General features: G+C 66.0%; 49 protein-coding genes (1 of these 49 cut by a window edge). 21 read left to right on the top strand and 28 right to left on the bottom strand.

All coding sequences use genetic code 11. The features are described from left to right. From AC5O77_RS12955 to AC5O77_RS12945, 3 genes are all read left to right on the top strand, one after another. On the top strand, positions 1-1,224 hold the 3' portion of the coding sequence (locus AC5O77_RS12955; protein ID WP_014038155.1) for a peptide chain release factor 3. The gene continues 381 nt to the left of window position 1, outside the view; the window shows 1,224 of its 1,605 coding nt (coding positions 382-1,605); its start codon lies off the left edge, out of view; it ends in the stop codon at positions 1,222-1,224. Between the two features lie 214 nt (positions 1,225-1,438). Further along, positions 1,439-2,077: a PAQR family membrane homeostasis protein TrhA gene (trhA, locus tag AC5O77_RS12950; RefSeq protein WP_005410682.1), complete on the top strand. Its 639-nt coding sequence runs from the start codon at positions 1,439-1,441 to the stop codon at positions 2,075-2,077. Positions 2,078-2,160: 83 nt separating this feature from the next. Continuing rightward, a complete protein-coding gene (locus tag AC5O77_RS12945) occupies positions 2,161-4,134 on the top strand; it encodes an AsmA family protein (RefSeq protein WP_478058148.1) in 1,974 nt (657 codons plus the stop codon). Between the two features lie 497 nt (positions 4,135-4,631). Here AC5O77_RS12945 and AC5O77_RS12940 read toward each other — a convergent pair whose 3' ends face one another. The 3 genes from AC5O77_RS12940 to mtgA are packed head-to-tail and all read right to left on the bottom strand — an operon-like array spanning position 4,632 to position 6,849. Further along, positions 4,632-5,063, bottom strand: coding sequence for a CBS domain-containing protein (locus AC5O77_RS12940; RefSeq protein ID WP_019336409.1), 432 nt, complete (start codon positions 5,061-5,063; stop codon positions 4,632-4,634). Next, a complete protein-coding gene (locus tag AC5O77_RS12935) occupies positions 5,023-6,042 on the bottom strand; it encodes a glycosyltransferase family 2 protein (RefSeq protein ID WP_032130071.1) in 1,020 nt (339 codons plus the stop codon). The genes AC5O77_RS12940 and AC5O77_RS12935 overlap by 41 nt, the downstream gene beginning before the upstream one ends. A 57-nt stretch (positions 6,043-6,099) precedes the next feature. Then, positions 6,100-6,849 carry a monofunctional biosynthetic peptidoglycan transglycosylase gene (gene mtgA, locus AC5O77_RS12930; RefSeq protein WP_032130069.1) on the bottom strand — a complete coding sequence of 250 codons (750 nt, stop codon included), beginning with the start codon at positions 6,847-6,849 and terminating at the stop codon, positions 6,100-6,102. A 77-nt stretch (positions 6,850-6,926) separates the two neighbouring features. Here mtgA and hslO point away from each other — a divergent pair, with 77 nt between their 5' ends. The 7 genes from hslO (at position 6,927) to AC5O77_RS12895 (ending at position 16,596) form a co-directional block, all read left to right on the top strand. Then, positions 6,927-7,820 carry an Hsp33 family molecular chaperone HslO gene (gene hslO / locus AC5O77_RS12925; protein WP_032130068.1) on the top strand — a complete coding sequence of 298 codons (894 nt, stop codon included), beginning with the start codon at positions 6,927-6,929 and terminating at the stop codon, positions 7,818-7,820. Positions 7,821-7,936: 116 nt separating this feature from the next. Further along, a complete protein-coding gene (locus tag AC5O77_RS12920; RefSeq protein WP_049420960.1) occupies positions 7,937-8,785 on the top strand; it encodes an XOO1806 family protein in 849 nt (282 codons plus the stop codon). A gap of 282 nt (positions 8,786-9,067) precedes the next feature. Continuing rightward, positions 9,068-11,719 (top strand): TonB-dependent receptor plug domain-containing protein, encoded by a 2,652-nt coding sequence (locus AC5O77_RS12915; RefSeq protein WP_494506885.1) that lies wholly within the window; start codon positions 9,068-9,070, stop codon positions 11,717-11,719. A gap of 140 nt (positions 11,720-11,859) precedes the next feature. After that, on the top strand, positions 11,860-12,834 hold the full coding sequence (locus tag AC5O77_RS12910) for a class I SAM-dependent methyltransferase (protein WP_478058442.1): 975 nt from the start codon (positions 11,860-11,862) through the stop codon (positions 12,832-12,834). After that, complete coding sequence (locus AC5O77_RS12905) at positions 12,827-14,728, top strand: O-linked N-acetylglucosamine transferase, SPINDLY family protein (protein ID WP_478058440.1); 1,902 nt, start codon at positions 12,827-12,829, stop codon at positions 14,726-14,728. The genes AC5O77_RS12910 and AC5O77_RS12905 overlap by 8 nt, the downstream gene beginning before the upstream one ends. Before the next feature lie 6 nt (positions 14,729-14,734). Further along, a complete protein-coding gene (locus AC5O77_RS12900; RefSeq protein ID WP_478058438.1) occupies positions 14,735-16,024 on the top strand; it encodes a putative 2OG-Fe(II) oxygenase in 1,290 nt (429 codons plus the stop codon). Positions 16,025-16,056: 32 nt separating this feature from the next. Further along, positions 16,057-16,596 carry a GNAT family N-acetyltransferase gene (locus AC5O77_RS12895; protein WP_478058436.1) on the top strand — a complete coding sequence of 180 codons (540 nt, stop codon included), beginning with the start codon at positions 16,057-16,059 and terminating at the stop codon, positions 16,594-16,596. Positions 16,597-16,642: 46 nt separating this feature from the next. On the opposite strand, the gene AC5O77_RS12890 is transcribed toward AC5O77_RS12895, so the two are convergent. The 3 genes from AC5O77_RS12890 to AC5O77_RS12880 form a co-directional block, all read right to left on the bottom strand. Continuing rightward, a complete protein-coding gene (locus AC5O77_RS12890) occupies positions 16,643-17,281 on the bottom strand; it encodes a 2OG-Fe(II) oxygenase family protein (RefSeq protein ID WP_478058434.1) in 639 nt (212 codons plus the stop codon). A gap of 34 nt (positions 17,282-17,315) precedes the next feature. Then, complete coding sequence (locus AC5O77_RS12885; protein ID WP_478058432.1) at positions 17,316-18,635, bottom strand: hypothetical protein; 1,320 nt, start codon at positions 18,633-18,635, stop codon at positions 17,316-17,318. 107 nt (positions 18,636-18,742) lie between these two features. After that, positions 18,743-19,345 (bottom strand): TetR/AcrR family transcriptional regulator, encoded by a 603-nt coding sequence (locus AC5O77_RS12880; RefSeq protein ID WP_006464233.1) that lies wholly within the window; start codon positions 19,343-19,345, stop codon positions 18,743-18,745. Positions 19,346-19,486: 141 nt separating this feature from the next. Between AC5O77_RS12880 and AC5O77_RS12875 the strand changes: the two genes are divergently transcribed. The 4 genes from AC5O77_RS12875 (at position 19,487) to AC5O77_RS12860 (ending at position 23,844) form a co-directional block, all read left to right on the top strand. Next, entirely contained in the window at positions 19,487-20,404 is a 918-nt protein-coding gene (locus tag AC5O77_RS12875) for an alpha/beta fold hydrolase (protein WP_032130065.1), read from the top strand. After that, positions 20,401-22,878 (top strand): acyl-CoA dehydrogenase, encoded by a 2,478-nt coding sequence (locus tag AC5O77_RS12870; protein ID WP_071228206.1) that lies wholly within the window; start codon positions 20,401-20,403, stop codon positions 22,876-22,878. Before AC5O77_RS12875 ends, AC5O77_RS12870 begins: the two co-directional genes overlap by 4 nt. A 75-nt stretch (positions 22,879-22,953) precedes the next feature. Beyond that, complete coding sequence (locus AC5O77_RS12865) at positions 22,954-23,433, top strand: hotdog fold domain-containing protein (protein WP_032130063.1); 480 nt, start codon at positions 22,954-22,956, stop codon at positions 23,431-23,433. Positions 23,434-23,439: 6 nt separating this feature from the next. Next, the gene (locus tag AC5O77_RS12860) at positions 23,440-23,844 is read left to right on the top strand and encodes a hypothetical protein (protein WP_132810635.1); all 405 of its coding nucleotides are present in this window, start codon (positions 23,440-23,442) and stop codon (positions 23,842-23,844) included. 29 nt (positions 23,845-23,873) lie between these two features. Here the strand turns inward: AC5O77_RS12860 and AC5O77_RS12855 are convergent, their stop codons facing one another. After that, positions 23,874-24,221 (bottom strand): DUF1304 domain-containing protein, encoded by a 348-nt coding sequence (locus tag AC5O77_RS12855; protein ID WP_285303389.1) that lies wholly within the window; start codon positions 24,219-24,221, stop codon positions 23,874-23,876. A 30-nt stretch (positions 24,222-24,251) separates the two neighbouring features. Beyond that, positions 24,252-25,580, bottom strand: coding sequence for an NTP/NDP exchange transporter (locus AC5O77_RS12850; RefSeq protein WP_478058427.1), 1,329 nt, complete (start codon positions 25,578-25,580; stop codon positions 24,252-24,254). Between the two features lie 286 nt (positions 25,581-25,866). Between AC5O77_RS12850 and AC5O77_RS12845 the strand changes: the two genes are divergently transcribed. After that, a complete protein-coding gene (locus AC5O77_RS12845; RefSeq protein WP_293797911.1) occupies positions 25,867-27,264 on the top strand; it encodes a serine hydrolase domain-containing protein in 1,398 nt (465 codons plus the stop codon). A 107-nt stretch (positions 27,265-27,371) separates the two neighbouring features. On the opposite strand, the gene AC5O77_RS12840 is transcribed toward AC5O77_RS12845, so the two are convergent. Further along, positions 27,372-28,130, bottom strand: a complete 759-nt coding sequence (locus AC5O77_RS12840) for an SDR family NAD(P)-dependent oxidoreductase (RefSeq protein ID WP_478058425.1) — start codon at positions 28,128-28,130, stop codon at positions 27,372-27,374. A gap of 114 nt (positions 28,131-28,244) precedes the next feature. Here AC5O77_RS12840 and AC5O77_RS12835 point away from each other — a divergent pair, with 114 nt between their 5' ends. Further along, the gene (locus AC5O77_RS12835) at positions 28,245-29,138 is read left to right on the top strand and encodes a LysR family transcriptional regulator (RefSeq protein WP_049422154.1); all 894 of its coding nucleotides are present in this window, start codon (positions 28,245-28,247) and stop codon (positions 29,136-29,138) included. A gap of 119 nt (positions 29,139-29,257) precedes the next feature. Here the strand turns inward: AC5O77_RS12835 and AC5O77_RS12830 are convergent, their stop codons facing one another. Then, complete coding sequence (locus AC5O77_RS12830) at positions 29,258-29,776, bottom strand: hypothetical protein (RefSeq protein WP_032130057.1); 519 nt, start codon at positions 29,774-29,776, stop codon at positions 29,258-29,260. Between the two features lie 111 nt (positions 29,777-29,887). Here AC5O77_RS12830 and AC5O77_RS12825 point away from each other — a divergent pair, with 111 nt between their 5' ends. Next, positions 29,888-30,259 (top strand): hypothetical protein, encoded by a 372-nt coding sequence (locus AC5O77_RS12825; protein WP_148099972.1) that lies wholly within the window; start codon positions 29,888-29,890, stop codon positions 30,257-30,259. Between the two features lie 292 nt (positions 30,260-30,551). Here AC5O77_RS12825 and gcvH read toward each other — a convergent pair whose 3' ends face one another. The 9 genes from gcvH to nudE all read right to left on the bottom strand — a co-directional run bounded on the left by gcvH (position 30,552) and on the right by nudE (position 37,122). Then, a complete protein-coding gene (gcvH, locus tag AC5O77_RS12820) occupies positions 30,552-30,947 on the bottom strand; it encodes a glycine cleavage system protein GcvH (RefSeq protein ID WP_005410701.1) in 396 nt (131 codons plus the stop codon). A 93-nt stretch (positions 30,948-31,040) separates the two neighbouring features. Further along, entirely contained in the window at positions 31,041-32,153 is a 1,113-nt protein-coding gene (gcvT, locus tag AC5O77_RS12815) for a glycine cleavage system aminomethyltransferase GcvT (protein WP_125895566.1), read from the bottom strand. 488 nt (positions 32,154-32,641) lie between these two features. After that, the gene (locus AC5O77_RS12810; RefSeq protein WP_494506884.1) at positions 32,642-33,076 is read right to left on the bottom strand and encodes an NfeD family protein; all 435 of its coding nucleotides are present in this window, start codon (positions 33,074-33,076) and stop codon (positions 32,642-32,644) included. Between the two features lies 1 nt (position 33,077). Next, positions 33,078-34,037: an SPFH domain-containing protein gene (locus AC5O77_RS12805; protein WP_005410704.1), complete on the bottom strand. Its 960-nt coding sequence runs from the start codon at positions 34,035-34,037 to the stop codon at positions 33,078-33,080. 66 nt (positions 34,038-34,103) lie between these two features. Beyond that, complete coding sequence (locus tag AC5O77_RS12800; protein WP_049422150.1) at positions 34,104-34,406, bottom strand: Mpo1-like protein; 303 nt, start codon at positions 34,404-34,406, stop codon at positions 34,104-34,106. A gap of 173 nt (positions 34,407-34,579) precedes the next feature. After that, positions 34,580-34,909 carry a YnfA family protein gene (locus AC5O77_RS12795; protein ID WP_032130110.1) on the bottom strand — a complete coding sequence of 110 codons (330 nt, stop codon included), beginning with the start codon at positions 34,907-34,909 and terminating at the stop codon, positions 34,580-34,582. Continuing rightward, positions 34,906-35,745 (bottom strand): nucleoside triphosphate pyrophosphohydrolase, encoded by an 840-nt coding sequence (gene mazG, locus AC5O77_RS12790; protein WP_049422149.1) that lies wholly within the window; start codon positions 35,743-35,745, stop codon positions 34,906-34,908. The genes AC5O77_RS12795 and mazG overlap by 4 nt, the downstream gene beginning before the upstream one ends. A gap of 13 nt (positions 35,746-35,758) precedes the next feature. Beyond that, positions 35,759-36,562 carry a 3'(2'),5'-bisphosphate nucleotidase CysQ gene (cysQ, locus tag AC5O77_RS12785; protein WP_293798794.1) on the bottom strand — a complete coding sequence of 268 codons (804 nt, stop codon included), beginning with the start codon at positions 36,560-36,562 and terminating at the stop codon, positions 35,759-35,761. Beyond that, complete coding sequence (gene nudE / locus AC5O77_RS12780; protein ID WP_010482713.1) at positions 36,559-37,122, bottom strand: ADP compounds hydrolase NudE; 564 nt, start codon at positions 37,120-37,122, stop codon at positions 36,559-36,561. Before nudE ends, cysQ begins: the two co-directional genes overlap by 4 nt. Positions 37,123-37,199: 77 nt before the next feature. On the opposite strand from nudE, the gene bioA reads away from it, so the two are divergent. Both bioA and AC5O77_RS12770 read left to right on the top strand, forming a co-directional pair. After that, a complete protein-coding gene (gene bioA / locus AC5O77_RS12775) occupies positions 37,200-38,591 on the top strand; it encodes an adenosylmethionine--8-amino-7-oxononanoate transaminase (protein ID WP_240792081.1) in 1,392 nt (463 codons plus the stop codon). Then, positions 38,582-39,319, top strand: a complete 738-nt coding sequence (locus tag AC5O77_RS12770) for a 16S rRNA (uracil(1498)-N(3))-methyltransferase (RefSeq protein ID WP_121504660.1) — start codon at positions 38,582-38,584, stop codon at positions 39,317-39,319. Before bioA ends, AC5O77_RS12770 begins: the two co-directional genes overlap by 10 nt. A gap of 108 nt (positions 39,320-39,427) precedes the next feature. Here AC5O77_RS12770 and AC5O77_RS12765 read toward each other — a convergent pair whose 3' ends face one another. The 7 genes from AC5O77_RS12765 to pilG form a co-directional block, all read right to left on the bottom strand. Beyond that, a complete protein-coding gene (locus AC5O77_RS12765) occupies positions 39,428-39,892 on the bottom strand; it encodes a chemotaxis protein CheW (protein ID WP_049400402.1) in 465 nt (154 codons plus the stop codon). Beyond that, a complete protein-coding gene (locus tag AC5O77_RS12760; RefSeq protein WP_478058420.1) occupies positions 39,889-41,223 on the bottom strand; it encodes a chemotaxis protein CheB in 1,335 nt (444 codons plus the stop codon). Before AC5O77_RS12760 ends, AC5O77_RS12765 begins: the two co-directional genes overlap by 4 nt. Continuing rightward, the gene (locus tag AC5O77_RS12755) at positions 41,210-47,902 is read right to left on the bottom strand and encodes an Hpt domain-containing protein (RefSeq protein WP_478058419.1); all 6,693 of its coding nucleotides are present in this window, start codon (positions 47,900-47,902) and stop codon (positions 41,210-41,212) included. The genes AC5O77_RS12760 and AC5O77_RS12755 overlap by 14 nt, the downstream gene beginning before the upstream one ends. Positions 47,903-48,002: 100 nt before the next feature. Then, a complete protein-coding gene (locus AC5O77_RS12750; protein ID WP_032130100.1) occupies positions 48,003-50,039 on the bottom strand; it encodes a methyl-accepting chemotaxis protein in 2,037 nt (678 codons plus the stop codon). 41 nt (positions 50,040-50,080) lie between these two features. Further along, positions 50,081-50,611 (bottom strand): chemotaxis protein CheW, encoded by a 531-nt coding sequence (locus AC5O77_RS12745; protein ID WP_005410716.1) that lies wholly within the window; start codon positions 50,609-50,611, stop codon positions 50,081-50,083. Continuing rightward, entirely contained in the window at positions 50,611-50,973 is a 363-nt protein-coding gene (locus tag AC5O77_RS12740; RefSeq protein ID WP_005410717.1) for a response regulator, read from the bottom strand. Before AC5O77_RS12740 ends, AC5O77_RS12745 begins: the two co-directional genes overlap by 1 nt. Before the next feature lie 18 nt (positions 50,974-50,991). Beyond that, complete coding sequence (gene pilG, locus AC5O77_RS12735) at positions 50,992-51,393, bottom strand: twitching motility response regulator PilG (protein ID WP_005418455.1); 402 nt, start codon at positions 51,391-51,393, stop codon at positions 50,992-50,994. 240 nt (positions 51,394-51,633) lie between these two features. Between pilG and gshB the strand changes: the two genes are divergently transcribed. Together gshB and AC5O77_RS12725 are read left to right on the top strand one after the other, a co-directional pair. Continuing rightward, a complete protein-coding gene (gshB, locus tag AC5O77_RS12730) occupies positions 51,634-52,581 on the top strand; it encodes a glutathione synthase (RefSeq protein ID WP_012511876.1) in 948 nt (315 codons plus the stop codon). Beyond that, positions 52,581-53,465, top strand: coding sequence for an energy transducer TonB family protein (locus AC5O77_RS12725; protein ID WP_478058418.1), 885 nt, complete (start codon positions 52,581-52,583; stop codon positions 53,463-53,465). Before gshB ends, AC5O77_RS12725 begins: the two co-directional genes overlap by 1 nt. Positions 53,466-53,974: 509 nt before the next feature. Here AC5O77_RS12725 and tsaB read toward each other — a convergent pair. Together tsaB and yoaA are read right to left on the bottom strand one after the other, a co-directional pair. Next, positions 53,975-54,688: a tRNA (adenosine(37)-N6)-threonylcarbamoyltransferase complex dimerization subunit type 1 TsaB gene (gene tsaB / locus AC5O77_RS12720; protein WP_132810646.1), complete on the bottom strand. Its 714-nt coding sequence runs from the start codon at positions 54,686-54,688 to the stop codon at positions 53,975-53,977. A 9-nt stretch (positions 54,689-54,697) separates the two neighbouring features. After that, positions 54,698-56,746: a DNA repair helicase YoaA gene (yoaA, locus tag AC5O77_RS12715; RefSeq protein ID WP_478058446.1), complete on the bottom strand. Its 2,049-nt coding sequence runs from the start codon at positions 56,744-56,746 to the stop codon at positions 54,698-54,700. Between the last annotated feature and the right edge of the window lie 600 nt (positions 56,747-57,346).

Raw genomic sequence — 57,346 nt, 5'->3', positions numbered from 1 at the left:
TGCCGCCTGCGCGACACCCCGATCATGACCTTCATCAACAAGCTCGACCGCGAGGGCAAGGACCCGATCGAGCTGCTGGATGAAGTGGAAACCGTGCTGGGCATCCAGTGCGCGCCGGTGACCTGGCCGATCGGCATGGGCCAGCGCCTGAAGGGGGTGGTCCACCTGCTGACCGGCGAAGTGCACCTGTACGAACCGGGCCGCAACTTCACCCGCCAGGACTCGACCATCTTCCCGTCCATCGATGCGCCCGGCCTGGCCGAGAAGATCGGTGCACAGATGCTGGCCGACCTGCGCGACGAACTGGAACTGGTGCAGGGCGCCAGCCATCCGTTCGACCTGGACGCCTACCGCGCCGGCAAGCAAACCCCGGTGTTCTTCGGCTCGGGCGTGAACAATTTCGGCGTGCAACCGCTGCTGGACTTCTTCGTCGAACATGCCCCGTCGCCGCAGGCGCGTTCCACCACCGGCCGCGAGATCGCCCCGGAAGAGAACAAGCTGACCGGCTTCGTTTTCAAGATCCAGGCCAACATGGACCCGCAGCACCGTGACCGCGTGGCGTTCATGCGGGTCTGCTCGGGCCGCTTCAGCGCCGGCATGAAGACCTTCCACGTGCGCACCGGCAAGGAAATGAAGCTGGCCAACGCGCTGACCTTCATGGCCAGCGACCGCGAGATCGCCGCCGAGGCGTGGCCGGGCGATGTGATCGGCATCCACAACCACGGCACCATTTCCATCGGCGATACCTTCACCGAAGGCGAAGCAGTCACCTTCACCGGCATCCCCAACTTCGCCCCGGAACTGTTCCGCCGCGCACGCCTGCGCGATCCGCTCAAGCTCAAGCAGCTGCAGAAGGGCCTGGCCCAGCTGTCCGAAGAAGGTGCGACCCAGTTCTTCCGCCCGCTGACCAGCAACGACCTGATCCTGGGTGCGGTCGGCGTGCTGCAGTTCGACGTGGCCGCCTACCGCCTGAAGGACGAGTACGGCGTGGAAGCCACGTTCGAGCCGGTCAGCGTGACCACTGCGCGTTGGGTCCACTGCAGCAACGAGAAGAAGCTGGAAGAGTTCCGCGAGAAGAATGCGCTGAACCTGGCGCTGGATGCAGCCGGCCACCTGGTCTACCTGGCACCGACCCGGGTCAACCTGCAGCTGGCGCAGGAACGCTCGCCGGACGTGCGCTTCTCGGCCACCCGCGAAGCGGCGCATACGGTTTCGGTGGGCTGATGCCAGCGGGCCGGATCCCTTTCCGCAAGGAAAGGGCTCTGCCCCCGGCCGTCGCGGGTGGTTCATCCACGCATGGCGTGGATCTACCGCTCACGGATTCATCGGCGCAACGCAGGGATTCACCCACCATACGGTGACGGGCGTGCACACGGCGGCCATCGCGGCGATGATAGGGGGACGCGGGTCCCCCTCCCCGTGAACGATGCCCATGCCCATGTCCACGACGTCCATTGCTTCGATCCGTGAAGAAATCGCCAGCGCCCTGACCCATGGCCTGGGCGCGGTGTTCGCCCTGGCAGCCAGCGCGGTGCTGATCACCCTGGCTGCGATCTACGGCGACGGCTGGCAGCTGGCCAGCGCGATCGTATTCGGTATCGCGCTGTTGCTGCTGTACACCGCCTCCACCCTGTATCACGCCATCCAGCATCCGGTCGCCAAGGGCCGCTTGAAGGTGTTCGACCACTGCGCGATCTACGTGCTGATCGCGGGCACCTATACCCCCTTCACCCTGATCGGCCTGCGTGGCCCGTGGGGCTGGGGCCTGTTCACCGCGATCTGGGCGCTGGCGCTGGGCGGCGTGGTGTTCAAGCTGTTCTACACCGGCCGCTTCAAGGTGCTCTCAACGGTGATCTACATCGCCATGGGCTGGCTGGTGGTCGTGGCGATCAAGCCGATGTGGGCCTCGATCGACGGCGGCACCCTCACCTGGCTGTTCGCCGGTGGCCTGTCGTACACGCTGGGGACCTACTTCTACCACCGTGAATCGATCCCGTATTCGCATGCGATCTGGCACCTGTTCGTGATCGGTGGCAGCGTCTGCCACTTCGTCGCAGTCACCATGCAGGTGCTGTAAACCAGCGTTCGAACGCGGCGTGTGCACACCACGCACATGGACGCTTCGCGCCCTGTCCACGAAGAGGGGGCAACCATGGCGGCGTGAATGCTGCCGCCTCCCCTGCCGCAAAGCGCACGACCCGCTGGCGCCTCCGCCGCCCCGGCCCACGAGGCCGGCGCTGGCTCACGATCCTGATCTTCCTGCTGGCGGCACTCCTGCTGCTGATCGCGCTGTGGGACTGGAACTGGTTCAAGGGACCGGTTGAGCGCGCGGTGCAGGCACGCACCGGCCGTGCGCTGCACATCGGGAACCTTGATGTCGACCTCGGCCGCACCAGTACGATCCGCGCCGATGCGATCACCTTCGCCAATGCAAGCTGGGCGAAGCAACCCGATATGGCCACCGCAGACCGCGTCGAGATCGACGTGCGGGTGTGGCCGCTGCTGCGCGGCAGCGTGCAGCTGCCCGAAGTACGCCTGACCCGGCCGGACGTGCTGCTGGAAACAGCGCCGCGCAAGGGCGACCCGGGCAATTGGGATTTCCTCGGTGGCAGCGCCGGCGGGACCAGCCCGCAGCTCAAACGGTTGCGCATCGATGACGGTCGCCTGCAGTTCCTCGACGCGCTCGGCCGTACCGATATCCGCGTGGACGTGCGCAGCGGCCAGCCGAAACAGGCCGATGCGGCGCCACCGCTGCTGGTACAGGGCAAGGGACACTGGCAGGGCAATCCGTTCACCCTGCGTGGCGGCACGGAATCACCGCTGGAGCTGACCGACAGCGACCATCCGTTCCGCATCCATCTCGATGGCCGAGCAGGCGCCACCCACGCGGTAGCCAGTGGCACGCTGACCAATCCCTTCCAGCTGCGCGTGTTCGATCTGCAGTTTGCGCTCAGCGGCCAGGACCTCGCCGACCTCTATCCGCTGCTCGGCATTGCCATTCCGCCGTCGCCACCCTATGCGTTGAACGGCCGGCTCAAGCGTGACCACAACGTCTGGCGCTACGACGCCTTCACCGGCAAGGTCGGCGACAGCGACCTCGGTGGCAATCTGCAGTTCGAAGTGGGCGGTGCGCGGCCGCGGCTGACCGCCACGCTGGAATCCAAGCGCCTGGACTTCGATGACCTTGCCGGCTTCGTCGGTGCCCCACCGAAAACCGGCGGCGGCGAAACCGCCAACGCCGAACAGAAGGCCGAGGCCGCACGGGTTGCCGCCCGCGCACGCGTGTTGCCCGACACGCCCTACAACCTCGGCAAGCTGCGCGCGATGGATGCCGACGTGCGCTGGAAGGCCCACCGCATCAACGCGCCATCGCTTCCGTTGGATGACATGGATGCACACCTGTTGCTGGATGACGGCGTACTGCGGCTGGACCCGCTGAACTTCGGCGTGGCCGGAGGCGATATCCGCAGCACGATCCGCATGGACGCGCGCCGTCCGCAGATCAGCACCGCCCTGAAGGCCAGCGTGCGCGGCGTGCAGCTCAGCCAGCTGTTTCCGGACGCGAAACTGGCCGAGCAGGCCAAGGGCGGCATCGGCGGCGAGGTGGACCTGAGCGGCCGCGGCAACTCGATCGCCGCAATGCTCGGCAGCAGCAGTGGCAAGGTCGGCCTGGCGATGGGCCGCGGCCATGTCGGCAACCTGGTGATGGAACTGGCAGGGCTGGACATCACCGAATCACTGAAATTCCTGGTGACCGGCGACAAACAGATTCCCCTGCGCTGCGCCTTCGCCGACTTCGGCGTGCGCGACGGCCTGATGACCAGCCAGGCGCTGGCGGTGGACACCACCGATACGATCCTCATCGGCGAAGGCACGGTCAGCCTGCGCGACGAGACCCTGGACCTGCTGCTGAAACCGCGCCCGAAGGACAAGAGCATTCTGGTGCTGCGCTCTCCACTGCACATCAGTGGCACGTTCAAGGACCCGTCATTCCGACCGGACTTCAAGGCATTGGGCATCCGGGGAGCCGTGGCCCTGGCACTGGGCAGCATCGCCCCACCGGCGGCGTTGCTGGCGACCATCGAACTGGGGCCGGGGAAGGATGCCGACTGCGGTGGGCAATATGCGAAGTAGGTTTACAGCGTTGTTCGCGGCGCCTCTTTTCCCGCGCGTAGAGCCGGAGCAAGGCGACAGGCAGGACACGCCGTAAATACGTCCCCGTAGGCTCGGTCGGCGCATCCATGCGCCTCACGGTCCTGCCTGCCGCCTTGCTCCGGCTCCGGACAGTTTCCTGCGCGCGCGGAACGAGAGCGAAATTCAAAGTCAAAAGAAGAAAGCAAAGTCAAAAGCTGTTGCCAACCAAGGTTGGCAGCTACCAAAGGCGAGCCACCGCGCATGTATGCACCGCGCTCGCAGGAACGTGTCTAAGGGCGGAGGGCATGGGCGTGCAGGACCGTTGGCGCCATGGATGGCGCCATCGAGCCCCCATGGATGGGTTTACGGCGTGTCCTGCACGGCCATGCCCTCCGCCCTCCGACGTAGCAGGAAGGCGCTGCTTTGGCTTTGGCTTTGGCTTTGGCTTTGAGCTTCGAAAAGCGGGCCGGCGGGCCGCAGGCCCGCCAGCGAACAACTCACCCTGCCACGATGTACTGCTGCAGCTGATCCAGCTCGCGCCGCTGCGCATCGATCACCGACTTCACCAGGTCGCCGATGGAAATCACCCCCAGCACCTGTGCGCCCTCCACCACCGGCAGGTGGCGGATGCGGTAGTCGGTCACCAGCTGCAGGCAATGCTCTACCTGTTCGCCCGGCGAAACCGTCACCACCTTCGCCGTCATGATCTCGGCCACCGCCGTATCCCGCGACGAACGATCACGCAGCACGATCTTGCGCGCGTAATCGCGCTCCGAAAGGATCCCGACCAGCCGCGGACCGTCCATCACCAGCACCGCGCCAATGCCCTTTTCCGCCATCAACCGGATCGCATCGATCACCGCCGCATCCGGCGCGACCGCATGTACTTCAGGAGACTTGCCGTCCAACAGTTGCCGTACCGTGGTCATCTGCCTGCCCTCCGAGGGTGGGTTGCAGGGCCGAGTCTGCCACGGCGGATGCTAGCCAGGCGTCAACCAGGTACAACGGGCGCTGCTTGGATTCCTCGTACAGCCGTCCCAGGTACTCGCCGATCAGGCCCAGCGCGATCAACTGCACCCCGCCCAGGAACAGGATCACCGCCATCATCGTCGGCCAACCCGCCACCCGGTCACCGTACAGGGCCGCCTTGGCAATCACCCAAACGCCGAATACGAAGGCCACCGCCGCCGTTGCCAGGCCCATGTAGGTCGCCGCCCGCAGGGGAACGGTCGAGAACCCGGTGATGCCCTCCAGCGCGAAGTTCCACAGCCGCCACAGGCTGAACTTGCTGGAGCCGGCCACCCGCGCGTGACGGTGGTAGGGCACAGCAATACGCTTGAATCCGACCCAGCTGAAAAGGCCCTTCATGAAGCGGTGGCGTTCACGCATCTCGCGCAGCGCACTCAGCGCGCGTGGCGACAACAGGCGGAAATCACCGGTGTCGGCAGGGATCGGCGTGCGTGACAGGCGACCGATCACCCGATAGAACGCCGCCGCCGTGGCGCGCTTGATCCAGGCTTCGCCATCGCGGGCCATGCGCGTGCCATAGACGTTGTCATGGCCCTCGCGCCAGCGCGCAACGAACTGCGGCACCAGTTCCGGCGGGTCCTGGCCGTCGGCATCCAGGATCATCGCCGCGCCGTCGCGCACCAGATCCAGGCCGGCAGTCAGCGCGGCCTCCTTGCCGAAATTGCGCGACAGCTTCAACGCCGATACGCGCGCGTCGTCCTGCGCCAATCCTGCGATCACCTGCCAGGTACCGTCGTGGCTGCCATCGTCCACATACAGGATGTGGCCATCGATGTCGGGCATTCCGTCCAGCACCGCACACAGGCGGGGATGCAGGCACGGCAGCGCCTGCTCCTCGTTGTAGGCGGCGATGACGACAGTAAGGCGTTCGCGGTTCATGCCCGGATTGTACGTTGCCTGCAGGTGCATGGCCTGCCGCCCCGAGGGCAGGTGTCCTCAGTCTTCCGACAGGTACGCCGCGCCGCCCAGCTGCCGTGCCTGGCGCTGGATCCATGCCGCGCGCCGCTGCACGTACGGCCCTGGCTTTGCCGCGTTGTAGCGCCGCGGTGCCGGCAACACCGCCGCCAGCCGTGCACTCTCGGCCGGACTCAACCGGGACGCATCCTTGCCCCAGAACGTCTGCGCCGCCGCCTGCGCGCCATAGACGCCGTCGCCGAACTCGGCGATGTTGGCGTACATCTCCAGGATCCGTTCCTTCGGCCACAGTGCTTCGATCAGCACCGTGTACCAGACTTCCAGGCCTTTGCGGATCCAGCTGCGGCCCTGCCAGAGGAACAGGTTCTTGGCGACCTGCTGGCTGATCGTGCTGGCCCCCCGCAGGCGTCCGCCCTTGGCGTTGTGGTCGCGGGCCTTCTCGATGGCCTGCAGGTCGAAGCCATTGTGGTCGGGGAAGCGCTGGTCCTCCGCGGCCACCAGCGAGATCGGCAGGCTCGCTGCCATCTGGTCCAGGTCGCGCCACTGGTAATGCAGGCGATAGGACCAGTCGGCCTCCCCCAATGCCTCGCCATAGCGCCACAGCATGACCGTGGATACCGGCGGGTCGATGAACCGCAGCACCAGTACCTGCAGGCAGCTGAAAGCGGCCAGCAGCAGCGGCAGCCAGAGCAGCCGTTTCCAGCGCCAGCGCCTGCGGCGCGGGACTTCCGCGATGGCCTCCACCTTGTGCTGCTCTCCCCCTGCCCCCATTACTGGTGCATCCTTCTTCTATCCGGTTGTCGGCGCATTATCCGGCAACCGCCCTCGTTTACGCGCGATGTGAGCCGATGACCGCCAACCCCGATTCCCTGATCCGCTTCCTGCTTCCCGACGCTGGCGTCCGTGGCGTCCACGTGCGCCTGCAGGCTACCTGGCAGGAGATCCTGTCCCACGCCGAGTACCCGGATACCGCCGCCGAACTGCTCGGCGAGGCCTGCGTGGCCTCGGCGCTGTTCACCGGCCACACCAAGATCGATGGCCGCCTCTCAATCCAGCTGCGCAGCAGCACCGCGCTGCGCACCCTGTTTGCCGAGTGCACCGCCGCCGGTACCCTGCGCGGCATCGCCCAGCTCAGCGACGGCGCCGATGCGCCGCGCGACCTGTCCAGCCTGGGTGATGACGCCCTGCTCGCGATCACCATCGAGAACCCGGGCCTGGACCCGCGCGAGCCGCAGCGCTACCAGAGCCTGGTCGCGCTGACCGCACCGGAGCTGGACGAGGCCTTCGAGGACTACTTCCGCCAGTCCGAACAGCTGCCGACCCGCCTGCTGCTGGCCGCCGACCGCAACGGCGCCGCCGGCCTGCTGCTGCAGAAGCTGCCGGGTGACGAGGGTGACGAAGACGGCTGGGCGCGTGCCAGCGCCCTGTTCGAGACCCTGGGCAAGGCCGAGCTGCTGGCGACCCCGGCGGAGCAGTTGCTGCACCGCCTGTTCCACGAAGAGAAGCCGGAACTGATGGGCGGCAAGCCGCTGTCCTTCGCCTGCTCCTGTTCCCGCGAGCGGGTCGCGTCGATGCTGCAGTCGCTGGGCGAGGACGAGGCCCGTGCCGCAGCCGCGGACACCGGCGCCGTCGAGGTCCGTTGCGAATTCTGCGGGCGGGAGTATCACTTTCCTTTGACGGAGTTCGGCATACTGTTCCACGGTGCCGAGGGGACTGTACCGGCGCCTGAACGGCTTCAGTAAACGGCTTGTCTTGCATCTGGGGGGATCAAGGCTTGTTAAGAATTCATAAACACCCTAGGATCAAGTTCCCGTCTCCGCGGGAACTTCCGTTGTCCGTCCCTGTCTGAACTGGTCCGATGCGTACCTTCCTGCGTCTACCGCTGGCCCTGCTGATCGCCCTTGGCGCGATCACGGGCGTGCACGCGCAGAGCAAGGACACCCGGACCGTGCTGCCGGTATGGAACAAGGGCAGCGGCAAGGTCGAGGCCCTGCTGTACCTGGAGCCCACCGGTGAACAGGCCGCCGGCGCCCGCTGGCACTTCGGCCGCAACTCGCTGGATGCGGCCTTCGGCCTGTCCTCCGGCGATTCGCTGGGCCTGCTCTGCAACAGCAGCAGCGGGACCAGCATGAGCGGCCTGGCCAGTCACTGCATGCTGGCCAGCCTGGGTGACGACGACGACCTCAACAGCCGCCGCTTCACCGGTACCGCTGCGCTGAACCGCGGCAGCAGCCGTCTCGGCATCACCGCCGGCACCGGTCGTGAAACACTTCCGGCGTGGCTGTCCGGCCCGAACAAGACACCCTCGCTGCGTGCCGAGCAGAACGATCTGACCGTATTCGCGCAGAAGAACATCGGCCGCGAGGGTTTTGTCTCGATCGCCGGTACCTACGCCAAGGCCCGCCTGGTACCGCTGGCCGATGCCGCACCGTCCATCGTCGACCGCTGGGACAGCAAGAGCCTGAGCATCGGCGCCGGCTACGGCAACTTCACCGGCAGCATCATCGGCCGCGTGATCGACGTGCCGGGCAAGCCCGGCAAGTGGGAGGGCCTGGGCATCGGCCTGACCTGGCGTACCCCGTGGTCTGGCCAACTTACCGTTGGCGCCGAGAACGTGATCAGCCGCGGCAAGAATCCGTTCTCCCCGCGCAATGAAAGCAATGACGACGGCACCGTGCCGTATGTGCGTTACGAACAGGACCTGTAACTCCAGTTGCGGCGCAGCATGCGGCCCCGCATGGCCGCCAAGCCCAACAGCTGCAAGTCCTTGGGTCAACGCGCTGAACGCCCGTCACACTAGGCATTGCGGCTGCGGCACGGCGCGAGTCCGAGGCCTGCCTTCATCTATTTCATACAAGTCATTAACAGCCCTTTAATTATTGGAAAAGGGCAGTTAGTATCGGCTCAGCTTCACGTGTTTTGGTGGCGCCTTTCGCCTCCCGCGTGAAGCACTCAGCAGCACCACCAAGAATCCTTGGAGAGAGAGCCAATGAACAGCAAGACCAGCAAGCTGCGCGATGCAGTTGTCCTCGCGTTGATCGCAAGTGCCGGTACGGCGGCTACCGCCAGTGCCCAGGAAGGGAAGTCGGGGCAGGCGGGTACGACCCAGCTCGACCGTATCGAAGTGACCGGTTCGCGCATCAAGCGCACGGATGTTGAAGGCCCCAGCCCGGTCAGCGTGATTTCCCGCCAGGACATCGAAACCTCTGGCGAAATCTCGGTCGCGGACTTCCTCCGCAACAACATCTACAACTCGTTCGGTTCCACCCGTGAGTCGTCGGGCTCGGCAACCGGTTCCGCAGCCACCATCAGCCTGCGCGGCCTCGGCTCTGAGTACACGCTGGTCCTGCTGGACGGCCGTCGCATGACGTCCTCGCCGACCCTCGGTGGCGGTGCGCAGAACATCAACCTGATTCCGACGGCCGCCGTCGAGCGCATTGAAATCCTGCGCGAAGGCGCAGGTGCAGTGTACGGTTCGGATGCCATCGGCGGCGTGGTCAACGTGATCCTGCGTAAGGATTATGAAGGCCTGGGCTTCAGCGTCGGCTATGAAAATCCTGAAATCGGCCCGGCCGGTCGCACCGGCAGCCTGTCCGGTGGCATCAGCTCCGACCGTGGCAACCTGACGTTCGTGATCGACCATCAGGAACGCGAGTTGATGTACAACCGTGACATCAAGAAATATGTCACTGATGCAGGGCTGACCTGGGGCCTCAGCCCGTACAACTCGAGCGCGACCTTCTCCGGCGCCCGCACCGGCAGCGCCAGCGTCGCCAACTGCGACACCTTCGAGAACAGCGTCCGCATCAGCCCGACCCGCTGCGGCTTCGACCACGGCGCGACCTCGGCCAACGAAGCCTCGATGTCGCGTGACTCCCTGCTGCTGAACGGCAACTACCAGCTGACCGACAACACCTCGTTCTTCTTCCGTGCAATTGCGTCGGATACCAAGAGCGTTGGCGTTTATGCGTCGGCCCCGGTCGACAACGCCGGCGGCGGCCGTCCGCTGACCATCGCAGCCAACAATCCATTCAATCCGTTTGGCGAGGACGGCGTCCTGTCCTACCGGTTCACCCCGCTGGGTACCCGTGATGCCGTCCGTCGCGATACCTATCGCGATTTCAACTTCGGCCTGCGCGGTACGCTGGACCTGTTCGGCGGCGCCGACTGGGAAGTCGGTGTTGGCCATGGCCGTGTCCGCCAGAGCTCGGTGAACTACAACTACGGCATCGGCAGCATCCTGCAGGACATGGTTGATTCGGGCGAGTACAACCCGTTCGATCCCACCCATCCGAGCGTGGCCGCTGCGGCTCCGAAGATCGCACACACCGTGTACGTGGAATCGGAACAGCGCACGGTCTCGGCCGACGGCAACATCTCCTTCGACCTGTTCCAGATGCCGGCGGGCGCCGTCAGCTTCGTGACCGGCTTCGAGTACCGCGATGACCGCCTGTCCATGGCCTACGACGCACAGAGCGCCGCAGGCAACGTGTTCGGCTCGGCAGGTGCAGGCACGGGTGGTGAGCGCTCCTACTACGCAGGCTACTTCGAAACCCTGATCCCGCTGTTCAGCAGCCTGACCGCCACTGTGGCGGGCCGCTATGACAGCTACAACGATCTGGGCAGCAAGTTCTCGCCGCGCGTATCGCTGGAGTTCCGTCCGATCGACTCGCTGCTGGTACGTGGCTCCTGGGGTAAGGGCTTCCGTGCTCCGACCCTGGATGACATGTACGGCTCCAACTCCACGACCAACCTGAACAGCCCGGTGCTGAGTGCCATCGGCCACAACGGCGGCGACGAACTGGCATGCAAGGCCTTGTCCGCCGTCCGCGCTTCGACCGGCAATACCGGTTACCAGCCGTACCCGGTTGATCCCTGCAGCACCAGCAGCCAGTATCAGTGGCTGGTTTCCTCGAACCGCAACCTGAAGCCCGAGGAATCGAAGAACTGGAACGTCGGCTTCGTGTTTAGCCCGACCGAAGCGCTGTCGATGGCTGTCGACTACTACGATGTGCAGATCGACAACGTGATCACTTCGGTGCCGCGTCCGCTGGCATGGCGCTACGGTGACGCAGGTCAGACCGGCTATGGCGTTGACCGCGGTCCGGACATCACCGCACCGAATGGCGCAGTTCTGCCAGGCATCCCGTTCCAGATCAAGCTGCCGATCGACAACGGTGCTTCCAAGAAGGTCCGTGGTATCGACGCCGAGTTGAACTTCCGCCAGAGTCTGGGCACCTACGGGGACCTGATGGCAAGGCTGAACTGGGCCCACCAGATCGAATTCACCGAAACCTCGATCATCAACGACAAGGTTGAACTGCTGGGCACCGGCGGCTATCCGAAGGATCGCGCGCAGTTCACCCTGGGCTGGAGCTACGGCGACGTCAGCATTGCGGCAATCACCAACTACATCGGCAAGAGCGGTTCGGAAGACACGCGCCTGCCGAGCTGGATCACCAATGATCTGCAGTTGACCTGGAACGCGCCGTGGAAGGGCAAGGTGACCCTGGGCGTCCGCAACGTCGGCAACAAGCTGCCGCCGTTCAACGACGCACTGAACTCCTTCCCGTACTACGACAACAGCCTGTACAACATCTGGGGTCGTACCCCGTACATGCGTTACGAACAGAACTTCTGATCCACGCCTGTCAGCAGTAATGCAGCGACCCGCTTGTGCGGGTCGCTGCTTTTGGGCAGTCTTGCAACTGCGTCAACTCCCCATGAGGGGCATAACCTGTGCACCGGGCCCCGCCGACAATGCATGACGGAAGCGCCACAATGAGCGCAGATCCCCCCTCCCTCTCGCAGGCAGCGCACTGGACCCAGCTCTGGCGCACCGGCGTGCTTCATTCGTGCAGTCACGGCATCGAAGGAAACTACGATGGCGAGCTGCGTCTCTTCTGGGAGCGCAACGCCGCGGTTCTACCACAAGGCGCGCGGGTGCTGGACGTGGGCACCGGCAACGGCGCCATCGCCCTCTTGATCCATCGGTTCCGCCCCGATCTTCAAGTGGTGGGCACCGACCTGGCCGATGTCGACCCTCGCTCGAATGTCGCCAATGGCACGGAGCTTTTCTCCGAAATCACCTTCCTGCCTCGTACGCCGATGCACGCCATTCCACTGGCAGACGGTAGCGTAGACCTTCTGGCATCTCAGTATGCATTCGAATATGCAGCGCAGGGCCCAGCACTTCAGGAGTTTTCCCGGTTGATCGGGCCGGGAGGGCGAATCGCGTGGATCCTGCACAGCACGAACAGCGAAATCGCGCGCATCTCAGCGCGCCAAGCCCAGGCCATCACCGATGTACTTCGGAACGATGGCATCTTCGATCGGGCTGAACAGGTGATCAAGGAACTGCACTTGGCCAAGGCCCGCGGCCCCTCCTCCCTTTCGGGGAACGAAGCTGCGGAGCGATCCCGCCTAGCCTTCAACGAGGCAGCAGGCGCACTTGTCGAGCGTACCCTGGCGGAGCGGGATCTGCCGGTCCTGGGCAGGAGCGTAGGCATTCTGCAAGACGCGTTGGGCCCCGCCGCGCAGGATCCATCGACCGCGCTGCGGCGCCTTCAGAGTGGTCGTGCCGTGCTTGCAGAGGAAGCCGCCCGCCTGCAGGAGCTCATGCGGGCGACCCGAAGCGAGGACGAGATGAAGTGTCTGGCGGAAGCATTGCATGCCCATGGCATGCATTCAGGATTTGAACCTCTGATGTATCGCGGGGTGAACATGGGCTGGGCCCTGGAGGCAGTGCGTGAATGAGGCCGCAGAGGCGCGCCGGTATCACCATGCGGCTCGGCTGGATGACGCCCTCCCACACTACAAGCAAGCACTGCTGCTGGATCCGACTGACGATGTTCTTCGCTACGACACAGCGCTTTGCATGATGCAACTCGGCCACGCAGAAGAGGCCACAGTACTGTTCCAGCAGATCCATCCCGCATCCATCGCCTGGCAACCGGCACGCGCCCCTCTTGCGATCTGTCTGCGCGACAGCCATCGTGCAGAAGAGGCGCTTGAACCCGCACGCCAGGCGATCACGACGGCAGAGCCACAAGCGTGGCAATGGATGCTGCTTGGTGACCTGCAGCAACGCACAGGCCAACAAATGGCTGCTGTCGGCAGCCTGCAACGCGCGCTCGCCCTGGATCCCACCCTTCTTGAGGCCCATCACCTGCTGGGTCTCGCCCTGCAGGAAGCGGACAGGTACGAGGAGGCGATCACCAGTTATGAAGTTGTAGCCGCCCAACTTCCCATGGAGCTCATCAACATCGCTCAGTGCCTTCAGCACCTCGGCCGATGGGAATCCGCACGTGACGCACTGGCGCAGCTTCACACGCTGCAGCCAGCACGTGTGGACGTAATGTGCTGGCTCGCGCATGTCCATGCACAGCTGTGCGAATTCGATGCGATGGACCGGATCGTTGCGCGGCTCATCGCACAGTTGCGTGTGGCCGCGCCCACAGCCGACGACATACCGCAACCATTCACCTTCGCGACGCTGCCATTGAGCAACGACCTGCACCGGCAGCTGCTGGATCATGCGGCCGAATCGATCCAGGCAGGCCGGCAACCGTTGGTACGGGCGGCTACCCGTCGGGGCGGCCGTCCAAGAATCGGCTACCTTTCCAATGACCTGCGCCACCACACCGTGGGCACCCTGTTGCACGGATTCTTCGCAGCCCATGATCGAAGCCGCTTCGAAGTGCATGTGTACGATTCCGGCCGCCAGCCGGCGTCCATCAACGACGCAGAACACATCGAGCACGTTGGCGCACTGAGCGACGCTGAACTGGCGAGGCGCCTGCACGAAGCGGATCTGGATATTCTCATAGATCTCAATGGCCCAACGTACGGAAGTCGGTCCGGAGCCCTGGCGTATCGACCGGCGCGCATGCAACTGGGATGGCTGGGCTACCTCTCCGGACAACAATCGCCGTGGCTTGATGGCGTCATCCTCGACCACAGCCTGGCACCGGCGGACACCCCGTGGCCATTCTCCGACCGGGTACTTCGCCTGGCTGGCAGCGTATTTCCCGCAGCAGAGCCCCGCTCTCCGCCTGGGCGAGACCGTGCGCGCTGGAAGCTCCCCCACGCATCACCGGTAGCAGCCAGCTTCAACAGCAGCCACAAACTGAGCAGGTCGCTGCTGCAATGCTGGACGCAAATCCTGCGCGAGGTACCCGATGCGCTCTTGCTGGTCTGCTTGGCACCACAGGCACACCGCGGTTTTCTGCAGTCGTGGGACCTTCTCGGGGGTGAACGCGACCGACTTCGCCTGCTATCACCGATGCCGGCCGAGCAATACCTGGACTGTATGGCATCATGCGATCTGTTCCTTGATGCATTCAACTACCAGGCCGGTGCGACCGCGATTGATGCAGCATTGGCAGGGTTGCCACTGCTGACCTGCCCCGGGGAGCTACCGCTTGCACGGCTGGGGAGCAGTGTGAACAGGCAGCTGGGAATGCCTGACCTGATCTGCAACGGACGGCATGATTATGTGAAGCGCGCCGTGACGCTGCTCCGCAACCCGGCTGTGCTCGCAGAACTCCGCCAGCGGGTCACCGTCCGAAACAAAGACAGCGCGTTGCATTCGGCAGCACGAGCGGCTACCGATCTTCAAGCGCTTTATCAAGGCCTGCTGGGGGAGTGAACACCCATGGAGACACTGGACCATATCCCTGATGTGGGACTTGAGCGTGAGATCGCCATGTTGTTTCTATCCGGCGAGAAGGACCGCGCGCTGCTCCGCCTGCAGGATGACCAGCTTGCGCAAACCCATCCCAGACTGGCATTCCAGCTGGCTCTGCTTCTGATCGAAATCGGCGACTGGAAACGAGCGAAGCAACAGCTTGATCGGGTAATCAGCCTTGAGCCGCGCTTTCTGCCAGCACTGCGACGTCGCGCAGCGCTGCTGGCCCGTGATGACGATCTCACCGCAGCAGAGGAAGACTTCCAGCGCATCGTGAAGATCGCGCCAGATGAAACGTCGGCTGTCGCCAACATCGGTGTTATTCTGTTGCGGCGCGGCAACCACGCGGTTGCATTGCCTTGGCTGCAACGGGCTGCAACTCAGTCGCCTGCTGACGCTCGCATCCAGCACAGCCTGGCCAACGCCCTCAGCGGAGCCGGTCAGCATGCCCTGGCACTGGATCTGTTCCAACGGCTTGCGCAGGTTTCTCCCGGTAACATCGATCTGGTCGCAGACCAGGCCACGGCGCTGCTGCGCGGCGGTGATGCGGCGTCGGCCCACGCACGTTTTCTGACCCTTCTTTCAGAACATCCCGACGATCAGCGCTGCTGGGCCGGGCGCTATCTGTCCGCATGCGCCCTGAAGCTACCGGAAGCCCGCATGTTGATGGACTACCCGCTCCTGCTACGGCGGATCAGGACTGATCTGGACACCGATGCGTTGATCGACGCAGTGCTGCAGTTGCCGTCATTGCGCTGGGAGCCTGCGGGCAAAACCACTCTTGGCGGCCTTCAAAGCGCGATGCTCGACCTGGCACCGCCAAGTCCATTCCACGGGTTCGGCCAGCAGGTGAGCAACGCACTCCACGATCATCTGCTGCAGTTGCACGGCAGCCTGTCCGACGCCCCCACCGACGCCTGGCGACTGAGCCTGCCCTCACGATGGACGCTGCAGGCCTGGGCAACGGTGCTGCATGGCGATGGAGGACACCAGGATCCACACCTGCATCCTGCCGGACGCATCAGCGGGGTGCTTTACCTCGATGCCGGCAACTCTGCAGAGGGAGACGGCGATCTCGTGTTTGGCCACGCCCCCAGGGACATCGACACAGCAGGCGAACCGCATGCTCATCGTCATGTGGCTCGCAGCGGCGAAATGCTGATTTTTCCCTCCTGGTTCCTCCATCACACAACGCCTTACCACGGAACGCGGCCGCGCATCAGTCTGGCATTCGACCTGCTGCCAGCATCGCCGTGAACAAATCCCCCCCATTCGCTGGAGCAATTCACATGGAACGTCGAATAGTTACGGAACGCCTCATTCTGCAGCCCCACTGCCGGGATGACCTCGATGAATGCGCCAGCATGTGGTCAGACCCGGCGGTTCTGCGCATGATCCGCGACCATCCTTTCAGCCGGCACGAGACCTGGCTTCGCATACTGCGATATGCAGGCCACTGGGCAATGCTCGGATACGGTTACTGGACCATCCGCCATCGCGACAATGATAGATTCTACGGAGAGCTGGGCTTCGCCCTTACCCTGCGTGACCTGCCCGGAGAGGCCGCCGGCCTGCCTGAGTTCGGCTGCACGCTGTCCCGTCGTGGCTGGGGACGCGGCATCGCCCAGGAAGCTACTGACGGCGTGCTGGAATGGATGGATCGCGTCGCCCGGATCGAAGCCACTTCAGCGATTACCGACCTCCGCAACCGATCGGCGCTGGCGTTGGCCAACGCCGTCGGCTACAGCATCGTCGAGGAAATGGATTTTGAGGGCACTCCGTTCGCAGTGCTCACACGCCCCTCAAGACTCACGACGCTCACATCATGATGTGCTTCCTGTGGCGGCGGCAACCGACGCCAGAAGCCGCGTAACGTCAGGCATCCTGCCGACGGTTGGCGCCATCGTGCCGCGAATAGAAATAGACCAGCGCGTTGCGCTCGCCGGCCGTCACCCGTGCGACTTCGTGGCGCAATTTGCAGGTCGTAAGCAAGACCGTTCCGTAGGTCGCCGCATAGGCATGGCGTGTACCGGCGTCGTCATGGACAACGAAATCACCACCTGCGAAGTCGCGCCCCAACTGGATGATCATCGAGTAGTCATAGTCCGGATTGCTGGCAGCATCCAGATGCAGGCCGATGAAGGAACCCGCCGTCATGCGGTTCATCTGTGCGCGGCGGATATGAAAGGCATCCCTTGACTGGAACAGCTCTGCAAGTGCATCGCGGCACTCCTCCCGGTTGAGAATGTCCAGAATCTGATCTGAGTGCGGGCGATTGACCACCTGCGGAACCTCACCCTGCCGATCAACCATGATGCGACGCACGTAGATATCGTGCGTGTCGCCCGCGTCGCCCTGCGTCACGGCTTCTTCAGGCAGCAATGACTGGAGCCTTTCAAGCTCCTTCAATGTCGAAGCATCAAACACAACGCCCATCGGGATCAACGTACTGCCGGTCGTTTTCAACTCATCCGCATAGCGGGAAAGTCCAGAGGCTTCCAATACCGTACTCATGCAGCGTTCTCCTTTCGTTTGGAAAAGCAATCAATCAAGCCAAGGCAGAAAATCTCTCCAGGAATGCACCGCGCTCATCGGCGGTCAGTACCGGTGCCCAGCCGATGCTGGCGCCGCTGCTGGCATTGACGACCCGATTGCCAACCGCTGATCGCACGACGCAACCGCTGGCAGCCCCCTCATGCAAGTACACGCCCACCACTGTGCGATGGGGCGCCAGGCCAAGGTCGCGGTCGTCCAGATGGACCAGCTCGGGAACATCGAGCATCGGCTGCTGGACCCAATCGCCTGCTCCAGATGCGCTCAATCGCCGCGCCAACATGGCAGCGGCGGCGCTACCGGAGGGAACGACATCCTGCCCTCCGTAGCCATACTTTTTCTTGAACACGACGTTGCTGTCGGATTCGTTCAATGCGCTGACATCCTCGGCAGTGACAAAACGAGTAGGCACCACCCAGCGCTGCACCGCTCCCCATTCCATTGGAGTCAGCACCTGCCTGTAGCCTTCATCCCACAGCAATGCCAGCCATGCCTTGCTCATCAGCAGCTCGGCTTCAAGGCCATTGGAGAATCTCGCACCGCTGTCGAGGATGTCCAGGTACACCTCGTGATCAGAAAGCACGTCGTCATAGGTAAAGCGACGATGGACCAGCACCCTGGTCATATCCATGCCTGAACGTCGCGCATCGCGCCAACTACGTTCATCGTGAACCGAAATGTCCAGTCCAGGCAGGCACTGCCGCAGCCATCGCCGGCTGAGATCGCCACTGGGATAACCCATCGCCGAATGCGTGCTCCAGTCGAGCAGATGGAGACTCAGGTAGCCCTCACGCACAATGCTTCGCGCGTACATGTTGGCAAGGTTGTTTACCGGTACCGCCTGGCCACCCTCTGCGTCCCAGCCAAGCACGTCAGCGAACGCTCGATAGTGCTCGAACAATTCGAAGCCACCCACCGCTGCGGAGAAATTGAGCTCGCATATCCGCATGCCATCGGCGCAAGGCAACAGATCGGCACGCATCACCCGATGCTGGCCGCTACGAAGCTGGTCCCAGTCCACCAGAGGCGCCCATGCAGGGTCGACCCCCATCAGCTGCAGAAGGTCACTACGCGCATGTCGGTGCAATGCTTCGTCGACTACGCGCTGCAGTCCGGAAGCAACCAGCTTCAGGCCGTCAACCAATTCCTCGTAGCCCTTGAGATCAAACAACAACGGATGTGCGGACAAGCGCATCCGAGGTGCATTCAAAGCGATCCGGAAGGCCTCAAGGCGCCGCTGTATCTCTGCGTATGCCAAGGTGCCGGGCAACGACTGGAAGGCCGGCAGCGCCTCCTGATTGATTCTGTGGAACATCCCTGTCCTCGCCCGAGATCCATGAAGGCATCCTGAACGTTCCCTCATCCAGCAATTGCTGTCAAGCAGGGCGGCGCGTTACTGCCTGTTGGTGCAGGTGCGCAGCTTCAGCCGTTGGGGATCAGCGTCTCGATGAGATGCTCGACATAGGCCTCGAAATCCTCGCGCGCCTGCTTGGGCTGCTGCAGCTGCAGCGACAGCTGCAGGAAGCCGACATAGGCGGCGTAGGCCAAGCGTGCGCGGTGGCGCGCATCGGTCGAGCTGAGCCCTGCCTGGCGGAACGAGGCGATCAGATAGTCGAGGCGGCGCTGCGACACGCGGTCGATCACCGGACGCACCATCGGATGGTCCAATGCCTTCAGCAGCTCGCTGTAGATGATGTGCGGTTGCACTTCATGCGCCACCATCTGGAACAGCTGGCGCAGGCGCACGCGCGGGTCCGGTACGTCTTCCAGGCTGCCGAACACCTGTTCCTGTTCGAACAGTTCCCAGCGTTCCAGCGCGGCCTGCAGCAAGGCGTCACGCGAGGGGAAATGCCAATAGAAACTGCCCTTGGTCACGCCGAGGCGCCGCGCCAGCGGTTCCACCGCAACGGCGCCTACGCCTTGTTCAGCAATCAGGTCGAGGGCCGCCTGGGCCCAGTCTTCGGCACTCAGGCGGCTGTTGCGGCCGGCGCGCGGTTCGCCGGCGGAAGCGTCAGGTTGATTCATGGGCTGATTTAACCATACGCCGGGGTTCGTTGCAGTACGCCGTTGCGGGCGAAACCGTCAAAGGGCTCTCCCGCAGGGCTGCCGCACCGCACCATACGATGCAGTATTGACTTCCCTCACAAGCGATCCATACTAGCAAGTATGGTTACGTCCCCTACTCCCGCTGCGTTCCATGACCTGCACCTGGAGGCGGCCCATGGTGCCCGCCTCGCCGCCACTGCCAGCGACCACGGTCGTCGTGGCCGGGTGCTGTTCGCGCACGGTTTCGGCCAGACCCGTCACGCCTGGAATGCCACCGCGCGTGCCCTGTCTGCAGCCGGCCTGCAGACGCTGGCTTATGACGCACGTGGTCACGGCGATTCGGACTGGAATGCCGCCGACCTGCCCTATCACGGCGAACAGTTCGCCGATGACCTGATCGTGCTGGCCGGTGAACAGCCGCGCCCGCCGGTGCTGGTTGCGGCCTCGATGGGGGGCCTGTTCGGCCTGCTGGCCGAGTCGCGCTGGCCGGGCCTGTTCTCGGCGATGGTGCTGGTCGACATCACCCCGCGCTGGGATACCGCCGGTGTCGAGCGCATCCTCGCCTTCATGACCGCCCATCCCGACGGCTTCGCCTCGCTGAGCCAGGCCGCCGACGTGATCTCGGCCTACATGCCGCACCGTCCGCGCAAATCCGAGCAGTCGCTGCGCGCGCTGCTGCGCGAAGACGGTCACGGCCGCTGGCGCTGGCACTGGGATCCGCGCCTGGTGGCCGAACTGGCCCGCGACAGCGAACAGCACCAGGACGCACTGGCCGAAGCCGCGCGCCAGGTGAAGTGCCCGCTGCTGCTGGTCAGCGGCGGTCGCAGCGACCTGGTCACGCCGCAGACCGTGGCCGAATTCCTGGCGTTGGCGCCGCACGCGCGTCATGTACAGCTGCCGCAGGCCACGCACATGGTCGCCGGGGATGACAACGACGCCTTTACCGCTACTGTGTTGGACTATCTGGACGTGTTGCCCGCAGCAGACGCTGCGGCTTCGTCCGCCACAAACGAGCACGTCACCGGAGCACGCTCATGAGCATCGTTCTTCCCTTCCTCGCCCTGCTGCTGGCAGGCGCGTTCGTCGCCTACCACCGCATGCGGCTGGTTACCTGGACGCTGATCAGCGTGGCCCTGCTGGCCGCCTGCTGGTTCATTCCCTACGTCAACCAGACCGCCACGATCGTCGCAGCCGCTGTATTGGCCGTCATCGCCGTGCCGCTGCTGCTGCCGTTCATCCGCAAGCCGCTGCTGACCGGCCCGATGATGAAGGTGTTCCGCAAGGTGCTGCCGCCACTGTCGCAGACCGAGCGCATCGCGCTGGAAACCGGCTCGGTCGGTTTCGAGGGTGAACTGTTCACCGGTGATCCGGACTGGAACATCCTGCTCAACTATCCCAAGCCGCAGCTGACCGCCGAAGAACAGGCCTTCCTCGATGGCCCGGTGGAAGAGCTGTGCGCCATGGTCAACGACTGGGAAATCACCCACGTCCACGCCGACCTGCCGCCGGAACTGTGGGCCTTCATCAAGAAGAACAAGTTCTTCGGCATGATCATCCCGAAGGAGTACGGCGGCCTGGGCTTCTCTGCGCTGGCCCACCACAAGGTGATCCAGAAGCTGGCGTCGGTGTCTTCGGTGGTCAGCTCCACCGTCGGCGTGCCCAACTCGCTGGGCCCGGGTGAACTGCTGGTGCATTACGGCACCCAGGAACAGAAGGACCAGTATCTGCCGCGCCTGGCCGATGGCCGCGAAGTGCCGTGCTTCGGCCTGACCGGTCCGTTCGCCGGCTCCGACGCCACCTCGATTCCGGACTACGGCATCGTCTGCAAGGGCGAGTGGAACGGCGAGCAGGTGCTCGGCGTCAAGCTGACCTTCGACAAGCGCTACATCACCCTGGCCCCGGTTGCCTCGCTGATCGGCCTGGCCTTCCGCATGTACGATCCGGATGGCCTCATCGGCGATACCCGCGACATCGGCATCACCCTGGGCCTGCTGCCGCGCGACACCGCCGGTGTTGAAATCGGCCGCCGCCACTTCCCGCTGAACTCGACGTTCCAGAACGGTCCGATCCGCGGCAAGGACGTGTTCATTCCGCTGACCCAGCTGATCGGTGGCGCTGCCATGGCCGGCAAGGGCTGGAACATGCTCAACGAGTGCCTGGCCGTGGGCCGCTCGATCACCCTGCCGTCCACCGCCAGTGGTGGTGCCAAGGCCGGTGCCGCCGTGACCGGCGCCTATGCACGCATCCGCAAGCAGTTTGGCCTGTCGGTCGGCCGCTTCGAAGGCGTGGAAGAAGCGCTGGCCCGCATCGGCGGCAAGGCGTACAAGATCAGCGCACTGTCGCAGGCCACTGCGGCGGCGGTTGACCGTGGTGACGTGCCGTCGGTGCCGTCGGCGATCGCCAAGTACCACTGCACCAACATGAGCCGCGAAGTGATCTCGGACATGATGGACGTGATCGGCGGCAAGGGCATCATCCTGGGGCCGCGCAACTTCGCCGGCCGCAGCTGGCAGGCCGCGCCGATCGCGATCACCGTGGAAGGCGCCAACATCATGACCCGCAGCCTGCTGATCTTCGGCCAGGGTGCGATCCTCTGCCACCCGTGGGTGCTGAAGGAAATGAAGGCTGCGCAGGATCCGGATACCCGTGCCGGTCTGCAGGAGTTCGATCGCAGCCTGTTCGGCCACATCCGCTATGGCCTCTCCAATGCCGTGCGTTCGTTCTGGTTCGGCCTGACCGGTGCACGCTTCGGTGCTGCCCCGGGTGACGCCTACACCCGCCGCTACTTCCGCAAGCTGGACCGTTACTCGGCCAACCTGGCGCTGATGGCCGACATCTCGATGATGACCCTCGGCGGCAAGCTGAAGTTCAAGGAATCGCTGTCCGGCCGCCTGGGCGATGTGCTGAGCCACGTCTACATGACCAGCGCCATGCTCAAGCGCTACCACGACGAAGGCGCACCGCAGGCCGACCAGCCGCTGCTGGCCTGGGCCTTCCATGACAGCGTGCACAAGATCGAAGAATCGCTGTCGGCCGCGCTGCGCAACTTCCCGATCCGTCCGATCGGTTGGCTGATGTGGGCGTTGATCTTCCCGCTGGGCCGTCGTGCCGAGGCCCCCGGCGACCGCCTGAGCCGCCGTGTTGCCGCTCTGCTGATGGCGCCGAACGAAGCCCGCGACCGTCTGGCCAGCGGCGTGTTCCTGACCCCGTGCGAGAACAACCCGGGCGGTCGTATCAACAGCTACCTGAGCAAGGCGATCATGGCCGAGCCGGTGGAGCGCAAGTTCCTGAAGGCGCTGAAGAGCAAGGGCATCGAAGCGCTGGACTTCAAGAGCCAGCTGGACGAGGCCGTGGCCGAAGGCGTGATCACCCAGGACGAGCGCAGCCTGCTGGAAGAACTGCGTACGCTGACCCTGGACACCATCACCGTGGACGACTTCGACACCCACGAACTGCGCGCGGCCAGCTACTACGACCGCCAGCACAAGGACCCGCATTCGCAGGCGGCCTGATCGCCCGCGACACGCGTTGCCACGACGGCGGGCCTCGGCCCGCCGTCGCTTTATCCGCCGACCGGAACATCAACCATGTCCACGCCCCTGCTCTCGCTTTACCACCGCCTGCAGCGCTGGCCTGCCGGCAACTGGCTGTTCTCACGCGCGGTGTGCTTCAAGGCGCCCTACTTCGCCAGCATCGCGCCCACCATCACCGCACTGGAGCCAGGCCGCTGCGAAGGCGTGATCCGCCAGCACCGCCGCATCAACAACCACATTGGCACGGTACATGCGATCGCGATGTGCAACCTGGCCGAGCTGGTCGGCGGGGTGATGGTGGACGCCAGCCTGCCGCCAGACATGCGCTGGATCCCCAAGGGCATGGAAGTGAAATACCAGGCCAAGGCCTTGGGCACGTTGAAGGCCGTGGCGACGCCCATGTTGTCCATCGTCAGTGCTGCGGACGGCTACGACCTGCCCGTGAAGGTCAGTGTGACCGATGCGGCAGGGACCGAGGTGTTCCATGCGACCATCGCAATGTGGGTATCGCCGCGCCCTCCGCGCACAGGCTGATCAACCATGACGACCGCTGAACTGCTTGTGCGCCTGGCAGGCATTCACAGCCTGGGGTTTGCCGCCTTCCATCTGGCGTTCTGGCGGCTGTTCGGCTGGAAACGCGAGCTCGCCCAGCTCGGCACGGTCAACCGCGCGATCATGCAGATCCTCAATCTGCGCGTGATCTATGTGTTCCTGGGAATGGGGCTGATCGCGCTGATCTTTGCCCCGGACCTGGTCGACACTCGTCTGGGGTTGGTCCTGCTGGGTTTCATGGCGGTGTTCTGGGTGGGCCGCGCGCTTGAACAATTCGTCTTCCTGCGCATCAACGACTGGCGCATACACCTGCTGACGGGCCTGTTCGTGCTGGGTGCGGCGCTGCATGCCGTGCCAATGTGGCTGGGCTTCATGCGCGCCATCAGCCGCTGAGCGGCGGCGCCTGCCAGCACGCGCCCACGTCAGAGCGCTCGCGACACCAGCGCCAGAATGGCCGGTACGGCCTGGATCATGAAAATGCGCCGGCTCACGCTGTACGCGCCATAGCACCCGGCCACCACCACGCAGGCCAGCGAGAACGTCACCAGCACCGGCTGATCGATCACCAGCCCCACCACGATGCCCGCCGCCAGGAAGCCGTTGTACAGGCCCTGGTTGGCCGCCAGCACGCGCGTGGTCTCTGCCTTCTCGGGCGTGTTGCGGAAGGTCTTCAGGCCCAGCGGGCGCGTCCACAGGAACATTTCCAGCACCAGGAAGTACAGGTGCAGCACCGCGACCAGCACGGTCAGCAGCAGCGCGATCAGCGACATCGTTTCTCTCCTCGAAATGACTGGACGGGATCAGCGGTCGCGCGGCAGCTTCTTTTCTTCGCGCAGCACACCGAATGCGGCAGCGGTCATGCACGCGGCAGCCACCACGCCACCGATGAACACTACATGTGAACCAAACAGCGACAAGCCCTTGTGCACCCAGGTGAAGCTCAGGTCGGCACCACGGTAGACCACCGTGTCGATGGCCGCACCGGCCTTGTAGCGCCATTGGCGGTCCACCCGGGTGTAGATGGTTTCGCGTGCCGGCTTGAAGAGCGAGAATTCACTGGCGCGGGTCAGCACCTGCACCACCGCCACCATCATCGGCAGCGGCGATGCGGCCAGCACCGAGAAGCCGATCAGGATGGCGAACGCGGGAATCAGCAGGGCCGGGGCTATGCCGTGGCGCGACAACAGCCAGCGAGTCAGACTCAACTGCAACAGAAGCGTCAGCGCGTTCACCGCCAGGTCGATGCGCGAGAAGAAGGCGGTGCTGGCAGCCGGGTCGTTGAAGGCCGCGCGCACGATGCTGGCCTGCTGGTTGTACAGCAGGGTGCCCACGCCCACGCCGAACACCACCAGCACGGCCAGCCAGCGCAGCAGCGGCTCGCGTGCGATCAGCTTCAGGCCGTCAAGCACGCTGCCGCCCATCGGCTTCTCGCCCGAGACCAGCTGCTGCTCGCGTTCGCGCAGCACCGCCCAATGCCGCAACCGCCAGATGCATAGCAAGCAGACAATCAGGAAACCCGCAGACACCAGCATCAGGTTGGCGATGCCCACACGCTGTGCCAGCGCGCTGGTGATAAGCGGGCCCAGGAACGCGCCGATGGTGCCAGCCGCGCCGATGTAGCCGTAATACGCCCGCGCCTGCGCGTTGGAGAACACGTCGGCCATGAAGCTCCAGAACACCGCCACCGCGAACAGGTTGAACACCATCACCCAGAGGAAGAAGGCCATGCCGCGCCCCGGCACGTTGCTGTCGAACAGTACGTAGAAACCCAGCAAGGTGACGATGAAGAACCCATACACCGCCGGCAGGAACACCCGCCGTGGGAAGCGGCTGACCAGCCAGCCGTACACCGGCTGCAGCACCAGCATGATCACGAACACGCAGGAGAACAGGAACTGCAGGACGAAATCCTTCAGCGCGATGCCATGGCTGGCGAACCAGGCGATCAGCATCGGCGGGAACACCGTTTCCAGGTCGGCCGAGGCGGCCATCGCCTCCCGCACCGGGCGCAGCACGTAGTAGCCACTGAGCAGGCAGAAGAAGTACAGGAACGACCACCACAGCGCCGGCGACTCACGCAGTGCTGCCGTCAGCCCACGCAACGGCCCCTTGCCCTTCACCGCGCTCACGCGGTGTCCCTCGCCAGAAGACGGCGGTTGGACAGCGGCATGGCAGGCTCCGGGGGCGGTGAAGCGCGTACGTTAGCCAATGCACTGCAACATCGCCAGCAGCAACCACGCAGAACGCCGCAACGCAGTGTCACGGCCCCGCCGGGACGACACGTTTCGACACATGCTTTCGGGGCGTCAAAATTCCAACTTTTTCAACGAGATGCGCATTCATCTTCGCTTTGTTTGTGCACAAGGGAAAAGCGGCGCTAGAATCGCCATCAGCAGTCGCGCACGGGTCTCCACGATGAAAAAGAACAGCCTGCGTCGTCCGATCCGTTCGGCGGCCACCGGTTTGCTGGGCATGTTGATGCCCGTTGCCTTGTCCACCACTGCGCAGACCCCGCCGCCATTGCCGCCGATGCCGGCCAACATCGAATCCGCCGCCACCGCCGTCGCCCACACCCAGCCCGCCGCTTACCGCACCGGCCTGGTGCCGCAGGTGCAGCTGCCGGCGGCCGGCTTCAACGTGGCCAACATCGAATCGATGGCGCAGCAACTCACCTATGGCGAGCGTGTGCCCGGCATGGCCGTGGCCATCGTGCAGGGTGGCCGCGTACTCAGCGCGCGTGGTTATGGCGTTACCGATGTCAACAACCCGCTGCCGGTCGACGCCCACACCGTGTTCCGCCTGGCATCGCTGTCCAAGGCCTTCGCCGGCACCATGGCCGGACTGCTGGTCAACGATGGCACGCTGCGCTGGGACAGCAAGGTCACCGACTATGTGCCGGGCTTCCGCCTGAACTCTCCGGAAGCGACCGATCGCCTGACCGTGGCCGACGTGCTCAGCCATCGCGTCGGCCTGCCGTACAACGCCTACGACCGCGACATCGAAGGCAACGCCGAGTACTACGCACTCACCCAGAAGCTGGCCAATACCAGCCTGAAGTGCCTGCCGGGCGACTGCTACGCCTACCAGAACGTGGCCTTCAGCCTGATCGGCGACGTGGTCTATGCCGCCTCGGGGAGCTTCTACGAGCAGTCGGTCGAGCGCCGCATCTTCAAGCCGCTGGGCATGAACGATGCCAGCCTCGGCCTGGCCGGCATCCAGGCCAGCTCGCGCTGGGCGCGTCCGCACGTGCGCAGCCGCAATGGCTGGGTGTCGCTGACACCGAAGCCGACCTACTACCGCGTCGCCCCGGCCGCCGGCGTCAACGCCAGCGCCAGCGACATGGCGCAGTGGCTGCTGGCCCACACCGGCCATCGCCCGGACGTGCTGCCGGCACCACTGCTGGCCACTCTGCATTCGAGCCTGATCAACACGCCGGGCGAAATGCGTTCGGGCTGGCGCCGCGAGCGCCTGCATTCGGCCGGCTACGCACTGGGCTGGCGCACCTTCGACTACGCCGGCCACGATGTGGTGTTCCATGCCGGTGCCGTGCAGGGCTATCGCGGCCTGGTCGCGCTGGTGCCGGAACGCGATCTCGGCATCGCCATCATGTGGAACGGCGAAAGCAGCCTGCCCAGCGGCCTGCTGCCGACGGTGCTCGATTCCGCGCTCGGCCTGCCGACGCAGCGATGGCTGGACGTGGACACCGACTTCGGCAGCGACAACCTGATGGCCGAAGGCGCGAGCCCGGCGCAGCAGGACAAGCGCAAGGGCAAGGGTGCTTCGAGCAACCGCGCGGTGGCGTCCCCGCGCTGAGTTGGCGGGCTTCACCGTGTGTGCGAAGGGCGGCCTGCGGGTCGCCCTTTTTGTTGGCAGTTGTAGAGCAAAGCAGTCGAGCACCGCTCGACTCTACAAACGGAAGGCTAATGCGCGAAGTAGTGCATGCCGCCATCCACCGGAATCACCGCGCCGGTGATGTAGCCGGCCAAGGGCGAGGCCAGAAAGGCCACCAGCGGCGCCACCTCCTCCGGATCACCAAAACGCCCGATCGGAATGTTGCGTTCGATGAACTCACGCCGGCTTTCCTCGGTGGGATGCAGCCGGTCCCGGATCTGAGCACTGTTGATGCGTCCCGGCGCGATTGCATTGACCGTGATGCCCTGTGAGGCCAGCGCCGACGACAGCCCTTTGCTCCACAGATGCAACGCCGCCTTCGCCGCCGTGGCAGCATTCACCGCGCGCGGTTCCATTGAACCGCTGAGGTTGATCACCCGCCCCCAGCCCTGCGCCTGCATCGCCGGCAGCAGTGCCTGGGTCAGGCGTCGTGCCGAAGAGAAGTTCAAGGCCATGGCTTCCTCCCAGACATCGTCCCCCGCATCCACCGTGGTCGGCCGGCCTCCTCCAGCCGCATTGACGAGGATGTCGACACGCGTCAGTGCCGCCGAGGCTGCATCCGCAATGTGGCGTACCTGCTCCGCATCGGTGAGGTCGCCCAGCAGGACGATCGGTGCCGGCGCGCCTGCAGATTCGATCTCCGCCGCCAGTGCATGCAGCGGCTCGGCACGCCGTGCACTGATCGCAATGCGTACTCCCTGTGCCGCCAGCAGCCTGGCCACACCGGCACCGATGCCACTGCCCGCCCCGGTGATCAGCGCGGTACACCCTTCAAGCCCCAGATCCATGATGTTCTCCCAATCCGCCAGCCGGTACATCCGGCCCGTGCAGTACATGCTGTTTGATCACCCCTGATTGATAAACTCCGCGCAGGTTTCAGCATTCAACACCCGGGGTGTCAGATGAATCTGCTGGAGAGCATGCAGGTCTACGTGCTGATCGTGGACAAGGGCAGCCTCAGCGCTGCTGCGGCGGCGATGGATATCTCGGCGACGATGGCCGGCAAGCACCTGCGTGCGCTGGAAGCACGGCTGGGGATGCAGCTGTTGAGCCGTACCACCCGGCGCCAGCACATGACGCCCTTCGGCGAGGACTACTACACCCGCTGCCGGGAGATCCTGCGGCTGGTGGAAGAAACGGACGCACAGGCGCAGCACCAGCAGCTGGCACCGGCGGGCACGTTGCGCATCAGTGCGCCGGTGATCTTCGGCACGCACGCACTGGTACCGGCACTGGCCGAATACATGGCGCGCCATCCGGATGTCCGGGTCGAAGTCACGCTGAGCGACCGCGTGGTCGACCTCGCCGAGGAGGGTTTCGAAGCGGCGCTGCGCATCGGCACGCTGGCCGACAGCAGCATGCTGGTGGCGCGTGCGCTGGCACCGTATCGCTTGATGATGTGCGCATCGCCGGCGTACCTGGCCAGGCATGGCACGCCTCGCAGCCTGCAGGACCTCGCCCTGCATCAGTGCCTGTCCTTCGAACCGAGCGCACTCGCACAGTGGCTGCAGGCCGATGCTGGCGAACTCGAGCGTGTGCCCGGCGGCCGGCTGCAGATCAACAACGGCGAAGCGCTGCGCACGGCAGCGCTGCATGGGCTGGGCATCGTGCTGCAGTCGGCACTGCTGCTGGCTGCCGACATCGACACCGGACGCCTGGTGCAGCTGTTCCCTGAGTTCGGCCAGACCGGTCGGCCGATGCACGTGGTCTACGCCCACGATCGCTACCACTCGACCCGCCTGCGCAGCTTCCTGGACTTCCTGGTGGAGCGCTTTCCACCGGCGCCGCACCGCTAGCGTCGACCGTCGGAAAAGCAGTCGAGCACGGCTCGACCCTGCAAACGGCCCATAAAAAAACCCCCTCCCCGCTGGGCAGTCAGGGAAGGGGGTTTCAGGATGCGGCTATCGGGAAGTACTTAGATCAGCGGCGCCGGGGTTGCCGGCAGAGCGACCGGAGCAGCCTTCTTCTTGCGGGCGGCCGGCTTGCGCTTGGCAACCTTCTTCGCTGCCTTCTTCGGGGCAGCCTTCTTGGTCGCCTTCTTCGCGGTCTTCTTTACTGCCTTCTTGGCGGTCTTCTTGACAGCCTTCTTGGCAGTGGCCTTCTTCGCGACCTTCTTGGCCGGCTTGCGGGCCGTTGCCTTCTTGGCAGTCTTCTTGGTGGCCTTCTTGGCTACCTTCTTGACGGCCTTCTTCGCGGTCTTCTTGACGGCCTTCTTGGCAGTGGACTTCTTGGCTACCTTCTTCGCCGCCTTCTTCACTGCCTTCTTCGCAGTGGTCTTCTTGGCGACCTTCTTCGCAGCCTTCTTCACTGCCTTCTTGGCGGTCGCCTTCTTCGCGACCTTCTTCACTGCCTTCTTGGCAGCGGCCTTCTTCGCGACCTTCTTCACCGCTTTCTTGGCGGCGGGCTTCTTCTTCGCAGCTTTCTTGGTTGCCATGGGATGGCTCCTCGTCAGTGATAGGGAGTTGAAACGCCCAGGTGGATCAAACCCGCGGATGCTGCGTGCGGGGACCGCCGGCGCGTCAGGCGCGCCGTTACGGATGCGGCAATGCCCGCCTCGATCGGCGGAGCGGACATCGGAACGGGAGTTGCCTTGCATTTCTCCGGGGGAAGCGGGGCCATGTCCACCGTCATCAGGGTCGCGGTGGTCTTGAAGGGGCTGCTTCGCATCGGACGATTGATTCTGCGCACTCGGTTGGGCAGGCAAGGTCTGCTGAGGCGAAACCTAATCACGGTTTTTTTTACTGTCAACAACCCCCGCGAAAAATTTTCACATCCGCGCCATCCCGGACGCCGCCCTCGCCACCGCCGTGCGCGCCCTGCAACGACCATTGAAGCGGCGCGCACGCGCGCCGCATACGACGAAGTCGATGCGCTCTCTGAACAAAAAACACTTGAAATAAGCACTCTGCGCAGATAGGCACATGTTCTGGACGACAGCGCACGTGCATTGCCGATGGTCACCGGCACCGTCGCCAACGCCAGCACAACAGGGCCGCAACGGGGGGCGAAAAGTTTTCACATTCGATCGCTTCGGCGCGGGGCGGAAACGCGGATTTGCGCAAAACTGCGCACGCTGATCGGCACTGTTCGTCTGTCGGCTGATGCCACGCCGAGGGTGCAGAGCGAACCCGCCGTCATGAGTCCGACGCACTCGCCAAAACAAAAACGGCCACCCGAAGGTGGCCGTTCCAGAACCCGGAAGTGACGACTCAGTGGTCGTCGTTTTCCAGGGCTTCGGCATACGCGTCCGGATCCAGCAGTTCGTTGACCTCTTCAGCGTTGGTCAGTTCGACCACGAACATCCAGCCTTCGCCGTAGGCATCTTCATTGATGGTTTCCGGCTTGTCGGACAGCGCCGAGTTGACCTCGACGACCTTGCCGCTGATCGGGCTGTAGACGTCCGAGGCGGCCTTCACCGACTCGACAACGGCGATCTGCTCGCCAGCCTTTGCGTCGGCGCCGACTTCCGGCAGTTCGACGTAGACCAGGTCACCCAGCAGGCCCTGGGCGTGGTCGGAAATACCGACGGTGACACGGCCATTGCCTTCGACACGGGCCCACTCATGGGACTTGAGGAACTTGAGGTCGCCGGGGATCTCGCTCATGGGACTGCTCCAGAGATATGCAGGGGTGGAAAAAACGGGGCTAGTGTAACCAACCGGCCGCCACTGCTGTCAGTGACGATCGGCAGTTTCGGATCAGGCGTCGGCGAGCACGCCGGGCTGGGCCTGGCCTTCGCGCACGAACGGGAACTTGACCACGCGCACCGGCACCTGCCGGCCACGGATGTCGACGGTGACCTCGCCGAGTTCACCGGCCGGTACACGGGCGAAGGCGATGCCCTTGGCCAGGGTCGGCGAGAAGGTGCCGGACAGGATCTCGCCCTGGCCGCCGGCGGTGGTCACCGCCTGACCATGGCGCAGCACGCCCTTCTCGTCCATCACCAGACCGATCATCTGGCGGGCGGTGCCGGCAGCCTTCTGCGCTTCCAGCACCTCGCGGCCGATGAAGTCGCGGCCTTCGTCCAGCGACACGGTCCAGGCCAGCGCCGCTTCGTACGGGCTGATCTCTTCGTCCATGTCCTGGCCGTACAGGTTCATGCCGGCTTCCAGGCGCAGCGTGTCGCGTGCGCCGAGGCCGGCCGGCTTCACGCCCGCCGCCAGCAGGCGGTTCCAGAACGCGACCACGGCGTCCTGCGGCAGCAGGATTTCGAAGCCGTCTTCGCCGGTGTAACCGGTACGGGCGACAAACAGTTCGACGCCGTCATCGGACTGCACCTGCAGGGCGGCGAAACGGCCCAGCTTGGCCAGCGCTGCGCGATCGCTTTCGCGGGCCAGGCCGATCACGATGTCGCGCGCCTGCGGGCCCTGCACGGCGAGGATGGCCAGGTCCGGGCGCTGCTCGACGGTGACGCCGAACGGTGCAGCCTGCTCGCGCAGCCAGGCCAGGTCCTTCTCGCGGGTGGAGGCATTGACCACCATGCGGAAGAAATCGTCGCCCAGGTAGTAGACGATCAGGTCGTCGATGACGCCGCCGCGCGGATTCAGCATGCACGAGTACAGTGCCTTGCCGGTCACCTTCAGCTTGTCGACCGAGTTGGCCAGCAGGCGGCGCAGGAACGGCTTGACCTGGTCACCGCGCAGGTCGACCACGGTCATGTGGCTGACGTCGAACACACCCGATTCGCGACGAACCAGGTGGTGCTCGTCGAGCTGCGAGCCGTAGTGGATGGGCATGTCCCAACCCCCGAAATCGACCATCTTGGCGCCAAGGGCGCGGTGGGTATCGTTGAGCAGCGTCTTCTGGGTCATGACCGGGTCCGGCAGCAGAGGAAACAAGAATCCCCATTATCCCAGATCGGTCGCCCGCAGGTCGCGCCGCAGCGCAGCGGGGTGTTTGGCCGGCCTGCGGCCGGCGCCGCTTTCTACAGCTAGAGCGCAAAGCCTGAGTTCATCGGCTCTGGATTGACTCGGCCTGGGCGGGTCGGAGCGAGTGCTTTTGCTCTTTGCTCTTTTTCTTTTTCCGTGGGCTGGACGCGCACGGAAACTGTCGGGGGCCGGGCGGGTTGGGTTCGCGGGACCGTTGGCGCCATGGATGACGCCATCGAGCCCCCATGGGTGAGGGCGCTTTGCTTGCGAAGCACTGCTTCGCAAGCGACCGAACGCGCAGCCGCCAGCGGCTGGGCCGGACCGCGGAGCGGGGTCTACGGCGTGTCCCGCGAACCCAACCCGCCCGACCCAAACACATGAACCGCCTTCCGCGACCATCCACGAGGGGCTCCGCCGTTGGCTGGGAACCCCTAGGCCACCGCTTCGACCAGCAGCGTGCTGCCCTGCACCGCCACCACCCGCACCAGGCTGCCGGCCTGCAGATCCGGTCCACTCACCTGCCAGGACGCATCATCGATGCTGACCCGCCCCTGGCCGCCGATGATGGCCTGCTGCAATGCGACCTCCCGGCCGACCAGCTGCTCGGCACGGCGGTTGAGCAACGGCGCATCGCTGGGCCGTGCCCGCGGCCTCCCCCAGCGCCGGTAGCACTGGATCGAGACCACACTCAGCAGGACGAAGGCGATCACCTGCCACAACAGTGGAATGTCGCTGAACACCGCAACCAGTACGAACACTGCCGCCGCGCCAATGCCGATCCACAGCATGAACGCACCCGGCGCCAGCGCTTCGGCCGCGAACAGAAGCAGCGCCAGCGCGCCCCAACCGACGACTTCCCAGCGCATGTCAGCCTCCGAGCGGCGGCGGCCGCTTGCCGGCGGCCTTGTTGTCCTGGCTGGCCAGCGCCTGCTTCGCCAGTTCGGCCACGCCCGCGATCGAACCGATCACGCCACTGGCCTCCATCGGCATCAGCACCAGCTTCTGGTTCGGCGAACTGGCCAGCTCCTTGAACGCTTCCACGTACTTCTGCGCGACGAAGTAGTTGATCGCCTGCACGTCACCCTCGGCAATCGCGGCCGACACCACCTTGGTCGCCATCGCTTCGGCCTCGGCCAGGCGCTCGCGCGCCTCGGCATCGCGGAACGCGGCTTCGCGACGGCCTTCGGCTTCCAGCACGGTGGCCTGCTTCTCGCCATCGGCGCGCAGGATCTCCGACTGCCGTGAACCCTCTGCCTCGAGGATCTGCGCGCGCTTTTCGCGCTCGGCCTTCATCTGCCGCGCCATCGCATCCAGCAGATCGCGCGGCGGCTGGATGTCGCGGATCTCGATGCGGTTGACCTTCACGCCCCAGGGATTGGTGGCATGGTCGACCACGCTCAGCAGCTGGGCATTGATCACCTCGCGCTGACTGAGCGATTCATCCAGATCCATCGAACCGATCACGGTACGGATGTTGGTCTGCACCAGGGCGATCATCGCCACTTCCAGGTTGGCCACCTCATAGGCGGCCTTGGCGGCATCCAGTACCTGGAAGAACACCACGCCGTCCACGCGCACGGCGGCGTTGTCCTTGGTGATCACTTCCTGGCTGGGCACATCCAGCACCTGCTCCATCATGTTCACCTTGCGCCCCACCCCGTACACGATCGGGATCAGGAAATGCAGGCCGGGGGTCATGGTGTGCGTGTAGCGCCCGAAGCGCTCGACGGTCCACTCGTAGCCCTGGGGCACCATCCGTACTGCCTTGAACAGGATCACCACGGCCACGAAGGCCAGTACCACGGTAAAGAACATGGTCGGGAACATCTTGCTTTCCTTATCTATGACGTCCAGGCCCCAGCATAGCGCGTGAAGGCCACATTCACAGCGGAGCTACCAGGGCACGCGCCCGCGCAGGATGTCGGCGAACATCACCCAGTCGCCCATGAACGAGTACAGCGGGTGCTGGAAGGTGGCCGGGCGGTTCTTTTCGAAGAAGAAATGGCCGACCCAGGCGAAGCTGTAACCGCAGAACAGGGCGGCCAGCAACAGCACCGGCTGCCCGCGCAGGATCGCTGCAACGACCAGCAGCAGCACGCCGCAGCTGCCGACGAAGTGCAGCCGGCGCGATACCGGGTGGCGGTGCTCGCTGAGATAGAACGGATAGAACTCGCGGAAGCTGGCGAAGCGGGACATATGCGTGTTCCGGGGGCCGTGGTCACCGCCATCATGCGCCTTCCTAGGAGGGAAAGCGGCCTGGACGGCGTGGCCGATTCTGACAAGGCAGTGCATGATCCGGTGGCGCTGCCTTTGTAGCGTCGAGCCATGCTCGATTGGCCCTCCCAGTTGCAGTCGAGCATGGCTCGACGCTACACCGGGGGCGTGCGCGGCCCGAACATGATCACCGCCATGCCGGCCAGGCACAGGGCTGCGCCGAACAGGTCCCAGCGGCTGGGGCGGATGCCATCGACCAGCCACAGCCAGAACAGCGCGGTGCCGATGTAGACACCACCGTAGGCCGCATAGACCCGGCCACTGGCGGTCGGGTGCAGGGTCAGCAGCCAGGCGAACAGGGCCAGGCTGGCGGCAGCCGGCAGCAGCAGCCACACGCTGCCGCCCTTGCGCAGCCACAACCACGGCAGGTAGCAGCCGACAATTTCGGCCAGCGCGGTCAGCAGGAACAGCGCGAGCGTCTTCACGCCTTCTCCGCCGCCTTGGCGTGCTGCCACAGTGCTTCCTGCGCATCCAGGTCCATCGACGCCAGCGCTCCACCCTGGGCGTCAGCCTGCGCTTCCATCGCACGGAAGCGGCGTTCGAACTTGTGGTTGGCCCCGCGCAGCGCCGCACCCAGATCGATATCGGCGTGGCGTGCCAGGTTGGCGCAGACGAACAGCAGATCGCCCAGCTCTTCCTGCAGGCGCGCTTTGTTGCCGGCAATATCGCCGCGCTCGAACTCCTCGCGCAGCTCCTGCAGTTCCTCCGCCGCCTTGTCCAGCACCGGCAACGGGCCCGGCCAGTCGAAACCGACCTTGGCCGCGCGCGACTGCAGCTTCACCGCTCGCTGCCATTCGGGCAGGCCACGCGAGATGCCGGCCAATGCGGAGGTGTCCTGCTCGCCCTTGGCGGCACGCTCGGCACGCTTGATCGCATCCCAGTTACGCGTCACCCCGTCGGCGTCATCGACGCTGACATCGGCGAACACGTGCGGGTGGCGGCGCTGCATCTTGTCGCTGATCGCGCGTGCGACCTCGGCGAAGGCGAAGGCACCCTGCTCCTCGGCCATACGTGCATGGAACACCACCTGCAGCAGCAGGTCGCCCAGCTCATCGCAGAGATCATCGAGGTCGCCACGGTCGATCGCATCGGCCACCTCGTAGGCTTCCTCGATGGTGTACGGCGCGATGGTCGCGAAGTTCTGTTCCAGGTCCCAGGGGCAGCCGCCCTGCGGATCGCGCAGGCGCGCCATGATCGCCAGCAGGCGTTCCAGTTCGTTGCTGGCTGCACTGCCGGCGATGGGGGTGTCATGCGCGCTCATGCGGTCTCCAGGGTCAATCGGACAACCAGTCGCGCCACGGCAGGCTGGTATCACCAATCGCAATGAAATCGCCGTTCAACAGGGTCTCGCGGCGGTTGTAGCGGAACGGCTTGCCGGTCGCTGCCGACAGTACCGCACCGCCGGCGGCGTGCAGTACGCACTGGCCGGCGGCGGTATCCCATTCGGAGGTCGGGCCCAGACGCGGATAGACATCCAGGCCACCTTCGGCGATCCGGCAGAATTTCAGCGACGAGCCCTGCGCGATGGTCTCGATGCGCCCCATCCTCGCCAGCAGCGCCTCGGTTTCCGGTGAGCGGTGCGAGCGGCTGGCGGCAACCCGCAGCGGTGCGGTGGCCGGCGTGCGGGTGCGCAGCACGGTGTCGTGCAGGCCCTGGCGACGGTATGCCAGCTCACCACGCATGGCATGCCAGACGATGCCGGTGACCGGCGCCAGCACCACGCCGAAGGCCGGCGCGCCCTGGTAGATCAATGCGATGTTGACGCTGAACTCGCCGTTGCGCTTGATGAACTCGCGGGTGCCGTCCAGTGGGTCGACCAGCCAGTAGGCGCCCCAATGACGGCGTTGCTCCCACGTGACCTGGGCCGACTCCTCGGACAGGATCGGCAGATCCGGGGTCAGCTGCTGCAGGCCCTGCTCGATGACCTGGTTGGCGGCCAGGTCGGCGGCGGTGACCGGGCTGTTGTCGTCCTTGAGCTGCACGTCGAAGCCATCGGCATAGACCTGCATGATGGCCTGTCCGGCTTCCTGGGCAATGGCGATGGCGGTCTCGCGCAGGTCCGTGGTCAGTTTGATCATCGCAATCCCTGCAGCCACTGGCGGGCGATGAACAGCGCCGCCAGCGAGCGTCCCTCGGAGAAGTCCTCGCGCAGCATCAGCTGGTCCAGCTCGGCCAGCTTCCACGGGACGACTTCCAGCTCTTCCGGCTCGTCGCCGGCCAGCTTTTCCGGGTACAGGTCGCGCGCCACCACCAGCCACGACTGGTGGCTCATGTAGGTCGGGGCCAGGGTCATCGCGCGCAGCACATCCACCCGGCGCGCGCCGTAACCGGCCTCTTCCTTCAGTTCGCGGTCGGCGGCCTGCTCGGGGGTCTCGCCGGCATCGATCCGGCCCTTGACCAGGCCCAGTTCGTAGCGGTGCATGCCGGCGGCGTATTCACGTACCAGCAGCACGGTTTCGTCGTCGAGCATCGGCACCACCACCACCGCGCCATGCCCCCGGCTGACCAGCCGCTCGAAGCGGCGGCGTTCGCCGTTGGAGAACTCCAGGTCCAGGTGCTGGCGCTGGAAGGGACCGTTCTCCTCATCGGTGATCCGATGGATGATCGGCAAGCGACGGCCGGCACGGTCATCGTTCATGCGGAATCTCCGCGGCGGCCGGCGCCTGCGCCGGGGCCGATAGAATGTGCAGGCAGCAACATGTTCATGAGCCCGAAATGCTAGCAGACCCAACCCCCTCCCCGCTGGTCGAGCACTGGCGGCAACGCGACCTCAAGGTGCTGTGGCACCCGTGCACGCAGATGCGCGAGCATCCGCACACCCTGCCACTGGTCCCGATCGCACGCGGCCAGGGCGCCTGGTTGTTCGACCACGACGGCAACCGCTACCTGGACGCGGTCAGCAGCTGGTGGACCAACCTGTTCGGCCATGCCGAGCCGCGCATCGGCGGTGCCATTGCCGCCCAGGCCGGGCAGCTGGAACAGGTAATGCTGGCCGGCTTCGGCCACGAGCCGGCGATCACCCTGGCCGAACGCCTGCTGGCGCTGGCCCCGCGCCAGCCTGGCCGCGAACCGCTGGCCAAGGTGTTCTACGCTGACAACGGCTCCGCCGGCGTGGAAGTGGCGCTGAAGATGGCCTTCCAGTATTTCCAGAACCGTGGCGAGCCGCGGCGCACGCGGTTCATCGCACTGGAGAACGGCTACCACGGCGAGACCCTGGGCGCGCTGGCGCTGGGTGACATCCCGCTGTATCGCCGCGTCTATGCGCCGCTGCTGGCCGAAGGGCTGTTCGCGCCCTCGCCCGACGCTTACCTGGCCGAGCCCGGCCAGAGCGCCGCCGATCGCGCGCGCCAGGCCGCCGATGGCCTGGCCACACTGTTCGACCAGCATCCGGGCGAGATCTGTGCGGTGATCCTGGAGCCACGCCTGCAGTGCGCGGGCGGCATGCGCATGCACGATCCGGTGTACCTGCAGCGGGTTCGCGAACTGTGTGATGCGCACGGTGCATTCATGATCGCCGACGAGATCGCCACCGGTTTCGGCCGCACCGGCACCCTGTTCGCCTGCGAGCAGGCCGGGGTGATGCCGGACCTGATGTGCCTCTCGAAAGGCCTGACCGGCGGCTTCCTGCCGCTTGCCGCGGTACTGGCCACGCAGGCCCTGTACGACGCGTTCCTCGACGACTCGCGCGAGCGCGCCTTCCTGCATTCGCACAGCTACACCGGCAACCCGCTGGCCTGCGCGGCCGCGCTGGCGACGCTGGACATCTTCCGCGACGACGATGTGATCGCGCGCAACCGCGGCATCGCCTCGGTGATGGGCACGCTGGCCGCACCGTTCAGCGACCATCCGCACGTGGCCGACGTGCGCCAGGCCGGCATGGTGGTGGCGTTCGAGCTGTCGCGCGATGGCAACAAGCGCACACCGTTCGACCCGGCCATGCGGCTGGGCCTGCACGCCTACAAGGCAGCGCTGAAGCGCGGTGTGGTACTGCGTCCGCTGGGCGACGTGCTGTACTGGATGCCACCCTACTGCGTGGATGACGAACAACTGGAGCTGCTGGCACATACCACGCTGGCGGCGATTGACGAGGCGATTGCATGCGCGTGACCCGCTGCCCCATCGACCTGGCGCTGCACAGCGGCCAGACCGTGACCCTGCCGGAAGAGACCGCCAACCACCTGGTACGGGTGATGCGCCTGCGCGAGGGCGATACCTGTGTGCTTTTCAACGGCGACGGCCATGACTACAGCGCCACGCTGACCGTGGCCGGCAAGCGCGAAGTGCAGGTGCGCATCGACGCCGTGCAGGCCATCGACAACGAATCGCCGCTGGCGATCACCCTGCTGCAGGGCATCGCCCGTGGCGAGAAGATGGACCTGATCCTGCAGAAAGCCACCGAACTGGGCGTGGCGGCGATCATTCCGGTCAACGCCGAGCGCACCGAGGTGAAGCTGGATGCAGCACGGGCGGAGAAGCGCGTGGCGCACTGGAACAATGTGGTGACCTCGGCCTGCGGCCAGTCCGGGCGCGCGCGCATTCCGCAGGTGGGATCACCGCTGTCGCTGGCGCAGGCGGCAGCGGCACTGCCGGTGGATACGCTGCGGTTGACCCTGGATCCGCAGGGCACACATCGCTTGTCGACGCTGGCGGCCGCTCCGGCAGGCGGCATCGTGATCGCGATCGGCCCGGAAGGTGGGTGGTCGCCACGCGACCGTGATCAGTTGGCGGCGGCAGGATTCCAGGGCCTACAGCTGGGCCCGCGCATCCTGCGCACGGAAACGGCCGGCCTGGCCGCGATTGCAGCACTGCAGGCGCGGTTGGGGGATCTGGGGTAAGGCCCGATTCCTGATAGTGCCGGCCGCTGGCCGGCAACCGCATGATTCCGTGGATGCCGGCCAGCGGCCGGCACTACCAGGAATTCAAAATGCCCGGCGGATGTCCGATCAGGCCGCCAGCGAATCCAGGGCGGCTTCCAGCGCGTCCAGGTTCGGCAGCAGCGCGCTCTGCTCGCCCAGCAGCACACGCATGTGCACGATGTCCGGCAGGGTTTCTTCCGAGGCGTCAGCCAGCAGGCCGTCGCGCGGCACCGAAATCAGCTGCGGGAAGTTCTGCGTCAGCAGGGCGTAGTACGGGCGTTGCGCGTTGCCGCTGAGGGCCTTCAGCACCACCACCTTGTTGTGGCCGCCCACGGCTTCTTCGCCCAGTCCCGAAAGACGTGCGAACGACACCAGCGGCACCTGCCAGCCATGCCAGCCGATCTTGCCGACCAGCCAGCGCGGCGCATCGGAGACCGGCTGCACCGGCACGCGCGACATCATTTCGGCCACGGTGGCATTGGGCAGCAGCACGCGCGCGTTGCCGGCCTGGATCAGGACGCCACGGATTTCGTCATTGCTGGCATAGCTCATGGTGCTTCTCCGTTGTCGTCCTGCTCACCCCAGCGCGCGGCAATCGCCTGCGCCAGTTCCTGCGGTTCACCGGCCACCATGCCGGCAGCAACCACCGCCGTGGCCGCAGCCGGGTCGTAGCAGCCCTCGCCCACCTGCCCGGCCACCCATGCACCGGCGGCGGCCAGATCCAGCGCCGGACCAACATGCGCAAGGTCAGCGCCGCTGAGCAGGACCAGCGCGGTGTGGTCAGCTGGCAGCGCGGCAATCGCAATGCCCTGCGCGTCGCTGACGAAATGCAGGCCGTCACTGGCTGCCTGCACGCCGATGTCATCGGCCAGCACGTGCACTTCACCCGGAGTTGCACGCTGGCCGGCTTCAGCCAGCTGCACCGGCAACGGCGACACGCGTGCCATCTGCTTGACCAGGTTGCCGTAGCGCCCGCCATCCAGGCGCATGTGCACCAGGACGGGCACGCTCAGCGAAGGCGGCAGCGCGCCGAGCAGGCGACGCAGCGCATCCGGGCCACCGATGCCGGCCAGCACCAGCAGCGATCCGGCGCGTGCGCCGACCGGCGCGGCAGCGTCCAGATCGACCAGGCTCAGGTGATCGGTATCGAACGAGGGCGGTGCCGCTTCGACCGCAGCGATGTTGGCAGCAGCGGCCGGTGCATCCGCCACGTCATCGACCAGCGACCACGCGGTGTGGTCGAAGGAGACCAGCGGTGCGGCAGTGGCAGGCTCGGCCATCGCTGGCGGCAACGACGGCGCCTGCAGCGATTCGGGGACGATCGGCTGCAGCGCGGCCAGTGCCTGCTCCAGCGCGATCGGCTCGTGCAGGTGCGCGGGGGGCGAGTACAGGCGGTCGGCCGGGACGTCGTCGGCCCAGCTCAGCGCCTGTTCCAGGTGCGGCTGCAGTGCTTCTTCGCGTGGCGCGGGCGGCGGTGCCGGATGGCCCGGTTCCAGCTGCAGGCTGGGTTCTTCCTCGGCACCGGGCGGCAGCACCTGCTGGTGGCCGTGCAGCTTGGCGGCCAGATGGCGGCCCCAGCGCTGCACTTCCCAACCATCACGGCGTGCGGCCAGTTCGGCCTCGTCGAACACCAGGGTCAGGCCAGGTGCGGACAGCACAGTGTCCAGCCGTTCCAGCGCGTCCTCGATGGCCGCCTCCAGGGCGATCACCACGAACTGCGGTCGCGCCTGCTGCAGGACCTGCGGCTCCAGGCTGTTGGGGTCTTCTTCCAGCACCAGCTGCACATCGGCGTGCGACAACGCCTCACGCAGGCGCTCGCGCGCGGCGCCGGGGCGGGCCAACAGGGCAACGGCCGGGGCCGGATGGGCTTCACTCACGGACACGGGCGATCCCCAGCAGGTCGTACACGTTACGCATCAGGTCCAGTTCCTGGTACGGCTTGCCCAGGTAACGCTGGACACCGATCTCGAAGGCGCGCTGGCGGTGCTTGTCACCGCTGCGCGAAGTGATCATCACGATCGGCACGTCCCTGTAGCGCGGGTCGGCACGCATCGCGGTGGCGAGCTCGTAGCCATCCATGCGCGGCATCTCGATATCCAGCAGCATCAGGTCCGGCACGCGCTCTTCCAGGCGTTCCAGCGCTTCCACGCCGTCGCGGGCGACGCTGACCTCGAAGTTGTGGCGTTCGAGGATGCGGCCGGTGACCTTGCGCATCGTCAGCGAGTCGTCGACCACCATCACCAGCGGCACCTGGCGCTCCTGGCGCGGTGCGTTGGCCAGCACCGGCAGCGTCGGGTTGGCGAGGAAGCGGCGCACCAGCGGCGCCACGTCCAGGATCACCGCCACGCGGCCATCGCCGGTGATGGTCGCGCCGTAGATGCCCGGCACCGACGCGATCTGCAGGCCGACCGGCTTGACCACGATTTCGCGGTTGCCCAGCACCTGGTCGATCGCCACGGCGGCACGCAGATCACCGGCACGGACCAGCAGCAGCGGCACCTGGTCCTGGCCATCGGCACGCGCCGGGGCCTGCCCGACCAGGCTGCCGAGGTCGTACAGCGGATAGTCTTCGCCGCTGTAACGGTAGCTGCTGTCGGCGGCTTCGAAACGCTCGCGCGGCAGGCGGCCGATACCACTGACCGAGGCCACCGGCACCGCGAAGGTGGTTTCGCCGATCTGCACGAACACCGCTTGGGTGACGGCCAGCGTCTGCGGCAGGCGCAGGGTGAAGCGTACGCCCTGGCCCCGCACCGACTGGATGTCGACCGAGCCACCGAGCTGGCGCACTTCGTTGCGCACCACGTCCATGCCCACGCCACGACCGGCCAGCTGGCTGACCTGGTCGGCGGTGGTGAAGCCGGACGCGAAGATCAGGTTGTCCAGCTCCTGCTCGTTCGGCTGCGCATCGGCGGCCAGCAGGCCACGGTCGATGGCGCGGCGGCGGATCGCCTCGCGGTCCAGGCCAGCACCGTCATCGGCCACTTCCAGCACGATTTCCGAACCTTCGCGGTGCAGGCGGATGGCGATCTCGCCCTCCTCCGGCTTGCCGGCGGCGCGGCGCTGTTCCGGCGCTTCCAGGCCATGGGCCACGGAGTTGCGCAGCATGTGTTCCAGCGGCGCGACCATGCGGTCGAGGACGTTGCGGTCGAGTTCGCCGTGGGTTCCTTCCAGGGTCAGGTGGACCTGCTTGCCGGTATCCATGCCGGACTGGCGGACCACGCGGCGCAGGCGCGGCACCAGGCCATCGAAGGGCACCATGCGCGCGCGCATCAGGCCATCCTGCAGCTCGGAGCTGACGCGCGACTGCTGCTGCAGCAGCGAATCGTACTGGCGCGACAGATCGTCCAGCACGCCCTGCAGGCCACCCAGGTCGGCCGCCGACTCGTTCAGCGCACGGCTGAGCTGCTGCAGGGTGGAGAAGCGGTCCAGCTCCAGCGGATCGAACTTCTGGTCGGCCTGGTCCTGCTCGCGCTGGTAGCGGGCGACGATCTGCGCCTCGGTTTCCAGGTCGAGTCGCCGCAGCTGGTCACGCAGTCGCGCATTGGTGCGCTCCAGTTCGCCCATGGCACCACGGAAGGCACCCAGCTGCTGTTCAAGCCGCGAGCGGTAGATCGCCACTTCACCGGCATGGTTGACCAGGCGGTCGAGCAGGTCGGCACGCACTCGCACCTGCTCCTGCTGCGGACGCGCCAGCGGATCTTCATCGACCACGCCCTCGGCCGGAAGCGGAGCCGACAGCGGCGCTTCGATCAGGGTCGCCAGCGGGCCCGCGGCCTGTGCGGGCACGGTCTCGATCTCGCTGGCCGCACGCGCGGCCGCAGCGGCTGCGGCGATATCGATGGTGGTGCGGACCTCGAAGGCTTCGACCAGATCCTGCGCCGGCTCCACCACGCGGTGCGCGCCGGTGCGGGTGAGCAGCTGGTGCAGGCGGTCAAAGCCACGCTCCAGCAGCTGCACGTCGCGGCGCTCGATCTCGGTGCGGCCAGCGGCCACCGCCTCCAGCAGCGATTCGATGCTGTGGCCAAGGTCGCCGATGGCATTGATGCCAGCCATGCGTGCGCCACCCTTCAGGGTGTGCAGATCACGCTGCAGGCCGGCCAGCACCTCGCGGTCCTGCGGTGCATCGCGCAGTTCGCTGATCAGGCCATCGCAGTGGTCGAGCAGGTCCTTGCCTTCCTCGACAAAGATATCGACCAGCTCGCGGTCGTACACGCTGAAGTCGAGTGCATCGGCGCCGTCTTCGGCATCCGCCGCAACAGGTGCGTGCTCGTGGTGCGGCGCACGCGGCACGATGTCGGTCGCTGCAACCTGTGCATCGGTATCGACCGTGCCCTGGCCCGGTGCGTCTTCCATTTCGAAGAAGCGCACCGCAGCAGTGCCGCCCTGCGGCGCCTCTGCGGTGATCTCCTCAATCACCGTCGCCGGGGACGGCTGATCGGCGCTCTCTCCTTCACCGACCGCCGCCTCCCCGCCGACGTCCGCATCCTCGGCAAAGGCATCTGCCTCGCCCGGCGCGAGTTCGCTGGCCTGGAGGCCGATCACGGGCCATTGCCCGTCGTCGTCCAGGGTCTGCTCCTCCTCGATCACGTGCAGGCCGGCCTCGAGCGCGGCTGCCAGCGTGACCGGTTCTGCAAAACCCGGCACAGCCATTTCATCCTGCAGGCTCGACAGCTCGCTGTCGAGTGGCAGTGCAGCAGCGTCGTCAATGACGTTGTCATCGTCACTGTCCGAATCAAACGGCAACGGCGTATTCAGGTCGATCGCGTCAACTTCCGCAGACACCGGCAACTCTTCCGCGTCGCGGTCATCCACCGGCAGCGCACTGGCGTCGAGGTACGGCGACAGATCGTCCGCCATGGTCAGGTCAGCGTCGTCGACCGTCGCGATCGCCGGCACGGCATCTGATTCGTGCTGGGCAACATCAGGCGCACTTTCAATCGGCTGGATCGATTCAATCGCGCCGGTGTCGTCCGCGGCAGGTTCACCCTCGCCCGGCACCGACGGCCAGCCGGCGTCGAAGTAACGCGAAAGATCGTCGCTGGCGGTCAGCTCACCCACGTCCAGGCCGCTGTCGGCTGCGACGTCCAGCGCCTCCAGCCCGGTTGCAGCTGGAACCGGTTCCAGCGCATCTTCGGCATGCGACTGCGGCTCGGCAATGAGATCGGTCGCCGCATCGAAAGCGGACGGCATGCTGGTTTCGTCCAGCGTGTCCAGCCCGGCCAGCGGCGCTTCGGCCGCGGATGCCTGCTCGGCATCAGGCGCCAGCTCGACGGCCTCTTCGTCCTCGTCTTCCAGCGCGAACAGCGGCCAGCGCGCTTCCGGCAGCTCGCCGGCCAATGCCTGCAGCCGCTGTACCAACGCGCCCTGCGGAACAATCCGCGGCTGTTCGGCCTGCAGCGCCTCCATGGTCGCGGTGATCGCCTGCGCGGTCGCATCCAGTGCGGCTACGCCCTCGTCGCCAGGCACCACGTCGGCGGCCAGGGCGCGCTTGATGTAGGACTCGGCACCGCCGGTGACCGCCGTGATTTCCGGCACTTCGGTCATCGCGAAGGCGCCGTTCATGGTGTGCACCGCACGCAGCAGTGCGTCGCTGACCGGCTGCGGTGCCTGCTGCGCCGAGCGCAGCCATTCCTGCAGGGTCGCCTGGTGGAGTTCGACCTCGGCCTCAAGGATCTCGCGCAGTACGCTGTCGATGTTGGCCGGGGTACCGGCGTCTTCCGCCACCGCCGTGGCATCGGCCTGCGCCGACGCAGCGGCCTCGGCTTCCAGCAGGCGGCTGATTTCGTCTTCGCCTTCGGACTCGGCCAGTGTCGCTGCCGGTGCGGCCGCAGCCGGCAACGGCACGTAGAAGGTCTCCTCGCCGGCACCGACCCGATCGGCAATGGCCTGCATCGCCTGCAGGTCCACGCTGATGCGCTGGCCATGGCGCAGCGCGGCGTTCAGCTGCGGCAGCGCGGCATGGGCGTTGTCGACCATCGCCAGCACCGCCGGAGTCGCCGGGCGACTGCCATCGAGCACGCGATTGAGCATGCCTTCGATCTTCCAGGCGAACTCGCCCAGGGTGCGTGCACCCACCAGGCGGCCACTGCCCTTGAGGGTGTGGAAGATGCGGCGGATCGGCCGCAGCCGGTCCATGTTGTCCAGCTGCATGCGCCATGCCGGCAGCAGCGTGCCCAGGTTGGCCAGCTCGTCGTCGAACTCTTCCAGGAACACCTCGCGGATGTCCTCGTCGATGTTCTCGGCATCGTCGTCGAAGCCGGCCTCGAAGCCGGTCTCGGTGCCGGCCACGACCGGGATGTCCGCAGCGGGCGGAGCCGCCATGGCCTGCGGATTGAAATCGGCCGCCGCCGCGCTCAGCTCGGCGAAGAACTGCGCGTCGGCTTCGCTGAAGTCGATGGGCGCGATGGTGTCGATATCAATCACCGACACCGCCGGTGCCGGTGCATCGGAGACCGGCGTCAGCACCTCGGCCATCGGCGCGGGCACGTCCTCCTGCACATCCGCCGGAACCGCGTCCGCTTCGGCAACCACAGGGCTTTCGTCCACCCGCACGGATGCAGCGGGATCGACGATCTCCAGCGCCGGGTGCAATCCGGCGTCGTCGTCCAGCGACAGCGTCTCCATCGCGTGCAGCGACAGCACGTCGTCGGCATTGTCCAGCGCATCGGCGTCGAAACGGAACACCACGTCGTCACCGGCGGCGACCACATCGTGCTCGGCAGCCACCGGGTCGAACACGGGCGCGGCAACGTCAGCGGTGTCAAAAGGCACCGACGCGTCGACGTCGTCCTCGACATCCATCACAGCCACATCGGCCAATGCCGGCGGTGTTGCCTCCGACAGTGTCCACTGCGGCGCCGGTTCCACGCTGGTTTCGGCCCGTTCGAAACTGACTGGGTCGAAGCTGGCGAAGGTCGGACTGCGCTCGTCTTCGGCACTCGCGGTCGGCTCGGAGTCCGGATGGAACGGTGCGAGATCCCATTGCGGTACCTCGGGCGCAGGCGCGCTGGACGCGGCGAAGACCAGCGGTGCATCCGCGTCGTCATGCAGCGACAGCGGTGTGGAGGCGACACTCCCCAGCGCCCCGAACATCAGGCGGTTGCCCACCACCTCCGGTGCAGGCGCGGCCGGTGGCGGATCGAAGGTGAAGTCCGGCAGCGGCACCGGCACCGTGCCGGCGGCGGGCGCGGCCGGCTGCACCGGAATCTCGATGGGCTCCGGCTGTACCGGCTCGGCCTGCAGCGCGATCGGCTCGCGGTCCACCAGCAGCGATGCGAACGGAATCGGCGCGGCGGCAACAGGCGCCACCGCATTGCGGTCCGGCAACGGCCAATAGCGCAGTGCTTCAAGGCTGCTGCGGGTGATGTCGAGGATGTCCTCGCGGCCCGGGCGGCGGTCACGCAGAGCCTCGAGGTAGTACTCCAGGCTGGCCATGGCATCGGCCAGGGTGTCCAGCTGGCGGCCACTGGGCACGCGCTGGCGACCGATCAGCTCGGCTTCGATGTACTGCTGCACACCGCGCAGGTAATCGGCGGCGGTGTTCAGGTCGAGCATGCGCAGCGCACCGGACACATCGCCCAGCAGGCGCGGCACGTCCTGCAGCTCGGCATGGTTCCAGCTGGTTTCAATGAAAGCGACGAAATGCTCGCGGGCGGCGGCGAAGTTGGCGATGGCCTCATGTGCCAGCACCTCCACCGTGCGCCGGTTCTCCACCGCGCTGGGGTCATCTTCGCCACTGCCGCCGGCGCCCAGATGGGCAACCTGGTCATCCAACGACGCGTCCACGTAGAGCAATGCGCCGGCGATATCCAGCAGCAGGTTCTCGTCGATCTGCTGGCGCCCTTCGACCACGCCACGCAGCGCATCGCGCTGCTGCACGACCACCCCGCGGGCAACGCCCAGGCCCATCATGCCCAGCGTATCGGCCACGGCGCCAAGTTCGTTGGCCTGGGTCTGCAGCTGTTCGGGCGCACCGCCAGTACGCAGGTGCAGGTCCAGCGCATCCTTGATGCGCAGCAGTTCTTCCTTCACCGCGCTGCCCACGGTATCCAGCAGCTCGCGGTTGCGCCCGCTCAGGCTGCCACGGGCATGGTCCAGCTCGGCCTCGGTGGCGCTGACGCTGTCCGGCGCGAACGCCAGCAGCACGCTGTCATGCACGCCCTCTTCGCCACGCGCGGCACGGATTTCGTTGAGCAGCGGCATCAGCACGATCGGAATATCGCGGTGGCCGTTCTGCAGCCGCTCCAGGTAGTCGGGCAGCAGCACGCTGCCACGCATCAGGGTCGCGCAGGCTTCATCCCGATCAGCCACGCTACCGGCGCCGATGGCATTGGCCAGCTGTTCAAGCTCCTCGGCCACCATCGCCGGGGCGTACAGCTCGACCATGCGCAGGGTGCCCTGCACCTGGTGCAGGTAGCCGGCGCAGATGCGCATGCGGCTGGCATCGGCCGGGTCTTCCGCGTAGTACTCGACCTCGTTGCGCACCTGGCGCAGGGTCTCGTCCAGCTCGGGCTTGACCCAACCCAGCGCTGCGTGGCTCATCGCATCGCGCAGACTGCTCATGGACGCGCTCCGTTCGCCGCCGCGCGGAAGCCGCGCGAGTTCTGGCGTGGGGAATGGAAATGCTTCATCGACTGGTTCCTTGCTCGCCGCCCTGCCCGCGTCACGCCGGCAGCTTGAAGTCGGCGACCGAACGGCGCAGGTCGGCCGCCAGCTGCGCGAGGTGACCGATCGATTCGGCGGTCTGCCCGGCACCCTGCGAGGTCTGGCCGGTGATCTGCCGGATCACGCCCATGGTACGGGTGATGTCCGAGGCCGCAGCCGACTGCTGCTGGGCGGCGATGGAGATGTTCTTGATGAGGGTGTTCAGTGCATTGGACACGCGCTCGATTTCGGTCAGTGCGGTGCCGGCGTCCTCGGCCAGGCGTGCACCGGACACCACTTCGGCGGTGGTCTGTTCCATCGAGGTGACCGCTTCGTTGGTATCGGCCTGAATGGCCTGGACCAGGTTCTCGATGCGTCGGGTTGCGCCCGAGGTGCGTTCTGCCAGGCGCTGCACTTCGTCGGCCACGACCGCGAAACCGCGGCCCGCTTCACCGGCCGAAGCCGCCTGCACCGCCGCGTTCAATGCCAGGATGTTGGTCTGCTCGGAAATGTCGTTGATCAGTTCCACGATCGAGCCGATTTCCTGCGACGACTCGCCCAGGCGCTTGATGCGCTTGGAGGTTTCCTGGATCTGGTCACGGATCTGGTCCATGCCCTGGATGGTCTCGCGCACCACGCCGGCACCTTCGGCGGCGATCACCACCGAGCGCTGTGCCACGTCGGCCGACTCGGCCGAGTTGCGCGACACCTGCTCGATGCTCGCCGCGATTTCGCCGATGCGGTCCGAGGCCGAGGTGATCTGGTTGGCCTGGTGGCCTGCCGCCTCTGCCAGCTGCATGGCGGTGGCCTGGGTTTCCTGGGTGGACAGCGCGACCTTGGCCGAGGTGTCGTTGATGGTGGTTACCAGGTGGCGCAGCTCGTCAACCGCGTAATTGATTGCGTCGGCGATGGCGCCGGTCATGTCCTCGGTCACCGAGGCCTTCACGGTCAGGTCGCCCTCACCCAGCGACGAAATTTCGTCCAGCAGCCGCATGATCGCCTGCTGGTTGCGGCTGTTGAACTCCACCTGGGTCTGGTAGCGCAGCTCCTGCTCGCGCGAGCGGCTGCGCACGTTGGTGGAGACGAAGCCGATGATCGCGATCAGCGACAGCGCACCGGACACCACGCCGATCCAGAAGTTCGGGAACAGGCGGGTATCGGACACCGAGCCGAACGAGGAGAACGCCTCGAACAGCTTGCGGCTGTCGTCCAGCATGTGCGCCGAGCCCTGGCCCAGCGCGGTGGCGGCGGACTGGGCGGCGAACAGCTGGCGCGAGCTGGCCAGGATCGCATCGGCGTCCTGCTTCATTGCCTCCCACTTCTGCTGCGACTGCTCCAGCGCGGCCACGGCGGCGGCACCGCGCACGGCGGTGATGCCCAGTTCCTCGTTGCCGTTGCGCAGGCCGTCGAGCACCTGCGAGAACACGGTAATGTCGCGTGCCAGTGCATCGCCCGAGGTGGCAGCGGCGCTGCCACCGGCACGCATTTCGGTCACGCGGCGGGCCATCGAACCGGCCACCACGACCTGCTGCAGTGCGCTGTACACCTGCGACGACGGCGCGCCCGAGGCGGACATCGCGCGCACCAGCTCGTTCAGCTGGGCCTGCAGGCCCGGCACCGCGCCGGTGAAGTTGTTGGCATTGCCGGCCAGCGCCAGCACGGCGGGCTCGCTGGCGACCAGCTGCCCGGCCTGCTTGCCCAGCGGCGCCCAGGTCTCGGCCAGGGTGGCGATCGCACCGGACACGCCCGGTTCCTTGCCGTAGCGCCCCTGCAGGGTCGACACGTTCTGTTCGATCGCGTTGCGGGTGGCCTTGAAGGCGGTGAACGCCTGCGCGTTGCCGCCCACCGCATCACGGCCCTGGTTGGCCAGCTGCTGTGACAGCACCTGCAGGTCGGCCGCCTTGGAGCCGGCATCGGCCAGGCGACTGCCCTGCCAGGTGGCGACGCCGGTGTTGACGCCGAACAGGATCATCGATGCCAGCAGCAGGAACAACCAGAGGTTGCTGCCGCCCAGCCGCAGCTTGCCGGTCTTGGTGGCGTCCGAAGCAGTACTCATCGTTCAACCTCGATCTTCAATGCAGGGGGCGATGCCCGGCCTCAGGCCGCGGCTTGCCGGAATTCAGGGGTACGCGACAGCAGCGAGAGCGAGAACACGCCCCAGTCGTGGCCGTCGGCGTGGAAGGCGCGATCGACGAAGTGGCCGTAACGTCCTTCGGCCAGCGTGCCGGCCGCGATCTGCTGGTCCAGTTCGAAGCTGCGCTGGCCGAACAGTTCATCGATGGTCAGCGCGACGTCGCCGCCGGCCTGGCGCATGATCAGCACGCGCTGGCCTTCCTGCTGCACGGTGCGCGTGCCTTCCAGGAAGTACTTCAGGTCGACCACCGGGAACAGGTTGCCGCGCAGGTTGCCTACGCCCAGCAGCCACGGCTGCGCGCACGGCACCGGGGTCACCGGCGGCATCGGCACGATTTCCACCACTTCGCGGAAATCGGACACCAGCCGGCGCTGGCCGACGCGGTAGCCCACGCCACGCCAGAGGTCCTGGGCGAACTGCCGTTCGGGCAGCTGCACCGCATGGGCCAGGCTGCGCCGTTCGTAGGCTTCGAGAATGTCGAAGGGCGAGCGCATCAGGCCACCAGTTCGTTGATCCGCGCGATCAGTTCATCCTCGCGCGGCGGCTTGACGATGTAATCGGCTGCGCCCTGGCGCAGGCCCCATGCCTTGTCGGTTTCCATCGCCTTGGTGCTGACGATGATCACCGGGATGTGCTTGATCGCCGCGTCACGGGCCATCGCGCGGGTGGCCTGGAAGCCGCTCATGCCGGGCAGGACCACGTCCATCAGCACCAGCTGCGGCACCTGGTCGCGGACCAGCTGCAGTCCATCCTCGGCGTTGTCCGCTTCCAGCACCTCATGGCCGGCACGGCGCAGCCACTGGGTGAACACCGCGCGGTCGGTCGGTGAATCCTCGATCAGAACGATACGAGCCATTGTGCCTTTCCCCCCTGGTCAGGCGTTGACGTATGTGCGGATGGCACCCAGCAGTTCTTCACGCGTGAAAGGCTTCGTCAGGTACTGCTCCGAGCCGACGATGCGTCCCCGCGCCTTGTCGAACAGGCCATCCTTGGACGACAGCATGATGACCGGGGTCGCCTTGAACAGCTGGTTGCCCTTGATCAGCGCACAGGTCTGGTAGCCGTCCAGGCGCGGCATCATGATGTCGACGAAGATGATCTGCGGTTGCTGGTCTGCGATCTTCGCAAGCGCTTCGAAGCCGTCGGTGGCGGTGACCACCTCGCAGCCTTCGCGCTTGAGCAGCGTTTCCGCAGTCCTGCGGATGGTCTTCGAATCATCGATGACCATCACCCGGAGTCCTGCGAGTTCCCCGCCCGCAGTCGTGTTTTCAGTCATTGCCTATCCCCAAGCGCACGGCCCGATCTCTGGCGGGGGCCGCTACGAAAGCGTATCTATATCGCACTTTCCGCGCCCGCTTCAAGGCCGCCCCATGGCGCGGGGCATGGCACCCTCCTGAACGTGACGGGTTTCGCAATGCGTGCGCGACCGCCGGGCGGACGCTGCGTTGCAGTAAGGCGGGGAGGCGCGCGACCGGCGTTGCCGCTACCATCAACGCCTTGCCAGACAGGTGCGCCCATGCCGTTGAACGTCATCGTGGTGATGGACCCCATCGCCCACATCAAGATCGCCAAGGACACCACCTTCGCCATGTTGCTGGAAGCCCAGCGCCGCGGCCATGCCCTGCACTACGTGCGCCCGGGCGGGTTGGCCCTGGAAGGTGGCGTGGCGGTGGCCCAGACCGCACCGCTGCAGGTGCGCGACGACCCGGCCGGCTGGTATGAGCTGGGTGCGTTCAGCCGTACCGAGTTCGGTCCCGGCCAGATCGTGCTGATGCGCAAGGACCCGCCGGTCGACGCCGAGTACATCTACGACACCCAGGTGCTGGATGTGGCCGCCGCTGCCGGTGCCTGCGTGGTCAACAACCCGCAGGGCCTGCGCGACTACAACGAGAAGCTGGCCGCCCTGCTGTTCCCGCAGTGCTGCCCGCCGACCCTGGTCAGCCGCGATGCCAAGGCGCTGAAGGCCTTTGCCCTGGAACACGGCCAGGCGGTTCTGAAGCCGCTGGATGGCATGGGCGGCCGCTCGATCTTCCGCAGCGGCCAGGGCGATCCGAACCTGAATGTGATCCTGGAAACCCTGACCGACGGCGGCCACAGGATGGCGCTGGCACAGAAGTTCATTCCCGACATCACCGCTGGCGACAAGCGCATCCTGCTGGTCGATGGCGAACCCGTCGACTACTGCCTGGCGCGCATCCCGCAGGGTGATGAATTCCGCGGCAATCTGGCAGCCGGTGGCCGCGGTGAAGGTCGCCCGCTGAGCGAGCGCGACCGCTGGATCGCCGCCCAGGTCGGGCCGGAGATGAAGCGTCGCGGCATGCGCTTCGTCGGCCTGGACGTGATCGGTGATTACCTGACCGAGGTCAACGTGACCAGCCCGACCTGCGTGCGCGAACTGGACGCACAGTACGGCCTGAACATTGCCGGCACCCTGTTCGACGCACTCGAGGCCGGCCTGCGCTGATGCCGTCCGCACCTGCCGTACTGCCCCCGCCGCCGCGCGAAGCGCAACGGCTGGGGGCGACCATCGCGTTGTCGGTGCTGGTCCACGCCCTGCTGATCCTGGGCGTGGGCTTCGCCGTGAAGGGCGATGCGCCGCTGGTGCCGACGCTGGAAGTGATCTTCAGCCAGACCCGCACCGCACTGACGCCGAAGCAGGCTGATTTCCTGGCCGCAGCCAACCAGGAAGGCGGTGGCGAACACGACCGCGCACAGCGTCCGCGTGACAACCAGGCCGGCATCGTGCCGCAGGCCCAGTCCGGAATCAGCCCGATTCCGCAGCAGCAGCAATCGGCCGCACCGGTTCCGCCGCCGCAGGCGCGGGTGGTCAGCAGCCGCAATGGCGAAGAGGTGGTCGCGCAGGCACAGTCCCGGCCCACGCCGGATCAGCCCGAACCGGATGCGCCCTTGAGCGCACGCGAACAGCGCGACGTGGAGATGGCGCGCCTGGCCGCCGAAGTGCACCTGCGCTCGGCGCAGTACGCCAAGCGTCCGAACCGCAAGTTCGTGTCGGCCAGCACGCGCGAATATGCCTATGCCAACTACCTGCGTGCCTGGGTCGATCGCGCCGAGCGCGTCGGCAACCTGAACTACCCGGACGAGGCCCGGCAGCGCCGCCTGGGTGGCCAGGTGGTGATCAGCGTGGGTGTGCGCCGCGATGGCAGCGTGGAAAGCAGCCGGATCCTGCGTTCGAGCGGGATGCCGTTGCTGGATGAGGCGGCGCTGCGGGTGGTGAAGCTGGCGCAGCCGTTCCCGCCGTTGCCGAAGACCGAGGATGAGATCGATATCCTGCAGGTCACCCGCACGTGGGTGTTCCTGCCGGGCGGCACCCTGCACGACGACCGGTAGGGTTTTGTCGCCCGGGCCTGCGGCCCGGGACCCGCTGAACGTCAACGTCAACGTCAACGTCAACGTCAAAGGCGGCGGTTGGACTGTGGATTTGGTGTGGCGGGGTGGCTGGGCAGGACACGCCGTAAACCCATCCTTGGGGGCTCGATGGCGCCATCCATGGCGCCAACGGTCCTGCCCAGCCACCCCGCCCCACCTCTGACAGATCCCGGCGCATCGCGTCCCGCTCCGCTGTTGGTAGGTGTCGACCTTGGTCGACACACATCCACGCTATGCGTGGATGCGGGCGAAGCGATCCGCTTTTGACTTTGATTTTCTTTTGATTTTCCGTGGCGGACGCACACGGAAACTGTCAGAGGTCGGGCGGGGTGGGTTCGCGGGGGTATCCGCGCCATGGATGGCGCGGCTAAGCCCCCAGGGACGGGTTCACGGCGTCCCCCGCGAACCCACCCCGCCCGGCCAAGCGCGGCTTTTGATTTACGCGATCAACCAACCCCGCCACAAGGGGCTCAGCCGTTGGCCTTCGCCTTCGCCTCGCGCGCCGCCTGCTGCTCGACCAGGGTCAGTGCCACGTTGTCGCGCAGATAGGCCGGCTCGACCTTCTCCGGTGCGATGGCTTCACCGCGCGCGAAGGCCGGCACCGCCAGTGCCAGTACGTCCGACGCGCGCGGCAATGCGGCGGCATCGAATCCACGCAGGCCAGCCCCAAGTTGCGCCACCAGTGCGCCCTCGGCTGCGCCGAAACCGGTACCCACACCGTAGGCGGAAAGCCCTTCCGGCAGCGATACCGCAGCGGGTGCGCATACGCGCTCGGCATCACGCGCCACCGGCAGGCCGTCCACGCGCTCGAAGCGGGCAACGTAGAGTTCGCCCATCCGCGCATCGATCGCTGACAGGATCTGCGTTTCTTCCGTCGGTGCCCGCAACGCCAGCACCTGCAGCGTCGAGACCGGCAACAGCGGACGGTCCAGTGCCAGTGCGATGCCCTGGGCAATCGCGATCGCCAGGCGTACGCCAGTGAACGCACCCGGGCCGCGGCTGAGCGCGATGCCGTCCAGCTGGCGGCGGCTGATGCCGGCTTCGGCCAGCAGCGCCTCCGCCCACGGCAGGCTCAGTTCGGCGTGCCGGCGCGGGGCAATCTCGAAGCGTTCCAGTACCTGCCCATCGACATGCAGGGCAACGGAACAGGCTTCGGTAGCGGTTTCAAAGGCGAGCAGTTTCATCGGATCGGGTCAGAACAGGGGGAACGTGGCACCGGGCGCCGGCTCAGGGCCGGTCGCAACAGCGACTGGGGCAGCCGCATCATCGGACACGGGCGCCCATTGTGGCGTAAAGAAGGCCTGCACATCGACCAGGCTGCGAGTACGCCGGAACGGCGGCAGCGAATCGAGGAAGACCCGGCCATAGCCCCGGTTGAGCAGGCGCGGGTCGCACAGTACCAGCACGCCACGGTCGCTCTCGCTGCGGATCAGGCGGCCGACACCCTGCTTCAATGCGATCACCGCCTGCGGCAACTGCTCGTCGCGGAACGGATTGCCGCCCTGGCTGCGGATCGCCTCCAGCCGCGCCTCGTACACCGGATCGTCCGGCGCCGCGAACGGCAGCTTGTCGATCATCACCACGCTCAGCGCTTCGCCGACCACATCCACGCCCTCGCGGAAACTGGCCGAGCCGAGCAGCACGCCATTGCCGGATTCACGGAAGCGCTGCAGCAGCGTCGCACGCGGCGCCTCACCCTGCACGAACAACGGCCACGGCCCGTCGCGCAATGCCTCGGCGGCCTCACGCAATGCACGGTGCGAGGCAAACAACAGGAAGGCCCTGCCCTGCGAGGCCTGCAACACCGGCCGCAAGGTCTGGATCAGCGCGGTGCCAAACCCGCGCGCCGCCGGATCGGGCAGGCCTTCGGGCAGGTAGCACAGCGCCTGCTCGGGCCAATTGAACGGGCTTGGCTGCACCAGCGTGTGCGGATCGTCCAGGCCCAGGCGGGTGGCGATGTGATCGAAACCACCGCCCACGGTCAGCGTTGCCGAAGTGAAGATCCACGCGGCACGGCTGAGCTCGCGATGCTCACGCAGCGGACCGGACACATCCATCGGCGTGCGCTGGCAACGGAAACCACGCGGCGTAAGCTCGTACCAGAGCACATCGGCCGCACTGCTCGCTTCCGACGGATCGGTGTCGAAATCGAGAGTGGGTTCGTCATCGCCCAGCCAGCGGCTGAGCCGCGAGACCGCCTCGCGCGCCCGCGCATGACAGGCATCCAGACCCGCCGCCGCTTCGCGCAGCGGCTGCAATGCCTGCTCCAGGGTCACCAACCCTGCCATCACCGTATCGAATCCGTCGCGCACCTGTGGCATCGCCAGCGCGCGCCATTGCGTGCCACGCGGCGGCAGTCCCTCCATCGCCGAACGCAGCGCCAGCAGCGCCTGCTGCAACTGGTCGACCGGTTCCTGCAGCGCCGACTGCGCGCCGCCCACACCGCGTGCTTCAGCCAGGCAATCGCGCCCGAGCTCCTGCCACGGGCGCATGCCAAAACCCTCGCCGAAGAACTGCGCGGCCAGTTCGGGCAACTGGTGCGCCTCGTCGATGACGAAGGCCTGGGCGCCCGGCAGCAGTTCACCGAAGCCATCCTGCTTCAGGGCCAGATCGGCCAGCAGCAGGTGATGGTTGACCACCACCACATCGGCAGCCTGTGCACGCTGCCGCGCACGCACCACGAAGCAGTCATCCCAGAACGGGCAATCGGTGCCCAGGCAGTTGTCGACGGTGGAGGTGACCATCGGCAGCAATGGGGAGTCGTCGGCCAGCCCGTCGAGCTCGGCGATGTCACCGAACTCCGAGCGACCGGACCAGGCCAGGATGCGCTGGAACTGCGCGGCCTGCTCGGGACTGGAAAACCGCGGTTCGCCGCGCGCCTGCTGCAGGCGATAGCGGCACAGGTAGTTCGCACGCCCTTTCAGCAGCGCACTGCGCAGGCCGACCCCGAGTGCCTGGCGCACCCGTGGCAGATCGCGGTGGTAGAGCTGGTCCTGCAGCGCGCGGGTGCCTGTGGAGATGATGGTGCGCAACCCGGACAGCAGCACCGGCACCAGATAGGCAAACGTCTTGCCGGTGCCGGTACCGGCCTCGGCCAGCAGCAGATCACGCTGCTGCAGCGCATCGGCGATGGCTTCGGTCAGGTGCAGCTGTGCCGGACGCGGGACGAATGCATCCAGGTGCGAGGCGAGCGCGCCGCCGTCGCTGAGGGCTTCGCGGCTGGCATGGACAAGGTCGGACATCAGAGGGAAAGGATACCCGGCCGGGCGCTGCCCGGCACCCGTTTCAAGCCAGAGCACCAGCACCAGCAACAGCAACAGCAACAGCAACAGCGGTGTTCATGGCTCTGGGTTGTACTGGGGACTGGCGGGGGACTGTGGGTTTGCGGGGACGCCGTAAACCCGTCCCTGGGGGCTTGGCCGCGGCATCCATGCCGCGGACACCCCGCAAACCCACAGTCCCCCGCCTTCGACAGTTTCCCGGTGACGGAGGGACGCACTTCGTAGAGTCGAGCTTGCTCAACTGGTGGTTCAGAAGCGATGGGAGTAACGGGGAAAGAAGAAGAGAAATGGCAGCGAGCGCGCGCAGCGCGCGACCCGCTTTTGATTTTCTTTTTCTCTTCCGTGGCTGGCAGCACACGGAAACTATCAGAGGTCGGGCGGGGTGGGTTCGCGGGGGTGTCCGCGGCATGGATGCCGCGGCCAAGCCCCCAAGGATGAAGTGACCCCCGGGAGTTGGACACCAGATCCAACCCCGAGGGATACATGAACAAATACGACGCGCGTTTCAAACTGCAGGTCGCCAAAGAGGCCTGCAAGACCTCCACATCGGTCAAAGCCATT

It is taken from the genome of Stenotrophomonas sp. INTA L402-1 (genome assembly GCF_059295135.1).
Note: the sequence above shows the minus strand (reverse complement) of the source record. Positions and strands in the feature narration are given on the sequence as shown.

What these genes read in the sequence shown, in the direction of transcription:
- cysQ (WP_293798794.1), bottom strand. Translation starts at nt 36,562, where the DNA reads ATGATCAAACTGACCACGGACCTGCGCGAGACCGCCATCGCCATTGCC.
- AC5O77_RS12740 (WP_005410717.1), bottom strand. Translation starts at nt 50,973, where the DNA reads ATGGCTCGTATCGTTCTGATCGAGGATTCACCGACCGACCGCGCGGTG.
- pilG (WP_005418455.1), bottom strand. Translation starts at nt 51,393, where the DNA reads ATGACTGAAAACACGACTGCGGGCGGGGAACTCGCAGGACTCCGGGTG.
- AC5O77_RS12855 (WP_285303389.1), bottom strand. Translation starts at nt 24,221, where the DNA reads ATGTCGCTGATCGCGCTGCTGCTGACCGTGCTGGTCGCGGTGCTGCAC.
- AC5O77_RS12845 (WP_293797911.1), top strand. Translation starts at nt 25,867, where the DNA reads ATGAAAAAGAACAGCCTGCGTCGTCCGATCCGTTCGGCGGCCACCGGT.
- tsaB (WP_132810646.1), bottom strand. Translation starts at nt 54,688, where the DNA reads ATGAAACTGCTCGCCTTTGAAACCGCTACCGAAGCCTGTTCCGTTGCC.
- AC5O77_RS12745 (WP_005410716.1), bottom strand. Translation starts at nt 50,611, where the DNA reads ATGCGCTCGCCCTTCGACATTCTCGAAGCCTACGAACGGCGCAGCCTG.
- gshB (WP_012511876.1), top strand. Translation starts at nt 51,634, where the DNA reads ATGCCGTTGAACGTCATCGTGGTGATGGACCCCATCGCCCACATCAAG.
- mtgA (WP_032130069.1), bottom strand. Translation starts at nt 6,849, where the DNA reads ATGGGGGCAGGGGGAGAGCAGCACAAGGTGGAGGCCATCGCGGAAGTC.
- bioA (WP_240792081.1), top strand. Translation starts at nt 37,200, where the DNA reads ATGCTAGCAGACCCAACCCCCTCCCCGCTGGTCGAGCACTGGCGGCAA.
- AC5O77_RS12900 (WP_478058438.1), top strand. Translation starts at nt 14,735, where the DNA reads ATGGAGACACTGGACCATATCCCTGATGTGGGACTTGAGCGTGAGATC.
- gcvH (WP_005410701.1), bottom strand. Translation starts at nt 30,947, where the DNA reads ATGAGCGAGATCCCCGGCGACCTCAAGTTCCTCAAGTCCCATGAGTGG.
- AC5O77_RS12835 (WP_049422154.1), top strand. Translation starts at nt 28,245, where the DNA reads ATGAATCTGCTGGAGAGCATGCAGGTCTACGTGCTGATCGTGGACAAG.
- mazG (WP_049422149.1), bottom strand. Translation starts at nt 35,745, where the DNA reads ATGAGCGCGCATGACACCCCCATCGCCGGCAGTGCAGCCAGCAACGAA.
- AC5O77_RS12915 (WP_494506885.1), top strand. Translation starts at nt 9,068, where the DNA reads ATGAACAGCAAGACCAGCAAGCTGCGCGATGCAGTTGTCCTCGCGTTG.
- AC5O77_RS12860 (WP_132810635.1), top strand. Translation starts at nt 23,440, where the DNA reads ATGACGACCGCTGAACTGCTTGTGCGCCTGGCAGGCATTCACAGCCTG.
- AC5O77_RS12895 (WP_478058436.1), top strand. Translation starts at nt 16,057, where the DNA reads ATGGAACGTCGAATAGTTACGGAACGCCTCATTCTGCAGCCCCACTGC.
- AC5O77_RS12725 (WP_478058418.1), top strand. Translation starts at nt 52,581, where the DNA reads ATGCCGTCCGCACCTGCCGTACTGCCCCCGCCGCCGCGCGAAGCGCAA.
- AC5O77_RS12940 (WP_019336409.1), bottom strand. Translation starts at nt 5,063, where the DNA reads ATGACCACGGTACGGCAACTGTTGGACGGCAAGTCTCCTGAAGTACAT.
- AC5O77_RS12935 (WP_032130071.1), bottom strand. Translation starts at nt 6,042, where the DNA reads ATGAACCGCGAACGCCTTACTGTCGTCATCGCCGCCTACAACGAGGAG.
- AC5O77_RS12810 (WP_494506884.1), bottom strand. Translation starts at nt 33,076, where the DNA reads ATGCGCTGGGAAGTCGTCGGTTGGGGCGCGCTGGCGCTGCTTCTGTTC.
- gcvT (WP_125895566.1), bottom strand. Translation starts at nt 32,153, where the DNA reads ATGACCCAGAAGACGCTGCTCAACGATACCCACCGCGCCCTTGGCGCC.
- trhA (WP_005410682.1), top strand. Translation starts at nt 1,439, where the DNA reads ATGTCCACGACGTCCATTGCTTCGATCCGTGAAGAAATCGCCAGCGCC.
- AC5O77_RS12840 (WP_478058425.1), bottom strand. Translation starts at nt 28,130, where the DNA reads ATGGATCTGGGGCTTGAAGGGTGTACCGCGCTGATCACCGGGGCGGGC.
- hslO (WP_032130068.1), top strand. Translation starts at nt 6,927, where the DNA reads ATGACCGCCAACCCCGATTCCCTGATCCGCTTCCTGCTTCCCGACGCT.
- AC5O77_RS12800 (WP_049422150.1), bottom strand. Translation starts at nt 34,406, where the DNA reads ATGTCCCGCTTCGCCAGCTTCCGCGAGTTCTATCCGTTCTATCTCAGC.
- AC5O77_RS12805 (WP_005410704.1), bottom strand. Translation starts at nt 34,037, where the DNA reads ATGTTCCCGACCATGTTCTTTACCGTGGTACTGGCCTTCGTGGCCGTG.
- AC5O77_RS12825 (WP_148099972.1), top strand. Translation starts at nt 29,888, where the DNA reads ATGCCCGCCTCGATCGGCGGAGCGGACATCGGAACGGGAGTTGCCTTG.
- AC5O77_RS12770 (WP_121504660.1), top strand. Translation starts at nt 38,582, where the DNA reads ATGCGCGTGACCCGCTGCCCCATCGACCTGGCGCTGCACAGCGGCCAG.
- AC5O77_RS12880 (WP_006464233.1), bottom strand. Translation starts at nt 19,345, where the DNA reads ATGAATCAACCTGACGCTTCCGCCGGCGAACCGCGCGCCGGCCGCAAC.
- AC5O77_RS12830 (WP_032130057.1), bottom strand. Translation starts at nt 29,776, where the DNA reads ATGGCAACCAAGAAAGCTGCGAAGAAGAAGCCCGCCGCCAAGAAAGCG.
- AC5O77_RS12755 (WP_478058419.1), bottom strand. Translation starts at nt 47,902, where the DNA reads ATGAGCAGTCTGCGCGATGCGATGAGCCACGCAGCGCTGGGTTGGGTC.
- AC5O77_RS12885 (WP_478058432.1), bottom strand. Translation starts at nt 18,635, where the DNA reads ATGTTCCACAGAATCAATCAGGAGGCGCTGCCGGCCTTCCAGTCGTTG.
- AC5O77_RS12750 (WP_032130100.1), bottom strand. Translation starts at nt 50,039, where the DNA reads ATGAGTACTGCTTCGGACGCCACCAAGACCGGCAAGCTGCGGCTGGGC.
- AC5O77_RS12875 (WP_032130065.1), top strand. Translation starts at nt 19,487, where the DNA reads ATGGTTACGTCCCCTACTCCCGCTGCGTTCCATGACCTGCACCTGGAG.
- AC5O77_RS12920 (WP_049420960.1), top strand. Translation starts at nt 7,937, where the DNA reads ATGCGTACCTTCCTGCGTCTACCGCTGGCCCTGCTGATCGCCCTTGGC.
- AC5O77_RS12765 (WP_049400402.1), bottom strand. Translation starts at nt 39,892, where the DNA reads ATGAGCTATGCCAGCAATGACGAAATCCGTGGCGTCCTGATCCAGGCC.
- AC5O77_RS12910 (WP_478058442.1), top strand. Translation starts at nt 11,860, where the DNA reads ATGAGCGCAGATCCCCCCTCCCTCTCGCAGGCAGCGCACTGGACCCAG.
- nudE (WP_010482713.1), bottom strand. Translation starts at nt 37,122, where the DNA reads ATGAACGATGACCGTGCCGGCCGTCGCTTGCCGATCATCCATCGGATC.
- AC5O77_RS12870 (WP_071228206.1), top strand. Translation starts at nt 20,401, where the DNA reads ATGAGCATCGTTCTTCCCTTCCTCGCCCTGCTGCTGGCAGGCGCGTTC.
- AC5O77_RS12865 (WP_032130063.1), top strand. Translation starts at nt 22,954, where the DNA reads ATGTCCACGCCCCTGCTCTCGCTTTACCACCGCCTGCAGCGCTGGCCT.
- yoaA (WP_478058446.1), bottom strand. Translation starts at nt 56,746, where the DNA reads ATGTCCGACCTTGTCCATGCCAGCCGCGAAGCCCTCAGCGACGGCGGC.
- AC5O77_RS12890 (WP_478058434.1), bottom strand. Translation starts at nt 17,281, where the DNA reads ATGAGTACGGTATTGGAAGCCTCTGGACTTTCCCGCTATGCGGATGAG.